We start from the raw sequence: 44,136 nt of genomic DNA, 5'->3' as shown, positions 1-44,136 counted from the left end.
AAACAGTAACAAAAATATAGAGAGAAAGGCGACTTTTCGTTCAAAACTGAACGAAAAGTCGCCTTTTTTGTTTTACATGTGTTTTATGAGATGAAAAACGAAAGTTTTTCAGTGGCCTCTTTAAAGAAGGGAACGACTTTTTTTGTTTTTGTGTACAGCAGGTGAATAAATGTAAAGAATTCTTTTTTGTTCATTAAAGTAGAAGGATAATTTAATTAGGATGTTGTATACATCATTAGGAAACATGTGGTAAAAACAACTTGATTCATTTTAATTTGTATGACACTTTTTTACAGGCTACGCATATATTTATACTAGACCGACAGTCGGTCTAGATGAAAGGAGTTTCTTTGTGAGAACAGTAAAAGAATATGAAGAACGTAGAAATGAAATTCTGGATACAGCAGAAAAACTGTTCGTTTCTAAAGGGTATATGAAAACAACTGTAAATGATATTTTACGAGAAATTGGTATTGCGAAAGGGACATTTTATCATTATTTCAAATCAAAAGAGGAAGTAATGGACGCTATTATTACGCGGATTGTAAATGCAGATGTAGTGGCCGCGAAAAAGATTGCCTCAAGTCCTAATATCCCTGTGTTGGATAAATTGTTTCAAATTTTAATGGTGCAAGTGCCGAAAGCAGGTGGGAATAAAGAAAAAATGATTGAACAATTTCACCAGCCAAATAATGCAGAAATGCATCAAAAAAGTTTAGTGCAAGCTATTTTACATTTAACACCTGTTTTAACAGAGGTAATTGAGCAGGGAATCAAAGAAAAAATTTTTGAGACGGCTTACCCCCAGGAAACAATGGAGTTCTTGATCGCGTCTGCACAAGTCATATTCGATGAAGGATTGTTTCAATGGCAGCCGCATGAAGCAATGCAAAGAGCAAAGGCGTTTATCAATATAATGGAAACGACTTTGGGAGCTAAAAAAGGAACGTTTAATTACATTTTGGATATTTTGATGAGGCAGTCCTAAAATAATTTTTTTATAAAATTTTTAGACCGGCAGTCGGTCTAGGCCATTGATGAAAGGTGTGTATACGATGCAAAATACCATCAATATAAAATCTTTCCCTAAAGATTTTAACCTCATGGTGATTGGACAAATTGTATCTATCTTAGGTTCCACCCTTTTACGTTTTGCTTTATCACTCTATGTACTGGATATAACGGGGCGTGCGGATATTTATGCTACTTTGTATGCTATATCGAGTGTCCCTTTGTTGTTGTCACCTCTTGGCGGGGCTATCGCTGATAGATTTAACCGACGTAATTTGATGGTAATCTATGACATGATAAGTAGTGTTATTATTTTCTGCTTTCTTTTATTATTATCAGTCGGCAAGACTTCCGTGGTACTTATCGGTGTTGTTATGGTTTTGCTAGCGATTATTAGTGCAATGTATTCCCCTGTTGTTATGGCGAGTATTCCGCTGCTCGTTACGGAAAAAAAGCTAGAACAGGCAAATGGTATCGTGAATGGTGTTCAAGCTTTGTCGGGTGTAGCGGCACCTGTTTTGGGCGGAGTGCTATACGGCCTTGTAGGGTTAAAAATACTTGTCGTGCTGAGTGGTATCACTTTTTTCTTGTCAGCAATATTAGAGACGTTTATTAAGATTCCGTTTGTTAAAAGGAAACAGGATTAGCATATTATGCCAACAATCGCAAAAGACCTGAAAGTTGGATTTACCTATGTTGTCAAACAGCCTTATATATTGAAATCCATGATATTAGCCGCTTTGCTCAACTTGATCCTTACACCACTCTTTATTGTCGGTAGTCCAATCATTTTACGAGTAACGATGCAAAGTAGCAATACAATGTATGGTATCGGGATGGGATTCATAGATTTTGCTACAATCTTAGGGGCTTTATCTATCGGTTTCTTTGCGAAAAAGATGCAAATGAAAACAATATATCAGTGGATACTTATGATTGCTCTATTAATTGTACCGATGGCGGTCTCCATTATGCCACTTGTTCTTAGATTTGGATACTATCCGTCATTTATCCTCTTTATCTTGTGTGCAATTCTTATTACAATGGCAATGACCATTATCTCCATTTTCGTTATTACAGTCGTACAAAAGAAAACACCTAACGAGAATTTAGGAAAAGTCATGGCAATTATTACAGCGGTAGCGCAATATATGGCACCTATAGGTCAGGTCATATATGGATTTATGTTTGAAATTTTTAGTATAAAAGTTTACTTACCTATATTGTTTGTAAGTCTTATAATGATAGTAATAGCAATTGTAACGAAGGGAATATTGAGAAATGAGGGGGAAACGGCGTGATATGATTTGGTTATTCCAATGGAAGTATTGAAACAACTACTATATTTTAATATATTTCTAATCAAATTCCCCCAATGAAATTCATGTTTGACACTTATAATTTATTTGGTACACATGTTATTGTTCTGTGATTACTACCAGTATTATTCATTTGAAACTCCTTTTTATATTGTTATTCTCTTAAAACTTAGAGGTTATTATAAGTTGACAATCCAATATTTTTTGAGGAAAATACAGTTACAGGAATGTACGTTCTGTTTGTTGGAGGACTAGCAATTTCAAGTGTATCTACATAAAAGGAGATGTTTCTAATTGAAGAATACAAGACAAAAAATTACACCTTTTTTAATGTTTGACGGCAATGCAGAGGAGGCAATGACTTTATATACTTCTTTATTTGATCAATCAGAAATTATAAATATTTCTCGTTACGGTGCAAATGAGCCTGGTAAAGAGGGAACTGTAATGCATGCTACATTCACATTAAATAGACAAGAGTTCATGTGTATAGATAGTAGTGTGAAACATGAATTCACATTTACTCCTTCAATGTCACTATATGTAAATTGTGATACAGAGGCGGAAATTGATGAAGTCTTTAATAAGCTAGCGCAAGAAGGAGAAGTTTTAATGCCGCTTGCAGTTTATCCATTTAGCAAGAAATTCGGTTGGCTTAATGATAAGTATGGTGTTTCTTGGCAGCTAAACTTTTCTGCAAACTAGGTCTATGTTAGTAAATAAAAACGTATTCTCAATCTAATGAGTAATACGTTTTTTTATTCATTTAGAATTTTGCTTTGTAAGTTCTGCTAGTGATTTTAAGTGAAATTCCCTCTTATTAAGTCAAATGGGTTGATTTAATATTTCAGAGATAAATTGTGGTATAATTTACATATAGGGGGAAAGTAGATGACACAACATAAAGAAGAACAAATGAATCAAGCACTTGCACTGTTTTATTTTGCATATAAAACATTTACAGAAAAACCAGATGAAATTATAAAAGAGTATGGTATACAGCGAGTTCATCATCGAATCTTATTTTTTATTGCTCGTTTTCCTGGGCTTAGTATAAATGAATTGTTATCTCTGTTAGAAATAAGTAAACAAGCTCTTCACGGGCCACTCCGTCAGCTTCTTGAAAAGGGGCTTATTGAAAGCAAGGAAGCAGAACACGATCGTCGTGTGAAACAGCTTGTCCTAACGACAGAAGGAGCAGAGCTAGAGAGAAAACTAAGCGATGTACAAAGAGAACAAATGAGCAGTATTTTTTCAAAATTTGGTGAAACATGTGAAGAGAATTGGCATCAAGTTATGACTGAACTAGCAAATAGCCGTTTAGGTTTTGATGCATGGTTATCTAAGCGTGAAGAACCAGTTGATTAAAATGAGTAAATAAATCATTCATCTGTTTTTTGAGTTTGAAAAAGAACCGATTTTATCCATGTATTTTGGCAACTATGGATAAAAAATTAACATTACCAGATACTTTATTACGTGTACGCATTGCAAAATTTAAATTTTCATTTCCGGAAGGGGATTATTATGATAAAACTTGTACTCATTCGTCACGGACAAAGTTTATGGAATCTTGAAAACAGATTTACAGGATGGAAAGATGTAGACTTATCAAAAAATGGATTAAATGAAGCAAGAGAAGCAGGTGCAATTTTAAAAAACAATGGATATACGTTTGATGTTGCGTATACATCTGTTTTAAAACGGGCAATTCGAACGTTGTGGATTATTCTACATGAAATGGACCTTGCATGGGTTCCTGTACATAAATCATGGAAGTTAAATGAAAGACATTATGGAGCATTGCAAGGATTAAATAAGGATGAGATAGCAAAGAAATATGGTGATGAGCAAGTTCATATATGGAGAAGAAGTACTGATGTAAGACCGCCAGCACTTACTGAAGATGATCCAAGGTATGAAGCTGATGATCCAAGATATAAGTTGTTGAAAAAAGGTGAATTTCCACTTACTGAGTGCTTAGAGGATACGGAACAAAGAGTATTGGACTTTTGGCATAATGAAATTGCACCGATGTTACAATCTGGTCAAAAGGTAATCATCTCATCACACGGGAATACAATTCGTTCGCTTGTAAAATATTTAGATAATCTATCGGATGATGGTGTTGTATCATTAAATATTCCGACGAGTATTCCTCTTGTCTATGAGTTAGATGAAAATCTACAACCAATTCGTCATTATTATTTAAGTATGGACGGAGAAGTACCTGAAGGCGTAATTCCCAAACATATATCTTGATAAAAAATATTTGCGGAAATTTGAAATGCAAGCTTGTCTACATATACAATGTAGATTCATTATAAAAGACGTGGAGTCCTTTTTAGTATATGCGGTATAGCTGACTTTAGAAGGTTGTCCATGTCTTTTGTCATAATGAGAGGGAAATCAGCATGTAATGATATCGTGAGAAGTTTTTGAATGGAGGGTGATGTGATTGACGGTCTCTAACATTCGAGTTGGTTTGTTTCTTCTCGTATTAGTCTTTTTATTTCTTATTTTCTTTTATTGGAAAAATGAAGAATTGTACGAAGAAAAAAAGCAACTTATTCGAAAAACATGGTATGGTGTGTTTATCACATCGGTCACAATGTATTTCATGGTGAAAGGAATTGATTTAACCCTCTGGAAAAATATTTTGATGTTCGTTGCAATGGTGGTATTTGTTGATATTGCATTTATTTTAACTCCAAACATTTCTGAAATATGGGGTGCAAAATTTAGTGATATCGGAAAGACCGTTCAATCTATTAAACGATCATTAATTGCTTCGAAAGCACGAGGTGAGATCTACACAACAATTATTCAAAATGTAAACCCAGCAGCATTTGGTACGATGGAGTGGCAAACTGAAACAGAATATGCACAAAGTTTAAATGTATTTCTTGATACGTATGCAGAAAAAATTGGGGCGAAGATTGTGGTATTTGTGACAGAAGACGAATTAAATACGAATTTTCGTGGTATCCGTTCTCAATTTAGTATTACAGTTCCTGTGGAACATATAGAACAATTAAATGAACAGAAAGCAGTGCAAGTTGAAAATGTTGGTATCATACCAGCCAAAACAGTAAGAGATGTTTGTATTGTTATTGATGGTCAAAAGAATAATCTTCAAGACCGGGATTTTGAAAATGTATATAACTTAACAATTCATCATAGTTATTTTAGTAAGTAAGGACAGAATCTAAATTCTGTCCTTTTCCTTTATACATAATGTAGAACAAATTTCGAGAAAATGGAACAAAGTTGAATAAAATCGGACAATCATTCCTACACTAGCACGTAGAGGTGATTGTAGTGGAAAAAGAATACGGTAGTGAATTTTTCAAAGAAGAAGCTGAAGATACAACAGATTTCTCTTTAATAAAAGGAGATACAATGCAGCAAGTAGAAAATTTAGAAGAAGAATTAAAAAGAAAAGGATAAAAGTGCACCATTTTTATATTTAATATATAATAAAGATAGACAAAGATTGTATCTTTTTTACAAAAGGGGGAGGAGAAAATGCAAGAAATGAAACAGCAAAAACTTGCTTTTTTTAAGAAAGAAAAAGAAGATTCAAATACAGATTTCTCTCTTGTGAAAGGTGCATTAACGGAAAATATTAATCGACTAGAAAAGATCGTGAATGGTGATGCATCAAAATATATACAGGGAAAAAACTTGAAAGAAAATGCATAGGTGCATTTTCTTTTTTATTTTTTCTTCATTCCTATCGCAAATTCTTCGAAATCTAGCTTTTCATAGAATGGAATGTATTCAGCTGTACAAATTAATTGCAAGTGTAGGTTCTGTTTTTGGCATTCTACAATTAATTTTTGAACGATCTCCTTTCCAATTCCGCGATTTTGAAAGGAGGGATGAACGACTAATCCACATAGATAAGCGTTAATTATCCCATCTGAAATAATACGTCTGGTTCCAATTAATTGATCGTTATCATAAGCACTTATGACAAAAGTACTTTGAATGAGAGTATGATGCAATTGCTCTTTTGAAAGCTTTAAATAGTCATCCCCACTGATTATTAGTTGCATCAATCGGGCTTTTACGGGCAGTTGATCCTCCGCCTATCTTACTCGTTTTTCTTTGAATCTTGAGGTGGGGATTTTACTGCCCGTTAATGCGGGGTAAATTGAAAATGTGTTCAGGACAAGGAAGGTTTTCTGTAAAATACATATGCATTTTCCTTAATTTTTTAAATGTAGTATAAAATTATACTGATATTCTGTGAAATGGATATGGGATAGTTTTTGATAAATAGAAGTGATAGATCTACACCTTTAATAAAAAGTAAAATGATGAAGCATGGTATAATGGTAAAGAAAAGAATAATTTGAAATTCAAAGATTTATCCAATCAGTTTTATTTAAGAGAGGAGCTTCAAAATGTATTCTAATTTAGAACAATTAACAAAGCACCCTGTATTTTATCATTTTGCAGAAATTTCAAAGATTCCAAGAGGATCTGGAAATGAAAAAGAAATTAGTGATTATTTAGTTGAATTTGCAAAAGATCGTAATTTAGATGTTGTACAAGATGAAGCATTAAATGTAGTCATTAAAAAGACAGCAACTGACGGTTATGAAAATGTTCCTGCAATTATTATTCAAGGCCATATGGACATGGTTTGCGAGAAGAACCAAGCAACTGTTCATGATTTTGCAAAAGATCCGATTGAGCTACGAATCGTTGGGGACATGCTGTATGCAAATCAAACGACTTTAGGTGCTGATAATGGTATTGCGGTTGCGTATGCATTAGCACTATTAGATTCAACGGATATTCCACATCCAGCTCTTGAGGTTGTGATTACAACAGAAGAAGAGACAACAATGGGTGGTGCTTTTGCTGTTGATGCGAAGCACTTTGATGGGAAAATATTTATTAATATCGACTCTGAAGAAGATCATAAATTACTAGTGAGCAGTGCAGGTGGAGCGAAGGCAGTTGAAACGATTCCTGTTGCTTGGGAAGAAGTACCTGCTGAACTAGAAGCATACCGTTTATATGTTGGAGGCTTAAAAGGTGGCCACTCTGGTATGGAGATTGATAAACAAAGAGGAAATGCCAATAAAGTTTTAGGACGCGTTCTTCATGATTTATCAAATGAAATTTCATTTAACATGAGTGGAATTCACGGTGGATTAAAAACAAATGCGATTCCGCGTGAAAGCGTAGCAACAATTTTATTATCTGTAAATGATGTACAAAAGGTAGAAGAGAAAGTAGCAGAATGGACACGTATTTTCCAAGACGAGCTACGTGCTGTAGATCCTGATGTACATGTTTCTCTTACAAAATTAGAAGAAAAAGTAGAAAAAGTATTTGCAACAGAAACACAGAAACAACTTATTTCTTCTTTATTCTTGATTCCAAATGGCATTCAAAGCATGAGCATGGATATTAAAGGACTTGTAGAAAGCTCAACAAACTTAGGTGTTATTGAAACGTTACATAATGAAATTAAATTAAGAAATGAAGTAAGAAGCTCTGTAAGCAGTTTAAAACAGCACATTACGAATGAAATTAAGTATATTGCAGAATTAGTTGGGGCGCAATTTGAAAAGGAATCAGAGTATCCAGAATGGCCGTACAATCCCAATTCACCAATTCGTGATTTGTTTGAAAAAGTGCATAAAGAAAAATATAACAAAGATGCTGAAATCTTTGCAGTGCACGCTGGTATTGAATGTAGTGTATTTGTTCAAAAAATGCCTGAATTGGATGCCATCTCATTCGGACCAGATATTTTCAATGTTCATACGCCAGATGAACATATTAGTATTTCATCAGTTATAAATAACTGGGGATACTTCATTGAAGTAATGAGAGAAACGAAATCACTAGCATAAATATAAATGAATTAAACTGCCTAAGGTCCCCCTTAGGCAGTTTTTTTGCTGCATTGATATAGATAAAACAAAGAAATTCTTATATAGATACAATGAAGTTGATATCTGTAATGTTAGTTAAGGAGCAAGGAACACTGCGAAAAAAAAGATAATTTCACATACTGTATTGAAAGAAAAAATAAAACATTATAAAAATAAAATACTATCTATTTGTAGAAATAGATAGTTTGATAAAATGTTAATGATATGATTAAAAAGAATTGCTAAAAATATATTTAATAGAATTTTTATAAGGGAGAAGATATGAAAAAAAGATATAAAAGGTTATTTATTATAAGTGCAATAGCAATAGGAGTCAGTGCATTCTCATACTTACAAAATAATTTAATAAGTGTAAGTAAAATATCAATAACATCTAGTAAGATACCTTCTAATTTCAAGGGATTTAAAATTGTACAGTTATCGGATTTACATAGTAAAAAATTTGGAGAAAACCAAGAAGTTTTAATTGAAAAAGTAAAAAGCTTGAATCCTGATATTATCGTTATTACAGGAGATCTAATTGATAGTAAGAGGTATGATGCAGAGGCGAGTTTAAAGGTAGTGAAAGAGCTTGTAAAACACTATCCCGTTTATTTTGTTACAGGAAATCATGAATTATGGTCAGGGAGGTATGATAGTTTAGAAAAAGAGTTGAAAAGATATAATGTGACAGTTTTGAGAAATGAACATGAACGTATTCAAAAAGAGGGGCAGGAAATTTGCCTTCTCGGCATAGATGATCCGGCATTTACCGCGAAAAATAACGATGAAAATGAAGAGATGTCTACAGTGAAAAATGAAATCGTTAAAGCGAAAAATGAGGTAGATCAGGATGAATATAAAGTACTACTTTCACATAGACCTGAACTTTTACAAGTATACGCTGAGCAACAAATTGATTTAGTTTTAACAGGGCATGCCCATGGAGGACAAGTAAGACTACCTTTTATTGGAGGCTTAGTTGCACCTAATCAAGGCATATTACCCAAATACACAGCAGGTTCATATAAGGAACAAGGTACTTCCATGATAGTAAGCAGAGGGTTAGGGAATAGCATCATTCCTCAAAGGATTTTTAATAGACCAGAAATTGTAGTCGTACAACTAGATTAATTTGTACGACTTTTTTTATTAGCTTTGAGTGACGTTGCGGTGGTTCATTCACTATAACTCTTTTAATAGAAAATAAGATAACAAATGTAAGTAACAGAAAATATGTATGATGAAAGATTGGTGTTTTCTAAAAAGTACAAGTATCCATTACAATTTTGTTAAATTTGTTCTACGCTACATAAACTAACAAATTTTGACGTTCTTTCTTTGTTATAGTGTAAATAATTAAAATACTCAGTTTTCATTCAGATTAGAATGCTTATGGCTTGTGCATATAAAAAACTAATTATAAAGGAGTGTACACATGCATAAAGAATTTGAAATTGAGGAATATACTGCAATTGAAGAACAAATTCATTATTATAGTCAATGTTTATTGGTGAATCATCCTGAGCAAATTGTGAAGTATTTAGAAAAAAGGTTAGAAAAATATACAGAAACATTAAAATATGCACATTTGTATCCCGAAAAAGTTATTTTGCCTATCCAGCAGTTAGTAATTGAGTATTCTTTAGATCTTGCTAGAATTAGAAAGTATTTAAATTTAGAAACGTAGCCTATAAATAATGATTTAAAATGAAACAGAGTCGACAGTGAGAAATGAATTCTATTGTCGACTCTGTTTCATTGTTCTATAGACAATGTATTAGTTGTTAGAAAGATTGAAAAGATAATACTCATAAATATAATTTGACATATAATAATCTAAGAGTAAAATAAAAGTGAGTACTCACTCATTTTGAAAAGGAGGAGATCTTATTGCAACAACCTTCAGTCATTTTACAAGATGTATCAAAGTGTTTTGGAAAAAAAGAAGTACTGCACAATATTTCACTATCTGTAGCAGAGACAGAGATTTTTGGTTTAGTAGGTCCATCCGGGTCTGGTAAAACGACGCTTATTAAAATGATTGCTGGCATTAGTGAATCAACAGTAGGGAATGTAATAGCATTAGGGGTACAAATGCCAAACTTAAACGGCATGAAGCAAATAGGTTATATGGCACAAGCCGATGCGCTGTATGAAGAATTATCAGCTTATGAAAATGCAGATTTTATCGCAACAATGTATGGATTGAAAGGTAAACATAAGAAGGAGAGAATTGAAGAAGTTTTTACATTAGTTGAATTATCAGAGCATGCTAAAAAACAAGTACAACACTTTTCAGGGGGGATGAAAAAGCGGTTATCTCTAGCGATGGCACTTTTACATGAACCAAAGCTTTTAATTTTAGATGAGCCAACGGTTGGAATTGATCCAGTTCTTCGTAAATCTATTTGGGAAAAATTTTATGAGCTCAAAGGGCAAGGAACAACGATTATTGTGACAACACATATTATGGACGAAGCTGAATTTTGTGAACGTCTTGGATTAATTAGAGATGGGAAGTTAATTGCAACAGGGACTCCAAATGATTTAAAAGATCGAACTTCATCAGGACGGATTGAAGATGTCTTTCTATTGGAAGGAGCGGTTGAATCATGAGAGTCGGTGGTGTAATTATTCGGATTATTCGTCAGTTTCTTCGGGATAAACGGTCACTTGCGATGATGTTTGGAGCGCCAATGTTACTCCTTTGGTTATTATCGCTTGTGTTTACACAAAAGGATTACACTCCTCATATTGCATTAATAGATGTTCCAGCACCTATAGTAGAATCAATGAAAAAGCAAGATGCTACCATCTATGAGTATAGTAAAGATGAAGCGTATTCTAAATTAAAAAATCAACAAATAGATGCCATTATCACTTTAGAACATGGAAAAGCGAATGTGTTGCTAGAAGGTAGTGATTCTTCAAAAAACCGTGCAGTGCTACAGACATTACAAAAGGCCACAGAAAAAAATGATATGCCCGGTATGAAACCAGAAATTGATTTTTTACATGGTTCCGCAGATTTCACGATGTTTGATGGACTTGGACCGGTATTAATTGGCTTTTTTACATTCTTCTTTGTTTTTATTTTATCAGGAGTTTCCTTTGTACGAGAACGTTTAAGTGGGACGTTGGAAAGATTATTATCTACTCCAGTGCGCCGCTGGGAAATTGTTGTTGGTTATATAATTGGATTTGGTATTTTTGCGTTTTTACAGTCTGTTATCATTGTAAGTTTCTCTGTCTATATTCTTGATTTATATGTAGCAGGGTCACCGTGGCTTACATTACTAATTACATGTATGCTTTCACTAACAGCGTTAACACTAGGCACTTTTTTATCGGCATACGCCAATAACGAATTTCAAATGATTCAGTTTATCCCACTTGTCATCGTACCGCAAATTTTCTTTTCAGGTTTATTTCCAATGGAATCAATGAATAAGTGGCTACAAATGCTTGGGAAGCTATTCCCACTCACATACGGTGCTGATGCAATGAAACAAGTGATGATTCGTAATCAAGGATTTACTGAAATTGCGGGAGACCTTTGTGTGTTACTTCTTTTTGCGATAGTATTTGCAGTAGGGAATGTATTTGCTTTGAAGAAACATCGCAAAATATAATGTTTATAAAAAAGGGGCTTTACGAATGAAGAAAGATTGGCTGGAAGAATTAATTGCTGCTACAGACACAGATAAACGTAATGAACGTCAAATGCGTATATTAGAAGCGGCGGTTGATATGTTTGGAGAAAAAGGATATGCATCAACTTCAACGAGTGAAATTGCAAAGCGTGCTGGTGTAGCGGAGGGAACAATCTTCCGCTACTATAAAACAAAAAAAGATTTACTATTAGCGGTTGTCATGCCAACATTAACAAAGTTTGCTGCTCCATTTTTCGTACAGGCTTTTGCAAAAGAAATACTGGAGAATACGTATGAAACGTATGAAGAATTTTTAAGAAAAGCAATTCGAAATCGATTTGAATTTGCTAAAAAACATTTTCCAATGTTAAAAATTTTAATACAAGAAGTACCGTTTCAACCAGAATTAAAAAATGAAGTACAACAATTAGTAGAGAAGGAACTTTTTTCTCGCTTTAAAAAATTAATTGTACATTTTCAAGAACAAGGACAAATTATTGAAATGCCAATCCCTTCAGTTATCCGCTTTACTTTATCAGCTATAATGGGGTTAATTTTAACTCGATTTTTATTATTACCTGAAGAAAAATGGGACGATGAAGTGGAAATTGAAAATACGATTCAATTTATATTGTATGGACTAACACCACAAACGTTGCTATAACAACGTTTGTGGGTTTTGATTTTCGTATTTGCAAACAAAGAGTATCTATGTAGTGGATTCATCTATTGCAGGAAACTGTGTCGTTTCAGAAGTAGACAACCTACGTTTCTATGATTCTCCATCTTGGCAGGATAAAGATGTTGCTGGTACTTTAGATACAGGATTAGGATTCAAGTTTATTGATAAAGTGTCCGTAAATGGTTCACCACAGTATAAAGTGAAAAATTCTCGTGGAAGTGTGTACTACATTACAGCTAGTGATGCATATGTGAATGTACGTTAACATAACGAAAAAGAAGTCGGCTCTTTATTTGAGCCGGCCTTTTTATATACTCGTTTGTTTTGCTATACCCCGTATGTCATTTCATCCAAAAATTCTCCTCCATTTCTAAGACATATTACTATCCTAGAAATTGCACAATTAAAATAATGCTTTCTTGTTCCGATTGGTTCTTTTGGAACAGGTTCTAAATCGTAAAACATTTCCTCTTTTTTATGAAAATACATTTTCCCAACTTTTTCTGGTGATTCTGATGGATAATATTGATATACAACTATCTCCTCATCTTCAAATTCTTTATTCATTGTTATATGGATTGCCATAGTTTATCTCCTCCATTTTTATTCTGTATATATATCGGGGATTTTCAAAGGGCGACCTGACCTTAAAGTTGCATCATGTGCTGATTTATAATCTGTTTTAAAATTATGGAGGAAAGGGAAGAATATCATCAATTTGGTAATATATAGGGGTATTCAGTTTTTATTAACCAAATAATCCTGTTAGCATGTGATTTTATAGACTCGTTCTTATCTTGAAAAATAGATTCTATAATGAAATCTTCCCTTGAGCATCACTATCCAAAAGTTCTAACATTAAATCAATCATCGCAATTAATTTTTGATGATTTAAAACTCGTTTACCATGCTCATAAACATATTGTGATATAAATCCCCAATCATTTAAGTTTTTTATATCATACAAATCTTTTATTAACCCTTGCTTATATTCTAAAGTTTCTCTTGCTTTGTAATCAAGTGTAAGCATTTTTAAATCACTAAAGTCCCAACTTATATTGAAATAGCTATCTAAGAAATAATAAAACTTCGGAAACTTTATCATCATTTCACCAACCTCTTCCAAAAAAGTTTTCAAATTAATTAATTGTTGGATACCCTGTTACAATTTTATATCCGTTTGGCATAGATGAGTCCTTTACTAAAACAACCTTTGATTTAGTCAAATCATAAGTAATTTGTTTAGATGCCGAACTTCCTCCATTTTTGACGGCTACACCTTTACCAATTGAATAACCATGATCTGTAGTTATGGTTTTAACTCCACTGGAATTCGAATCGTTTAACCAATTAGAAATATCATCTGCATTTCTTCGAATGTTCCCTTGTACCGCTTTAGTTGCAGTAGATTTATCTGTAAAAGTTGTAGCGTCAACACCTTCTTGTGCAGCTCTTTTTAGTAAATCATCATTCGTTTTTCCAACATGCTTTTGTAGTAGATGCCCTCTTGCATTTTCCATTTGATCTAAAATATCATCTGGAACTTTCTGGATATTATTTGTACTTGTTCTAGCTCCCCTATCACCCGTAACCTTAACTCCATCATCAGAAGACTGGATTTTTTGAAGAGTATCCTGAGCATTTTGAATTGATTTATCCCAAACATATCCACCGTGTGCAACAGCACCAACACCAGCCACTGTAGCAGCTGCATTTAATGGAAGAACAATTGGTGATGCCAATCCACCAGTTCCTACTTCTGCGACGATGGTTAAGAAATTAGCCCCGCCTATGACTGAAAAACCTTCAAAAATTTCTACAATAGATCCTATCGTTGATAAAACATGTCCAGTAAGCCTTCCAGCTTGGTAGGTTGTCTTGCTTTCTAATTTATCATTATCAGGTGGTGTTAGTCCAATATAGTCTTCTGCTACTGCACTGCCAGCACCTTGTATAAAGTCCCAAGCACTTTCATACATAGATTCGACTTTATTATCAAAGGCACCACTTATTTTACTATAGTCCTCATAAATATTTTCGACACCATGTTTAAACTTATCCAGTAAAGATGCATCTTTTTTCTCACTATTTAATGGACCACACATTGCTCCTTCTTCAATTGAACTACCATTTAAAAGGTTGTCAGCCTGATGCTTCTTATCTTCTTCAATCGTCTGAATGGAAGCCGTCCACTCCATATTCAACCCTTGTGTACTAAACGTACCACTTGCGAGACTAAAGCCTTTTCCACTTTGTACTTCTGCTAAACCCGTCGCAATGTTAGCGGCTAATTGAATTGCTGTACTATAGTTATTGCTAGATGTTTGATTAAATTCATGTAGGTGATCTAGCTTTTCTTGAAGCTTGTGTCTCATGACAGTAAAAAGATTTGCCATAGCGTGACTAATGACTTCCATGCTTGCTTTTGCTTGGTCAATTTCTCGGATTTGTTCTCGTAACTCTTGTTCAATGACATCAGTTGAAGCTACCTGTGATTGAAATTGGCTTGGAAAGGCATCATTCTGACGGATTAGTTCTTCACATAAGTAAATGATTCCTTGCGCTAAAGGACGAAAGGTTTGTACAAAAAATGATTTTGCACTGCTATATGTTTGTCCTTGAAGGGCAGTATCAATTGCAAAAGCGTCAATCGACTGAATGGCTTGTTCCATACCTTGAATGGTAGCGGTACATACAGCATTCATGCTTTGAGTTTGGCTTTGTACTTCGCCCAAATACATATTTAAATTCATGCATTGACCTCCCTTGCCAATTGTTGTTGCTGATAGGAAAGGTCGTTTTCTAAATCGCTAAGGTCTCGTCTTTCTTTAAGCAACGTTTCTTTTTGATTTTCCAATTCGAATGTGAGTTTTCGCTCAATGTGTTGTGCTTCTTGACGCATATTCGTAAAAAAATGAGATAATTCTTTATCCCCATGCCAAGTTTCTAGAATTCGGTTAAACAAACGATTGCTTCGACTTTTCCATTCGTGAAAATCTGCTTCCGACTGCTCCTGAGTTTGAATCGCGGATTGATTCCGGTCCTGTTCTTTGAATACACTTTGTAATTTTTGATTCAATTGATTGATTTGTTTCTCAATATCTTGACTCATCTTTTTCCTCCTACCGTTTTACGTAGGTTGTCACATTAGCGAAAAGTGTTGTGAAGTTCGTGATCCATTCTCTCAAACTCTTTAGCTACCGAATGAATATTAGCAACTGCTTGTTGAAAGGCAGCGGAAAATTGTTTCGTCAAATCTAACATTTGGTGATTTGCTTCTTGGGCTTGTGGGTTAACAGATAGCGTAGTACGTTTTGACTTTTTAATAGACTTATTTGTCGCACTTTGGATAGTATCCGAAGCATTCCTCATTTGAGTAGCGATTTGTTGTGCCGCTTGAAAATTACTTTGAAATTGTCCCATCGCTTAAATCCTTTCTATATTTCTATGAACGCATTAAGGAAGGGGAGTGCCTAGTATGTATGTCCATTATCTTACTGTTCTTCATAGGAACACTCCTGGAAAAAATACTGCGGATTTAATTATAACAATAAATGGTTAAAATTCCCTCGAAAATACAGTTCATGTCATATGTGTTTCTCGTAGTTCTGAACAGGGAAACAAGAATTAATCTGATATAACGTAGAGGTAAAGAGGGGAGAAGCTTATAATAGAAGAAATATAAAAAAGTGCTAACAAGTTTGCAAACGAACTTGCTAACACTTATATGAAATAGATATAAATTATCGCTGATATGTCACTGATATATAGTCATAATAAAAAGAGACAATACAAACTAACCTTGCTTAGAATACTCATCGTAGTACAATTTATATTATATGGATTAACGCCGTGGAGGTAATAAAATGCGACAATTTGCTAAACCAACAGTTGTTGTAAGTAAATGTCTAGAATTTGGTGCTTGCCGTTATAATGGAGATTTGATTCATGATGTGACAATTCGAAATCTACAGCCGTTTGTTACATTTATTCCGGTATGCCCTGAAGTGGAAATTGGATTAGGAATTCCACGTGAGACAATTCGGATTATCGAAGATAGTGGCATTCATAAGCTTGTACAGCCTTCGACAAGAAAAGATGTTACAGAGAGGATGCAACGGTTTTCTGATCAATTTTTAAGTACTTTACTGGATGTTGATGGTTTTATTTTAAAAAATCGTTCCCCAAGTTGCGGAACTAGAGATGTGAAAATTTATACAGGATATGAAAAATCACCAGTAAAAGAGAAGGGTGCTGGATTTTTTGGTGGAGCTGTACTAAAAAATTTTTCGCATATTGCAGTAGAAGAAGAAGGTAGATTGTCGAATTTTATTATTCGTGAACATTTCTTTACGAGGTTGTTTACAATTGCCCATTTCAAAACAATAAAACAGAGTAAAACTCTGAAAGAATTAGTATCATTTCAGTCAGATCATAAATATTTATTTATGGCATATAATCAGGTGAAACAAAAAGAATTAGGCCGTATTATTGCAAATCATGCAAAGGATAACATTGAAAATATCTTTGAGAATTACGAAAAAACCTTGTATGAATTATTGAAGCGAACACCTCGCTATACATCGAATATAAACGTATGTCAGCATATTTTTGGATATTTTAAAGATAAGCTAAACAAGCAAGAAAAAGAGTATTTTTTAACGCTACTTCAAAAATATGCAGATAAGAAAATACCTCTTAGCAATTTACTTGTAGTTTTAAAGTCGTGGGTCTTACGTTTTGAAGACCACTATTTATTACGACAAACATATTTTGAACCGTACCCTGAAGCATTAGTAGAAATTTCAGATTCCGGAAAAGGAAGAGATTATTAAAGAAAAAACCACATAATTCGACACTGTTATTCCTATGTTGTTGTAGAACAATGTAGGAATTTTTTTGTGCATGAGTACAGATTCTGTTTTAAAATTAAGTTATGACAGAATTATAACAATTATCTAACTACTATTCTTGTCTTTTAAAAGCAATGTTTGTAGTACAGACTCGCACGCTGTCGAAACTCAATATTCGATAAGGGGTGTGTAGCGGAATGGAATTTACTCTAACTCGCGAAAAACAAATGATTAAAGAAATGGTACGAGACTTTGCTGAAAAGGAAATTGCACCAAAAGCTGTGTATTATGATAAAACAGCTGAATTTCCATACGAAACGTTTCAAAAAATGGGCGAACTAGGATTATTAGGAATCCCATTCCCAGAAGAGTATGGAGGTTCTGGCGGCGATACTCTATCGTATGCGTTAGCTGTTGAAGAAATTGGCCGTGCTTGTGGTGGTACAGGTTTAAGTTATGCTGCAACAATTTCATTAGGTGCTTCTCCAATTTATTACTTTGGTACAGAAGAACAAAAGCAGAAGTATTTAGTTCCAATGGCATCTGGAAAAACATTAGGTGCTTTTGGTTTAACTGAACCGAATGCTGGATCCGATGCAGGTGGCACACAAACAAAAGCATTTTTAGATGGTGATGAATATGTGATTAGCGGTGAGAAGTGTTGGATTACGAATGCAGAGTATGCAAATACAATCATTGTAACCGCTGTCAATGGTGTCGAAGAAAATGGAAAAAAACGTATTTCTGCATTTATTGTGCCGACAACAAGTGAGGGATTAACGATTTCAAGTCCATACGATAAGATGGGTGTTCGTGCCTCTAATACTTGTGAAATCGTACTTGATGGTGTTCGTGTACCGAAAGAGAATATTCTTGGTGATGTAAATAAAGGATTTAAACAATTCTTATATACACTTGATGGAGGGCGTATTTCAATTGCAGCATTAGCTGTAGGAATTGCACAGTCTGCTTTTGAGCGTGCACTTCAATATGCAAAAGAGCGTCAGCAATTCGGAAAAACGATTTCTAATTTCCAAGCGATTCAATTTAAACTGGCTGATATGGCTACTGAAGTGGAATTGGCGCGTAATTTAGTACATAAAGCGGCTTGGTTAAAGGATCATGATAAACCTTTCGGTAAAGAAGCGGCTATGGCAAAGTTATTTGCATCTGAAGCAGCAAGTCGTATTGCGAATCAAGCAGTGCAAATTCATGGTGGATATGGTTATATGCGTGAATATGAAGTAGAGCGTCATATTCGTGATGCGAAGCTTTTAGAAATTGGTGAAGGAACTTCTGAAATTCAACGTCTCGTAATCGCAAGACATTTAGGGTGTAGATAAAAGGAGGATTCACTATGTTTCAAAAAATATTAATCGCCAATCGTGGCGAAATTGCAGTTCGAATTATAAAAACATGTCAAAAACTTGGAATTCGTACAGTTGCTATTTATTCAGAGGCAGATGAAAATGCACTTCATGTAAAACTAGCAAATGAGGCTTATTTGGTTGGTGGTCCACGTGTCCAAGAGAGCTATTTAAATCTCGAAAAGATTATAGAAATTGCTAAGAAAACAAATACTGAAGCGATTCATCCAGGATATGGATTGTTATCAGAAAATCCTTCCTTCGCGGTTCGCTGTAAAGAAGAAGGAATTGTATTTATTGGTCCTTCTGAAGAAATCATTGCTAAGATGGGAAGTAAAATCGAGTCACGTCTGGCAATGCAAGAAGCAAATGTTCCAGTTGTACCAGGAATCACAACGAATATTGAGACTGCTGAAGAAGCGATTGAAATTGCAAAACAAATTGGTTATCCATTAATGCTGAAGGCATCCGCGGGCGGCGGGGGCATTGGAATGCAGTTGATGGAAACTGAGCAAACGCTCACTAAAGCATTCGAGAGCAATAAAACGCGTGCACAAAACTTTTTTGGTAATGGTGAGATGTACTTAGAGCGATACATTGCAGATGCGCATCATATTGAAATTCAACTTTTAGCTGATACACATGGTAATACAGTTTATTTATGGGAACGTGAATGCTCTGTACAACGCCGGAATCAAAAAGTAATTGAAGAAGCACCGTCTCCATTTTTAGATGAAGAAACACGTAAAGCGATGGGGAAAGTTGCTGTACAAGCAGCAAAAGCTCTTGGCTATACAAATGCAGGTACGGTTGAATTTCTTGTGGATGATAAGAAAAACTTCTATTTCTTAGAGATGAATACAAGGTTACAAGTGGAGCATCCTGTTACTGAAGAAATTACTGGTCTAGATCTTGTTGAACAACAATTACTCATTGCGTCTGGTGAAAAGCTTTCCTTTACGCAGGAGGATATAAATCGTAGTGGTCATGCCATTGAAGCGCGTATTTATGCAGAAGATCCAAAAACATTTTTCCCATCACCTGGGAAGATTACGGACCTAACGTTACCAGAAACAGTGCGGATTGATCACTTTTTAGAAAATAATGTTACAATCACACCGTTTTACGATCCGATGATTGCAAAAGTGATTACTCATGGTGAAACGCGTGAAGAAGCAATTGAAAAATTACAGGATGCACTTCAAAACTTGAAAGTAGAAGGCATTAAGACAAATACATCCATGCTATTGCAAGTGCTAGAAGATGAAGTGTTCCAAAGTGGTATTTATACAACAGGTTTTGTAACAAAACAACTTGTAAAAAAATAAGGTTTATGAATATTAAAGGGGGAAAAAATGATGACAAAAGTATATGCATCGATGGCAGGTAATGTTTGGAAAATTGTTGTGGGAATAGGAGATACAGTAGAAGAAGAACAGGATGTCGTCATTTTGGAATCTATGAAAATGGAAATTCCAATCGTTTCAGAAGAAGCTGGGACAGTTATGAAAATAAATGTGCAAGAGGGCGATTTTGTTAATGAAGGAGATGTATTGGTAGAGATTGAATAGGGAGAAGAAGGGGTGAAATGTATTGAAGCTACCTACTTTTGCTGTCATTAAAGAAGTGGGACCACGTGATGGTTTGCAAAATGAAAAGAAAATTGTTGGCACAAAAGATAAAGTGAAATGGATTCAATTACTTTCAGAAGCTGGATTATCATATATTGAAGTTTCCTCTTTTGTTCACCCGAAATGGGTTCCTGCTTTAGCTGATGCGAGTGATGTATTTACAGAGTTAAAGCGGAATTCAGATATTACATATGCTGCGCTTGTTCCAAATCAAAATGGTTTGGAACGAGCTCTTTTGCAAAATGTAGATGAGGTGAATGTTTTTTTATCAGCGAGTGAATCACATAATAAAAGCAATATTAATAAGTCTATTAAAGAAGCATTATCTGTCATCCAAGATATTACAAAGCAAGCAGAGTTTGCAGGTAAAAGAGTAAGAGGTTACGTTTCTACTGTATTTGGTTGTCCTTATGAAGGAGATGTGAGCATTGATGCTGTAGACGAGTTATGTAATCAATTCTTCTCATACGGCATTTATGAAGTCTCGTTGGGAGACACGATTGGTGTAGCAAATCCATTGCAAGTAGAGCGAGTATTGGAACATTTACTTAAAAAATATGATTCTTCTCAATTTGCGATGCATTTTCATAATACCTACGGGATGGCGCTTGCAAACGTCGTTCAGTCATTGGAATACGGTGTTACGACATTTGATAGTTCCTGTGGTGGACTTGGTGGTTGTCCGTATGCACCAGGGGCATCAGGTAATGTCGCGACTGATGATTTAGTACATATGCTCCACAAAATGGGCGTACAAACAAATATAAATGAAGAAAAGTTATTAAAGGCTAGTCAATTTATTCAAAGCAAGCTAAATATTCAATTGCCAAGTCATGTGTATAAAGCATTGCAACATAAAACAATAAGTAGGTGATAAAATGCTACAATTACAAAACATTTCAGTAGATTATGTAACACCGCATATCGTAAAAATAACATTAAATCGCGAACGGCAAGCAAACTCATTATCTCTTGCACTATTAGAAGAGTTGCAATCTACATTAAATCATATTAATGAAGAAGCCGATGTTCGCGTTGTCATTTTAACAGGCTATGGTGAAAAAGCATTTTGTGCCGGAGCTGATTTAAAAGAACGTGCCAATATGAATGAGGAGCAAGTACGTCATGCAGTTGGGATGATTCGTTCTACAATGGATATGGTTGAGCAATTATCACAACCTGTTATTGCTGCAATAAATGGAATTGCACTTGGTGGTGGTACCGAGTTAAGTTTAGCGTGTGATTTTAGAATTGCGGCAGAAACAGCAAGCCTTGGACTCACTGAAACATCTCTAGCTATCATCCCAGGAGCTGGTGGGACGCAGCGTCTCCCAAGACTAATTGGTGTTGGCAGGGCAAAAGAATTAATTTATACAGCAAGACGTATTTCGGCGCATGAGGCGAAGGAATATGGAATGGTAGAGTTTGTGGTACCAGCTAACTTACTAGAAGAAAAAGCAATTGAAATTGCAAGAAGCATTGCGAGTAATGGACCAATTGCCATTCGATTAGCAAAAGAAGCAATCTCAAATGGGGTACAAGTAGATTTGCATACCGGATTACAAATGGAAAAGCAGGCGTATGAAGGTGTAATCCATACGAAAGATCGATTAGAAGGACTACAAGCATTTCAGGAGAAACGTAAACCAGTGTATAAGGGGGAGTAAATGTGCTAGAACAAAAACAACAATCGAATGCATTTCAAGAACGTGTTGAAACAATTAAACAAGGTGGGGCACCAAAATATCATGAACAAAATAAAGCAAAAGGAAAAATCTTTGTTCGAGATCGCTTAGCTCTTCTATTTGATAATGGTGAATATGTAGAAGATGCATTATTTGCTAATTGTGAGCAAACAGGCTTACCCGCAGATGGGGTTGTAACTGCTACTGGTAAAATACATGGTCGTACTGTATGTGTCATGGCAAATGATTCAACAGTTAAAGCAGGGTCTTGGGGTTCTCGAACTGTTGAAAAAATCTTACGCATTCAAGAAACAGCTGAAAAGTTACGTGTACCACTTTTTTATCTTGTTGATTCTGCAGGTGCTCGTATTACTGACCAAGTTGAAATGTTCCCAGGGCGCCGCGGTGCGGGACGTATTTTTTATAACCAGGTGAAGCTATCAGGTAAGGTACCACAAATTTGTTTATTGTTTGGTCCTTCTGCAGCTGGAGGTGCTTATATTCCTGCTTTCTGTGACGTTGTCATGATGGTTGAAGGAAATGCTTCTATGTATTTAGGTTCTCCGCGTATGGCTGAAATGGTTATTGGTGAAAAAGTAACACTAGAGGAAATGGGCGGCGCTCGTATGCATTGCTCGGTATCAGGATGCGGAGATGTATTATGTAAGACAGAAGAAGATGCGATTGCTCAGGCAAGACAATATATTTCATATTTTCCAAGTAACTATCAAGAAAATGCTCCTATGACTAAGCCTCAAGAACCAAAACAGTTCGAAAAAACGTTAGAACAAATCATCCCAGAAAATCAAAATGCTCCTTTTAATATGAAAGATCTTATTAATCGTATTATCGATGAAGGTTCTTTCTTTGAAGTGAAAAAATTATTTGCACAAGAACTTATTACAGGATTAGGCCGAATTGATGGGAAGCCTATTGGTATTGTTGCAAATCAACCGCGTATGAAAGGCGGTGTATTATTCCACGATTCTGCTGATAAAGCAGCGAAGTTTATTAATTTATGTGACGCATATCATATTCCATTATTATTCCTTGCGGATGTACCTGGATTTATGATTGGAACGAAAGTTGAGAGAGCTGGTATTATTCGTCACGGTGCGAAAATGATTTCTGCTATGAGTGAAGCCACAGTACCGAAAATTTCAATCGTTGTTCGTAAAGCATATGGTGCTGGTCTATATGCAATGGCAGGCCCAGCTTTCGAACCAGATTGTTGTTTAGCGTTACCAACGGCTTCCATTGCTGTAATGGGACCAGAAGCTGCTGTTAATGCCGTATATGCGAATAAAATCGCAGCATTACCAGAAGAAGAGCGTGCAAGCTTCATTGCAGAAAAACGTGAAGAGTATAAAAAAGATATCGATATTTATCGCCTAGCATCAGAAATGGTGATTGATGGTATTGTTCATCCGAATGATTTACGTGAAGAACTAAAGAAGCGTTTCGAAATGTACATGAGTAAATATCAAGTGTTTACAGATCGAAAACATCCAGTGTATCCAGTATAAAAGCCCTATTAAGGGCTTTCTTGTTCGAAAAATGAGGAGGGGAAAACATTGAAACAAGCCGTTTGGTTTCCAACAGAAGAATATAAAGATAAAACACGTCTATATGGGTGGATGAAATCGCTTGGCTATGAAGATTATGAAGCATTTTATAACAAGTCAATTGAAGAAACTGGATGGTTTTGGGGAGAAGCGGAACGTGCAGTTGGCTATCAATGGATGAAGCCGTATACAGAAGTATTAGATTTAGAAAACGGTACACCATTCGCTCAGTGGTACACTGAGGGAATGTGTAATGTAGTAGAATCTGCTTTATCTCGTTGGCTTGCAGATGAAGAAACAAAACAACAACCTGCCCTCATGTACGAAGGGGAAAACGGAACAACAAAATCATTTACATATGAAGAGCTCGATAGCTGGGTGAGCCGAGTTGCAAATGGACTAAAGAATTCCGGAATTGAGAAAGGTAATCGCGTAACGATTTATATGCCAATGATTCCTGAAACAGTTGTTGCCATGCTGGCAGTAATGAAAATAGGTGCGATTATTTCTCCGATTTTCTCAGGATTTGCTTCTGATGCAGTCATGACGCGTGTACAGGCAGCAGGATCCAAAATGATTATTACAGCGGATGGATTCTCGCGCCGTGGTAAAATCGTTTCTTTAAAAGATGAGGTGGATAAAGCGTGTGAACAATGCCCGTCTGTTGAGAAAGTTGTCATTGTTCGTCATGCTGGAAATGATTTTACACCTCATAATTATGATCTTTCATGGAGCGTTTTAGAAAAAGAAAAACCATTTACACATGCTGAAGAAATGAAAAGTGATGACCCGCTTATGCTCATTTATACATCTGGGACGACTGGTAAGCCAAAAGGAACAGTACACACGCACGCTGGATTTCCTCTGAAATCTGCATTTGATGCAGGGTTTGGTATGAATATTAAGCAAGGTGATCGTGTATTATGGGTTACTGATATGGGCTGGATGATGGGACCGTTCTTATTATTTGGTTCACTTATTAATGGTGCAACAATGGTAATGTATGAAGGTGTTCCAGATTATCCGGAAGCAGATCGATTATGGGAAACGGTTGATCGATATCAAATTACGCATCTTGGGATTTCACCAACATTAATTCGAGCATTGATGGCAAAAGGTGATGAGTATGTAAAGAAACATTCCCTAGCAAGTTTAGAAGTTTTTGCATCAACAGGTGAACCTTGGAATCCTGACCCTTGGATGTGGCTTTTTGAAACAGTTGGTAAAGGGAAGGTGCCAATTTGTAATTATTCAGGTGGAACAGAAATTTCTGGTGGGATCTTTGGAAACGTTTTAGTTAAACCAATTGCACCGATTAGTTTCAATGCATCTTTACCTGGAATGGCAGCTGTTGTATTAGATGAACAAGGTAATCCAATTCGTGATGAAGTTGGAGAATTATGTTTAGAAAAACCATGGGTCGGAATGACAAAAAGCTTCTGGGGAGATGACGAGCGCTACGTTAATACGTATTGGTCACGTTTTGAAAATAAGTGGGTGCACGGTGATTGGGTAATCTATGACGGAGAGCAATATATCATTACAGGACGTTCTGATGATACATTAAATATTGCCGGGAAGCGTATTGGACCAGCGGAATACGAATCAATTCTTGTAAAGCATCATGATGTAATAGAAGCAGCAGCAATTGGTGTACCAGATGAAGTAAAAGGCGAAGTTTGTCACTGCTTCATTGTTTTACGTGAAGGAACTATATTTACACATGAATTAAAGATAGAATTATTAAATTTAGTAAACTCTCACATTGGAAAAGCGTTATGTCCAAAGGATATTCATGTTGTAGAAGACTTACCGAAAACACGCAATTCTAAAGTAATGAGACGAGTAATTAAAGCAGCTTACTTAGGGAGAGAATTGGGAGATTTATCTTCACTTGTAAATCCGGAAGTTGTCTCTTATATTCAGGGATTACAATCTAGTCAAATATAAAACAAAACATGAGCCCCGTATAAAAGGGGCTCATGTTTTGTTTTATGATGGATAGATTTTTTGTATTGAGAATCTCCTTTAATATGAATGAAAAGCACATACATTATCTATGCCAAATTGAAATAAAGATTAATTTTGTAGTTCCTTTGCCGAATAATTCATGTATAAGTCTATAAATATGGGAATTGTTCATCTATAAAACTAAAGTTTTATAGAAAAAGTTTCATAAATTTTTTGCTGTCCTAATGAAGTTATGTGTATCGCTCTTGATTGTTCGAACTTAGTAATCCAATTTTGTTCTAACATTCGTACCAGAATTGCATTTCCCAGTGCACCTGCAATATGGTGTTGTCTCTCGGTCCAATCTAAACAACATCTGGAGAATGCACGTCTTTTATTGTGTAATCGTTCTAAGTTCACACCGAAATCTGAAAAAAATGCTTCACCGACTTTTGTTACTGTAAATTCAGTATCCTTTTTTATTAATATTTGTTTATTTAATAAAGCATTTGTAATTCCAACTCCTAATTTTCCTGCTAAATGATCATAGCATGTTCTTGCATATTGAATTTCTTTATTTTCTTTTGCTTGTTTAAAAGATCGAATTGGTTCGCAAGGGGCAATGTATAATAGCTTTTCTAGTGATTCTGCTAGCTCATGATTTGCCAATTTGTAATAACGATGTCTGCCATGCTTTTCTACTTCAACAATTTGTGCCTCATATAATTTATTGAGATGAAAACTAGCTGTTTGTGGTTTGATTTTTGCAACATGTGCTAATTCAGTAGCGGGATGGGCGCGCCCATCCATAAGGTGAACCAAGATAGTTGCTCGTGATGTATCACTAATTAAGGAAACGATTTTCGCTATATTTTCATTCATCCTCTTCACTCCTTTTTTACATCCATATTTCGATGATAATGGAAGTTTTTATGTTTTACAATACAGATAAAGAATCAAAATTAGGAGTGACAATATGAATTCGGAAATAAGTAAACTATTATGCAAAGAGATACAGCCAAAGATTTTATATTATGGAATCCCAATTTATTTATTATCAACATTAAATGAAGATGGGACAACAAATATCAGTCCAATGTCTTCTTCATGGGCATTAGAAAAATATATGATTTTAGGCATTGGTTTGGGAGGGAAATCGGTTGGAAATCTTGAAAGGAGTAGAGAATGTGTTATTAATTTCCCTTCTGCATTGCAGTGGAAACAAGTAGAAAAAATCGCACCCTATACTGGAGTAGAACATGTCCCAGTTTATAAACAAGAAATGGGGTATACATATCAAAAAGATAAATTTCCAATGGCTGGTTTTACACCATTGGATTCACAGTCAGTAAAGCCACAACGCATTAAAGAATGCCCACTACAAATCGAAGCAAACGTAAAACAAATTAGGATTCCAGAATATGATCCTTTCTTTGCAATTGTTGAAACCGAGGTTGTTCATGTACATGCGCATGAAGAGATAATAAAAGGGGGAAACCATATTGATCCGCAAAAATGGAGTCCGTTATTTTATAATTTTAGACATTATTTTTCAATAGGAGAAGAGTTAGGGAAGAATTATCGAGCTTGAAATCTTAAAAGGAGTCAGGGGAAATGATCAAACTTGAGTATTTTGAAAGAAACAATTTTAAGCAACTTATAGATTGGATTGATTCGGAAGAGTTTTTATTACAATGGGGCGGTCCGGCATTTTCATACCCATTACAGAACAAACAATTAGAGAAGTATATAGCGAATGCAAATTATGAAAATGCAAATGTATTTGTTTATAAAGTGATAGATCAAGAAACGAAAAAGGTTATTGGGCATATTTCACTTGGAAAAATTGACCGAATAAATAAATCTGTAAGAATTGGGAAAGTTTTGGTTGGTGATACAAGTATGAGGGGAAAATCTATTGGGAAAAAGATGATGGAAGCAGTGCTCAATGTTGCATTTGTACAATTAAAATTACATAGAGTCTCTCTCGGAGTATTCGATTTTAATTCAGCGGCTATTACATGCTATGAAAAAGTGGGATTTGTAAAAGAAGGGTTATTAAGAGATGCGAGGAAAATAGGAGATGAATATTGGAATTTGTGGGAAATGAGTATTTTGGAATATGAATGGTTTAATAGAATGTAACTAAAATTTATCTTAAAATGATATGATGTGACTGATGGAGAAGATATTAAACTAATTGGAAAAATTATAAAAATCTAATTTGGTTTCTTTTAAGTGCTCAGGTATAAAATTATAGCTATTTATCTTTCAAACGAATACTCTATTGATATGTTCTTGGATAGCGCTCTTTATACAAAATAGTACTATAAAATAAAAGAATTTTCTGTATAAGTAATATAATGGTATTAACTGGATACACATTAAAAAGGAGCGATATTTAGTGGAAACTTTATTTCGATACAATTGGCAAGTAAGAGATCAATGGTTTGAATGGTGTAAACAGCTTTCGGAAGAAGATTTACTCTGTAAACGTGTTGGAGGAGTAGGGAGTATTTTAGAAACTTTATTTCATATTGTAGATGTAGAGTATAGCTGGATACGTGCGCTTCAAGGGAAAGCAGATTTCGAACTGAAGTTTGAAGATTATAGAACGCTAGAAAAAGTGAAGCAGCTTTCTGATTCCTTTCGAACTAAAATGGAAGACTTTACACAAACATGGTCAAGTAATTTAGAGAATAAAATATTAACAGCCTCATGGACTGATGAGACGTTCAAATATGGCGAGGTTCTACGTCATGTGATTGCTCATGAGATCCATCATATTGGTCAATTATCTATTTGGGCAAGACAATTGAATCTTCAGCCTGTGTCAGCAAATTTAATTAGAAGAGGTTTAATGAAAGAAGTTGGGAATTCTATTTTGTAAAAATCTATAAAGTGGTGGTTGTTTTGAAAAGTATTATACCTAATAAAATTCATATCATTGGTTCTGTTGGAAGTGGAAAAACAACCTTAGCAAGAGCATTATCTTATCAATTAAATATTCCTTATTATGAGCTAGATAATGTTGTTTGGAGAAGGACTAAAAATGGAGATATAAGAAATATACCTAAGGAAAGAGATGAACAACTTTACAATATTGTAAATTCAAATGCTTGGATTGTTGAAGGTGCCCATCATAAATGGGTATCGCAAAGCTTTCAAAAAGCAGATTTAATCATATTCTTAGATGTAAGTGTAGTGAAGAGGATAGTCAGAATAATAAAAAGATTTATTTTGCAGTTACTTAACCTGGAAAAGGCTAACTATAAGCCCACATTTAAAATGTTAATGAAAATGTTTAAGTGGACGAATGATTTTGAAAAAGATAGTAAATCAGAAATTTTGAGGATGTTAAAACAGCATGAGGAGAAATTGATTATTCTGAAAGATAATACAGAGATGAAAGTATCGAGAGTAGGATTGTCACGCTTAAATTGAGACATTTTAATCGGAAAAGTTGTGATTTAAATGAAGATATAAAGCGAAAACACCAAGATATTAGATGTGAGTCCTATACCTTGGTGTTTTTTTGAAAAAGTACATACATTAAGAAAAAACTTTTTGTTTTATAGACTTCAATCATTTCAAAAATAGTAAGGCTTTGTTCATAGTACAACTTGAATAAACAACGGCGTAATAAGTCGGTTGTAAATATAGTAAGAAAATGAATTGATAAATAAGGTTTACATAGGAGAGATATGATATGGATAGAAATGGTTGTTTTGTCGGAACAGATGGTGAACAAGATGTTAAGTTTTCCATTATCATACCTGCACACAATGAAGAAAAATATATTGGTAGATGTCTTGATTCCATTGTGGTTGCATCCCAATTTTATAAAAATCAAGTCGAGGTAATTGTTGTATTAAATCGTTGTAGTGATTGCACAGAAGAAATTGCACAATCTTATCATTGTATAACTTTACAAGATGAGAATAAGAACCTATCTAAAATTAGAAATGCTGGGGCGAAAATAGCTCGAGGAGAAATCATTGTTACAATTGATGCTGATAGCTGGATGAGTGAGAATATGTTAAGGGAAATAGATAAGCATTTAAAAACTGGAAAATATATAGGAGGGGGAGTAAAAGGGAAATTTGAACGTATTTCATTAGGAATTATTGTTTCAGGATTATTGTTAATTATTCCTCTCATTTTCAAATATGGATTCGTTTCTGTCGGAATGTTTTGGTGTTATAGAAAGGATTTTGAAGCAATTGGTGGTTTTAATGAGGATTTATTAATGGCTGAAGATGCGGAATTTGCAATGCGTTTAAAAAAATACGGTAAGATCCATGGAAAAGGCTTTACTACCATTAAAAAAGCTTATATGACAACATCTTGTAGAAAATTTGATGAGCATGGTGATTGGACTTTAGTAAAGAGACCTCAAATTATTTTGGCATATTTAAAGGGAACAAATAAAAAGTATGCAGATGAATTATACTATGAAAAGAAAAAAGGGAAATAAGGAAAACCGACTTTTTTAGAAAATACAAGCCGGTTTTTTTATGTGAAAGAGGCTTTTTAGTTAAAAATCCTCTGAATCTTTTTTTCGTATATGTACGAATAGTGAAATGGCAATAATAACAAAAATTATTATTGTTTGTAAAAATAGATTTTTAAACTGAAGCAGAGATATCCACGATATCAAATAATCCTTAACAGATTGAAGAGATGGAAGGTGAGTAGGCTCGGAACCATAAGTAAATAGTTTTTTTGTTTCGATAAAAGCACTATTTTCTCCATTTGCCTCCATTACAATCGAAATAAACCTCTTGTTTCCTTGTTTTGCTGTACTAGCAAAACTATATTCAGCAGGATTTGAAAAGCTAGTTTGTAAACCATCGACTCCTTTGAATTTTATTTTACTATCAAGTGAATACAACATTTTATTTGTATTGAAAACATGTATATCTTTGAAGGTGAATTGATAAGAAGTTAATTGGGTGATTTCTAATATCATAGGATAATCCGTTATTAAATGCTGGGCTAGTTTCGAGGCATCTAAGGCTGTTATTTTAGATTCTTCTTGTTTATTTATTACGCCGGTTGCATTTGCAAAATACGTTTTATTAGATAATCCTAATTGTGTCGCTTTTTCATTCATTAAATTCGTAAAGTCTTGTTCGCTTTTTGAAATATGTTCTGCTAAAAATACGGCCGCACTATTATCAGATGCAAGAACCATTGCATGAAACAAATCTCGAATCGTTATTTGATCTTCAAAAGTTATATCGATATTATTTCCTTCCATTTGAATGGAAGAATTACTTATTTTCACACGATCATCCCACTTGATCTTTCCTTTTTGTATTTGTTCTAACACAATATACTCTGTCATCATTTTTGATAAACTTGCTGAGGAGAAAGGGGTATCTTCATTTTTTTTATATACAATCTCTTCTGATGTTGCCTCTATTAAAATAGCTGATTTCGCTTTAATTAAAGGTCCGTTTACATAGAAATAAAAATAAAAAACAAGAATTGCAGTAATAAGAAAAGACAATATAAGAAGCATCAAATTCTTAAAATGTTGCATAAGCTATCCTCCTTGTATATCGATATTACTAGTGTAAAAATTAATCTTTAACTAGGAGGAAAGAAAAGGTAAAGAATTTCTAAAGAATTATAAGGAATATATAAATTTTGGATAATTATGGTCATCATGAGGAAATAAACATGTATTTTCACTCACATTTAAACATAAAGAAGATTTAGTAGTAGAGGACAGGAATGAATTAGTAATGGATAAATTAAGAATTCTTAAAGAGTAAATTTTTTCAATTTATTTAACGTAGAAGTAAATTATGAAGTGGAAGTAACAGTTAGAGGTGGAGAATTTTCTTAAGTACAGTGGGAGAAAGTGAAGAATCATTTGGAATTATTGGAAAAAATCAACTTTCGCAGGTACAAACTGTTATTTAATACAATCTACTTAAATAAACAAACTGATTCCAAATCAGTTTGTTTATTTCTCACTATTCTTTAGTCCCTAAAACATCTGTATTTGGAGGCTCATAACCCATCTGGCGTGCCATAGCTACAATCCATGTGAAATGCGTACATTCTAGGTTTTTATTTTTTATATTGATAGTGATAAGTTGATTTTTAGTTGTTGAGATAAATGCTTTTTATTGCTTATATGAAAGAAGCTTCACAGTAAATGTTGTTTGTTCAGTATCGCTATATACCTCAATCGTTCCATCGTGAATCTCCACAATACTTTTTGCAATCGCTAATCCAAGGCCTGATCCTCCCGTGTATGCAGAACGGGATTTTTCAACACGATAGAAGCGTTCAAAAATATGTGCTAAATCTGTACTTGGGATAGGCTGTCCGTAATTTGTAATATCGATTACAATCATGTTTCCGTCTTGATAAGCTGTTATATCAATAAATTCCCCATCATTACCATACGTTATAGCATTCATAATTAAGTTCTCAAATACACGTACTAATTTATCTCCATCAGCAAGGACCATAAGTTTTTCTGGTGGAAATGAAAGTCTACACTCAATATTGGCTTCCTGGAATTGCATACGAAATTGAACAGATAGTTGACCAAGTAGTTCAATTATATCAATAAGTACAGTATTTAGTTGTAACTCGTTATTTTGAACACGCGTATACTCAAATAAGTCATTCATTAGCATGTTTAATCGATTTACTTTGTCATAAATAACTTGAATATAATGACGTAATTCTACTTCATCTCTGTAATTATCATGATGTATGAGATTAACATAGCCAACTATGATGTTAGCGGTGTCCGTAAGTCATGTGATACATTTGTGATGAGTTCACTTTTGGCTTGTTCAGTTTGACGTTCTTCTTCAATTGAAACTTTTAACTGCTCTACAATGTGATTGACACCAGTTGCTAAGTCTTCTAAATAATTATGTTGTAAAATAGATACTTTATGATTAAAATTACCATCCGCAATATAACGAATTTCGTCCATCATTTGCTTTATGCATACTTCATAATATAGTTTTTTTTCGTGACGATAGAAAATATAAACATAGAATGAAAAAATTGTGAATAAAAACAGATAGGATCCCATCATTGTCCAAAGAGACTCCTTTAATCCCATATACTTTTCGTAGCCGACGATTCTGACAAATTCTCCACTTAATGCCGTTAATGTAAGGGAACTGTCAATTACACTCGTAACAAGACGGGATATGACAACCTCGGTAATTGGTGTAAGCAAAATAGATATTAAAAGCCAAAAAACAATTTTCCATTTCGGAATGACTTTTAATATGTCAAATGTCTCATTTCTCAATTTTATAACCTACTCCCCAAACAGTATGGATGAGTTTTTCACCATTCGTTCCTGTTTCAAGTTTTTCTCTTAGGCTACTAATATGAACCATTACAGTTTTATTGGAACCATAACCATCCTCATTCCAAACTCGTTCAAATATTTCCTCTGAACTAAATACTCTACCAGTATTGCTGGCAAGTAAATATAAGATATCAAATTCAATAGATGTAAGTTTAATATACTCTCCATTCACTTTCACAGTATGATTATGTTTATGTATTTCAACAGAGCGGATGCGAATAATACCATCATCATTAAGTGATGTAACTTGTTGGAATGAAGATCTACGTAATAGCGCTTTAACTCTAGCTATTAATTCTAATGGATTAAAGGGCTTAATCATATAATCATCTGCACCTGTCATAAGATCTAGGATTTTATCCATATCTTCGGCTTTTGCACTTAGCATAAGAATAGGTACCGTATTTTCTTCTCTAACTTGCTGGCAAACTTCTAGTCCATTTCGTTTTGGCATCATAATATCTAATATCATAAGGTCAATCTGATGAAGTGAGAGCATGTGTAACGCTTCATCACCATCAATAATTAAAATGTTTCTTTCCATCATATACTTAATTCCTTTCTTTGCATTCCCTCATCATTAATATAATAACAATTAGGCATTTGGGAGTTAAGATCATACATAAAATTTCATGTAACGTATTGAAAAGAATTAAAAAAATACATCACGAATAAAAACAACAGGAAAATTTGTTTCCTTATGATATGTTGAAACAAAGTTTTATTGAGGAGAAAGTAGCGTGTTACATAAAAAACTATATACATTTGAATCCAGTGGAGCTTGGAAAAGTGATATAAAAAAGTTTTTATTAGATTGGGATTTGAAATATAAAATAAGTGGAATTTGAATTATTTAAAAGGAATAGTAAATTAGAAAGGATCTAGAAGAGGATGTGAAGTACTTACGAAGAATAAAGAATTAATAAGGTATTTACATAAAAAGTGGATTCCATGTTATGAGCGAAAAAACATTGGTGAATTATTCAAATGAAAATAGGGGGAAGTGAAAAGTGTAATGAAACGTATTGCAATTGTATCCGCATGGGAACCAGAGCTTACATACTTGTATCAGTATTATCCAAGCCATCGTGTAGAAAAACGAGCTGCTTGGGAATTTCATTTTCATTCTATAAATGAATTAGAAATAATCTCTGTAATTACTGGTGTTGGAAAAGTGAACTGTGCTAGTTGCGTACAGTTACTAATAAGTGAATTTAAGCCTGAACAGTTATTTATGACAGGCATTTGCGGAAGTTTATCTGAGAAAGTAAAGAATGGTCATATTGTTGTTGCACTTAACACACTACAGCATGATGTAACCGCTGCGGGAACAGGAACGGATAGTTTCGATTTATATACTGGTAGAGCAGCTCCTATTGAAACAACGAAATACCTTGTAAGACAAATAAAAAAAGTGCGTGCTTATGATCCAGTACATTTTGGAACTTTCATATCCGGAGATCAGCGTATTCGCAGTACGGAAATGAGATATTTACTACATACTGTATATGGTGCAATAGCTGTTGATCAAGAAATAGCTGCTTTTGCATACGTATGTCATGTGAATAAAAAGCCTTTTCTTTGTTTGAAAGCAGCTTCAGATCAGGCAAATGATAAAACTGTAGAGGAACAAAAGGTGTTTAAAATGTTAGCCTGTGAGAGAGCATGTGAATATTTAATTGCGTTTTTACGCGTTTACGAATTAACTACATCTCATCAATAATACGATGTATAAATCTATATCCTTTAAAAGGAGCCTAACTTTAGTCATGAAAATAATAAATAAAGTAGCAATTATCGGTGCAAACGGAAAGGCTGGTAAATACCTTATAACTCAAGCACTACAAGAAGGATACTTTGTACGTATTCTTACACGAAATCCACAAATATTTAAAATATCGCATAAACATTTGGAAGTTGTAAAAGGAGATGCCCGCGATATTTCTGCAATACGTCGATTACTACAAGGCTGCAAGGCTGTTATTAATGCAGTCGGGAAACCTAAAAAAGAATCATATATATTTAGTACGGTGACAAATCATATTTTAAAAGTAATGGAAGAATACAGAATCAAGCGATATATTCTTGTTTCTGGAGGATCATTGGATGTACAAGGAGATCAAAAAAGTATATTAAATAAACTAGGAGCAATGTTATTTCGTGTGTTTCTTTCGAATATGATGAAAGATAAGTATAAGGAATTACAAGTGATACAAATAGCAATGTGGATTGGACTATTGTGCGGTTACCTTTTGTTGTAGACGGACAAGGGAGTGGTAAAATCAAAGAGAGTATCAGAGATTTACCAGGGATTAAGATTCAAAATGGAGATATTGCGCCGTTTGTTATAAAGCAAATTAATGATGAAATGTATTATACATTGTAACGTTTAGAGGAAAATAGAAAAATCTTTTAGCTGCATACTTTAAAAGAAACTGAAGGATTTATATTTTTATAGACATCATAAGTTTTTATTTGCTTTTTCATGTGTTTTGTGTGAAATTTTAAAAAAATGAGCGTATGTTTGTTTTTCGAGTTTAAATGGAGGTATGACTATGTTAGCTCTAATAGAGAAAATAGATAATGAATATGTAGCTCAATTTAACCGTTCATTAAATCATGCAGTAGAACAAGTTTGGGCTGTATTAACAGAGAATGATAAACTAGCAAGATGGATGGCTCAGGGAATTTTATTGATATCAATATTTTAGACTGTCAAGTAAATTCTGTATTAGAATTTACTTGGGGAGAAGATCGTGTTCGATTTGACGTACATAAAAATCCAGATGGTTGTCTATTAATATTAAAGGAATTTATTCATGAAATAAATGAACACACACCAAAAGATTTATCTGGATGGCATATATGTTTAGAAATTTTTTCTGCTGTATTAGATGGTCATGACATGGATTTTCCAAAAAATGAATGGAAAAAATGGTATAAAAGATATAAGTTAGTAATTAATAAAATCGAAAATAATGATTTAAATTAATCGTATTATTATGTGATAATTACAGATTAAAAAAGCTTTTATCGTGAAATAAAAACTGTTGATTATATATGATGAATGAAATAAATACAGAAAAGAGTACATAATTGTTAACAATAATAAAAAACAGCACATAAGTTTGATTTGCAATGTTCTCGACAAAAAATGATTAAATTACATTTCTCTTAGATTGATTAACTGATGCCTAATACAAAAAGCAACAAAACAGGAGAAAACTTGCTTTGTTGCTTTTTAAATACACTTAAATTTCATAAAGAGGAACACAGTATAGATTGTAATATAAATGTAAAATTAGCACAAATTATCAAAAAAAACTTTTGTTTGAATTATAAAATGTGAATATACAGAGGGTTGAGGAATGTATCACTTTGAAAGAATACAAAACCTAAATATATTGAAAAGAACTTATAAGACCAATTAAGGAATAACCTAAGGAGAGAATAAAATGAATATTGAAATGGTTTTTGGAGATTTCCCAGTATTGGAATCTGTTAATCTAGTATTAAGAAAAATCGAAGAGGTACACTTACAGGAATTATATTCGATCTACGACAATGACAAGGTATTTGAATATTGCGGTATCATTCCTAAACATAACTTACAAACGGTAAGAAAGATGATTGGTCATTTTGATAGGGATTATCATAAAAAAAGCAGAATTAAATGGGGTATCTTTCAGAAGAATCAAAGTGATAAATTGGTTGGAATTATTGAATCTATGGATTTTAATCAAAAAGTGAACATGGTATCTATTGGATACTTTTTGGCAGAGGATTATTGGGGTAAGGGCATTGCAACTGAATCTGTTCGTATGGTAGTAAAATTTTTATTTGAAGAAGTTAATGTAAACAGAATTCAAGCGGAGGTCATGCCTGTAAACGAGGTTTCAAAGAAAGTCCTCTTAAAGAACGGTTTTATAAAAGAAGGGGTGTTAAGACAAGCTTCTTTATGGTCTGGTAAAGGAGTGATTGATTTAGAAATATATGGAATCCTTAAAGAGGACTACATACAAAATTTCAATTAAAATGATACACCTATTTATTTTCATCTCGCTTTAATGGGATAAAATTTAAAGAAAGAAAAAAGTTAGGTAGTGGATAAAGCCGCGCTGATTAAAGTTTCACTTTATCAAGGATAGAAGGATAGTATTAATGTAGGTGTTATTAAATCTGATTATATCAAGATTTTATTATGTAATTATAATACCTTAAAAATAGAATTATAGATACAATTAACCCCCTAGGTAATGGAGAATTGATTCTCACGTTATGTCATTGTTTAAATTAAATTTGTTCTTCGAAATAATAGTAATATATAGGAGAGACTAATGTTTAAAATAAGAGGTTTTTCAAAGCTATAATGAACAGAGTGGAGAAATGAAACTTTGGAGTCGTCCTGATTTTTTTATTATTTAGTTCTTATTATTATGAAAAACTTTTTTGCGAGGCAATATGTTTTTCTGAAACCATTTTATACGCAACTTGTTATATCCAAGTTCCAATGTTTTTATATTTATTTTATATTCGAACTACACTCATTGTGGTAATATATTTTAATAGAGTATATTTTTACCAAATTACTCTTAACATTATCATAGGGGGATACATATGAAAAAAAGAATAGTTTCAGTTATTTTATCGTCTGCTATTTTATTTCCTACTATTTCACATGCACAGGAAAATTCTAAGCAAGAAAAACAGAATCAAAGATTTCAAAAAACACCTGCTGTACAACAGCAAAAATCAATTCATATAAAAACAGAACTTTCACCAGAAATAAGGAATAGTGATATTAAAGGAAATAAACATGGTATTCAATACTCTAACCAAGAACGTAATATGGTCAAAGCTCCAAGAAATGGATGGTTCTCTTATAATGGATACTGGTATTATTTTAAAAATGGATCGTTATATCATGGTTGGCTACAAGACGGAGGGAAATGGTATTTTTTATTGAATGGTTCCGGGGCAATGGCAACAGGATGGTATAAGGTGGATGGCAAAAACTATTATTTTAATTCCAGTGGTCAAATGCAGACAGGTTGGGTACATGACGGTGTAAGTTGGGCATATTTTAAAGCGGACGGCTCACAGCAAACTGGTTGGTTTCAAAATGGTGGGTATTGGTATTATTTACCTAAAGATAAATATATGAGTACTGGCTGGAATCATATTGATGGAAAGCTTTATTATTTTAATTCCAACGGTCAAATGCAAACAGGTTGGGTACATGATGGTGTAGGTTGGGCTTATATGAAACAAGATGGATCACAACATGTTGGATGGTTAAAATATGATGGCAAGTGGTATCATTTTTATGCAGGATATCATATGACTAGAGGTTGGATTTTATTAGATGGTTATTATTATTATTTTGATGCAAATGGTATTTTACAATATTCTCAGAAAGCTTGATGTAATTACATAGAAGGAATTTTCTACCCTTTCTTAATGAGTAGGAGTTTATGAAGATTTGTTTATTGAGATTCGATCCCCAGAAGAAGATTTTAATAAGCGGTGTTATCTGATTAAAAGTGAAGGGTTAAAACGAAAAAGCACATTATTGTGCTTTTTTCGTTTTAACAATCATTTAATAGTTCAGTTAGAAGTAAAAGCTTATCCAAAAATATCAAGGCCAATCACTTCATTATTAGCCTCATCGACGACCAAGACAATTTGTTCAGCAAATGTCTGAAAGGATCGAATAGTTATTGATTCCTTTAAATCATCATATAAATACCAACCAGTTGGTGTTTTGCTTGTAAGTCATCATCTCGAAAAAATATAATATTATTATGTAAACTAATAATGATAAACTAAGACTCTATTTTGAAAAATATAATTTCAAAATAGAATCTTTTAGTAAAGGTTAAATTAAGTAACACGTAGGCTTAATTACTCATATTTTTTCTAATAACGCTAATTCCTCTTCAACAAAACACATCAAATCCTTAATTGTTTCACCAGAAAAGTCAAATCGAATTCCTGCTGCTTCATATACTGTTTTTACAGACTTAGAACTACCTAAAGATAAAGCTTTTTTATAGTTTTGCAATGCTTGCTGAGGGTTTTCTTTATATTGTTTATACATTTGTAAAGCACCAATTTGTGCAATTGCGTATTCAATATAATAGAAGGGTACTTCAAAAATATGCAGAACAGATAACCATTGTGCGACGATCCAATTTTTATAGCCATCTGTATTTACGATGCTTGAATTATATAGAGAAGAAAGTTCTAAAAACTTAGCATTTCTTTCTTCGACAGTATGAGTTGGATTCTCATACAACCAGTGTTGAAATTGATCAATAATCAGTGTAATTGGTAAATACTCTATAATTTGTGTTAATTGTTCTCGCTTAGCTTGTTTAAAATCTTCTTGATTATTATAAAAAACATCCCAGTTGTTCATTGTAAATAGTTCCATTGTCATACTTGTTAATTCAGCAGTCTCCATTGGTAAATGTTGATATTGATGTATCGAAATATCTTTCATTAAATCATGATGAATACAGTGACCCATCTCATGTAAGAAAACAACAACATCATCTTGTGTTTTTGTTAAATTCATAAAAATAAATGATAACTTAGATGCGGGCAAATATTCACAGAATCCACCAGGTGCTTTCCCTTTTCTGCTTTCCAAATCTAGATGGTTATGCATTTTTTCTAGAAGAGCTGAAAAACTTGAATCAATCTCTGCGAAAAGTGTTTTGCTTTTTTCTATTAATTCATTTTCATTTTTTACAGGGTGTAAAGGTTTATGATCTGCAGGTACAGCATGTATATCCCACGGACGTAACGTATCTACCCCAAGCTTTTCCTGTAATTCTTTATGCATTTTTTCTTGAAGCGGCACAACGTATTTACGAATAGATTCAGCGAATTCATTGCATTGTTCGGCCGTATAATCAAAACGCTCGTATTTTTTAAACATGTAGTCACGATAATTCATTAAACCAACGTTCCTAGCTTTTTTTGTTCGAAGCACAATTAACTGATTTAAGATTTCTTGAATTTCATTCTCTACGGATAAAAACTTTTCAGAGATAGCAGTCATCGCTTTTTGACGAATGTTTCGATCAGAATCTTGTAGATATATTCTTAATTCAGAAAGGTTTACCTCTTCACCGCCCCACATAGAAGAGAGATTACCAGTGATTTCAAAATATCTTGTTATTAACTCATCTTCAGTAACCTCTAAACTAATATTTTCTTCGTTAAAGAGGCTTCGAATGTTTTGGATTTTTGTATCTAAGAATCCAAACTGAGAGGGATCTAACTGGAAGCGATAGGGTGATTCATAATATTTTTGATCTAGTAGACTTTTATAACGTTTTAATGTAGGCTGTACATTTTTTTGATCAAAGTCAAAAGCTTCTTTTACCTTTATATCATTTGTATTTCGTTGAAAAGCAATATAATGTTGCATGAGTTGCTCATTGATAGAATTTAAAGTCTGTGATTGTTGTATTAACCAATTCTCAAGTTCTTGATTAGAATATATTGATACGTTTAATAATGTATCCAATTCTTTTGTTAGTTCAGCTATATTACTAATATTAATAGGCATTACCTGCTGCATGAAAAATCCCTCACTTTTTATTTACTAATAGAGGTATTCTTTTCTTTTATATGAATTCCTTTTTTACCTAGGAAGTTTGTACCTACTATTCCAAGAACAATCATTATGGTCCCAACGATATGATAGTATGCAATTTGTTCGTGTAAGAATAATACTCCTGCAATAATTGTAATAAGTGTAGATAGATTACTAAAGACACTCATTTTAGCTGCTTCCATATAAGACAATGAATAATTTAATAAAAATGCTGTTAGCAAAGAAGACAATAATCCTAAATATAAAATAGATATAAGAAATGTTCCGTTTGTAAATGGTTTAAAGTATATATTTACAGTACCTTCATTCATATGTTCAATGATAGCGATTAAATTGAAACTAAGAAACCCAATCATTGTCATCATATATGTTAAGTCTATTAACTTAAATTTCTTTGTCATTTTTCGTGCTAAAACATTGTAGCAAGCAGATGATAACGCTGATAGCAGAATAAAAGCAACTCCTATAAAACTAGTCTCATGAGTTCCTGTGCCATTCATAACAAATATATAAATAACACCAATTACAGAAATGAGTACAGATATTTTTTGCCATGCATTTGTAAATTCTTTTAAAAAGTAAGAAGCGAAAATCATTGTGAATATCGGAATGACAGCTTGGATAATCCCAGCTTCAGACGAGCTTGTATATACTAAGCCGAAAGCCTGGAACGCAAAGAATAATGCTGGGTAAAAGATTGCTAGTGGTAAAAGTGAAAGTATGTTTTTAAATGAAATATTTAATTTTACAAAACCAAAAATGATAGGAATAGTTGCTATTAAAAAAACTGTAAAACGGTGTGCAAGTGTATCGAGAGGAGTTGTAACCGTTAATGCTAATTTCACAAACATAAATGAAAATCCGATAATAAAGGCATATACTAATGCGGCTGTATATGCTTTAGTTGTGTTTTTCATAATTTCACCTCATATAATTGATTTACTACTGGCCAGTATATGTACATGGTAATCTTTCTGAATCGGTGCTACAATGTGAACAAATACAAACTGTACCGGTACAAAATAGACGTTGAGGTGTAATCATGTATAAATATTTAAATGTATTAAATGATTTAGAAAGCATGATTCAAAAAGGAGAGATAAAAGAAGGTAGGAAATTACCGTCTATACGTTCACTCGTATCACAATATGAGTGCAACAAAGCAACCATTATACGTGCGCTTCATGAATTAGAGAAGCGCCATATTATTTATTCCGTACCTCAAAGTGGATATTATGTGGTGAAAAAAATGGAGAATTATGAAGAAGATGAAACAGAGAATTTTGATTTTGCATCTTCAGCTCCAGATCCTGATGTATTTCCTTACTTAGATTTTCAACATTGTATTAATAAGGCAATTGATACGTATAAGAATGATTTGTTTATATATGGTACACCTAAAGGGCTGCCATCTTTAATTTCAATTGTGCAAAAACAACTAGCGAACTATCAAGTTTTCGCAAAAGAAGAAAATATCTTTATCACCTCAGGAGTTCAGCAAGCTCTAGTTATATTAACTTCAATACCCTTTCCAAATCAAAATGAAACGATACTCATTGAGCAACCGAGTTATCACTTATTTATTGAATATCTAGAAACAAATCGTACTCCTGTAATCGGAATAAAACGCACTGCTAAAGGTATTGATTTATTTGAGTTAGAAAAGATATTTCGAACGGGAAAGATAAAATTCTTTTATACCATCCCAAGATTTCATCATCCACTCGGCACTTCATATTCTAAGAAGGAAAAAGAAAAGATTATTTCTCTCGCAAAGAAATACAATGTATTTATAGTAGAAGATGATTATTTAGCAGATTTAGAACAAAACCCAAAGGTAGATCCACTATATAGTTACGATAATTCTTCACATGTAATCTATCTAAAAAGTTATTCGAAGATTATTTTCCCTGGATTACGTGTAGGTGTGGCAGTTATTCCTGCTTCTATTGCAGAAGCGTTTCATAAATATAAAAAGCTATTAGATATTGATAGTTCAATGATTTCCCAAGCTGCTTTAGAAATTTACATAAAAAGCGGGATGTTTGAACGACACAAACAAAAAATCCAATTGTCATATTACGCTAGATCTAAGGCGTTATCTGGAGCATTAGAAGAAGCTTATAAAGAAAATCAACATCTGTTTTGTAAAACAGAAAGCAAAATAGGAATACATACGTGCTTATCATTACATAAAAGTATTGTCACGGAAACGCTTATTAAAAACTTAGGGCAAAATCAAATATTTATAGAGACTGTTGATAAAAATTATTTGTCTTCTTTCCGTAAAGAAAAACTTTTAAAACTGAATGTATCAAATATGAAAGAAGATAAAATTAGGATAGGAATTCATAGAGTAATCGAGGAAATGAAACAAGTAAATCGTGTAGATTTCCATTTTAAGAAAGACTAACACTTCATATAGGAGGTTTATTATGAAGAAAAACATAATAGCCTTGTTGATATGTATTGTCGTAGGAACCGGAGTGATAGTAATGGTTATGTATAATAAAGGAAGTGAAAATTGTAAAGGGGTTGCTATTCATATAAAGTCAGTTATTGTAGATGGCAACAACCTTTCTATATCGAATGTTAAAGTTTATGCAGACTCAATCGTAAATAAAGAACTTGCTATTTCAAATTCACAAGGTGAGTTCGAATTTTACACTGGTGTTTGTGGTAAGATTACGCTACAATTTGTTACTCCGGATGAGGAAATATATACAAAAAAGTATGATAGAGAGCATGTACCTAAATTAATTAGACTGGAAAATAAATATTAAGGAGAATTGTATATGAAACCATTACAAGGAAAAGTCGCAGTTGTAGCTGGTGCAACGCGTGGTGCTGGAAGAGGTATTGCAATGATGCTTGGTGAAGCAGGAGCAACTGTGTATGTAACAGGAAGAAGTACAAAGGGTAATTTATCATCAATGGGAAGAACAGAAACGATTGAAGAAACAGCAGAGCTTGTTACAAAACAAGGAGGAAAGGGGATTTCCGTACGTGTAGATCACACAGTGGAAGAGGATATTAAAGCATTATTTACAAAAATTCAAGATGAACAAAACGGCAAACTTGATATTTTAGTAAATGATGTTTGGGGCGGAGATCCGCTTACTGAATGGGGAAAACCATTTTGGGAACATGACTTACATAATGGATTACTTATGCAACAACGTGCTGTCCATTCACACATGATGACAAGTTACTATGGTACCCCCCTAATGGTGAACAATAAGAAGGGACTTGTAATTGAAATTACAGATGGTGTCGATTATCAGTACCGTGGTAACCTATATTATAGCTTAGCAAAAATCTCAACCATCCATTTGGCAGAAGCAATGGCGAAAGATTTAGAGGAACATCATATTACTGCTGTTGCGGTAAGCCCTGGATTTCTCCGTTCGGAAGCAATGTTAGATTTATTTGGTGTAACAGAAGAAAATTGGCAAGAAGGTGCAAAGAAAGATCCACACTTTATCGCATCTGAAACACCTTTCTTTATTGGTAGAGCAATCGCTGCT

At 33.6% G+C, this 44,136-nt stretch carries 42 protein-coding genes and 7 pseudogenes (1 of these 49 cut by a window edge); 36 read left to right on the top strand and 13 right to left on the bottom strand.

Going from position 1 to position 44,136, the window contains the following annotated elements:
- Positions 1 to 352: 352 nt before the first annotated feature.
- The 8 genes and pseudogenes from JDS96_RS11915 to spoIISB all read left to right on the top strand — a co-directional run bounded on the left by JDS96_RS11915 (position 353) and on the right by spoIISB (position 6,035).
- Positions 353 to 988, top strand: coding sequence for a TetR/AcrR family transcriptional regulator (locus tag JDS96_RS11915; RefSeq protein WP_097787246.1), 636 nt, complete (start codon positions 353 to 355; stop codon positions 986 to 988).
- 49 nt (positions 989 to 1,037) lie between these two features.
- Positions 1,038 to 2,312, top strand: a pseudogene (locus JDS96_RS11910) (MFS transporter).
- A gap of 312 nt (positions 2,313 to 2,624) precedes the next feature.
- Positions 2,625 to 3,035: a VOC family protein gene (locus tag JDS96_RS11905; RefSeq protein WP_199666940.1), complete on the top strand. Its 411-nt coding sequence runs from the start codon at positions 2,625 to 2,627 to the stop codon at positions 3,033 to 3,035.
- Positions 3,036 to 3,221: 186 nt separating this feature from the next.
- Complete coding sequence (locus tag JDS96_RS11900) at positions 3,222 to 3,698, top strand: MarR family winged helix-turn-helix transcriptional regulator (protein WP_003197732.1); 477 nt, start codon at positions 3,222 to 3,224, stop codon at positions 3,696 to 3,698.
- A gap of 159 nt (positions 3,699 to 3,857) precedes the next feature.
- Positions 3,858 to 4,592, top strand: a complete 735-nt coding sequence (gpmA, locus tag JDS96_RS11895) for a 2,3-diphosphoglycerate-dependent phosphoglycerate mutase (protein WP_199666939.1) — start codon at positions 3,858 to 3,860, stop codon at positions 4,590 to 4,592.
- A gap of 196 nt (positions 4,593 to 4,788) precedes the next feature.
- On the top strand, positions 4,789 to 5,529 hold the full coding sequence (locus JDS96_RS11890) for a type II toxin-antitoxin system SpoIISA family toxin (protein ID WP_003197736.1): 741 nt from the start codon (positions 4,789 to 4,791) through the stop codon (positions 5,527 to 5,529).
- 113 nt (positions 5,530 to 5,642) lie between these two features.
- On the top strand, positions 5,643 to 5,780 hold the full coding sequence (locus JDS96_RS11885; RefSeq protein WP_003197740.1) for a hypothetical protein: 138 nt from the start codon (positions 5,643 to 5,645) through the stop codon (positions 5,778 to 5,780).
- Positions 5,781 to 5,858: 78 nt separating this feature from the next.
- Positions 5,859 to 6,035 (top strand): stage II sporulation protein SB, encoded by a 177-nt coding sequence (spoIISB, locus tag JDS96_RS11880; RefSeq protein WP_003197743.1) that lies wholly within the window; start codon positions 5,859 to 5,861, stop codon positions 6,033 to 6,035.
- 14 nt (positions 6,036 to 6,049) lie between these two features.
- Here spoIISB and JDS96_RS11875 read toward each other — a convergent pair whose 3' ends face one another.
- The gene (locus tag JDS96_RS11875; protein ID WP_199666937.1) at positions 6,050 to 6,391 is read right to left on the bottom strand and encodes a GNAT family N-acetyltransferase; all 342 of its coding nucleotides are present in this window, start codon (positions 6,389 to 6,391) and stop codon (positions 6,050 to 6,052) included.
- 351 nt (positions 6,392 to 6,742) lie between these two features.
- Here JDS96_RS11875 and JDS96_RS11870 point away from each other — a divergent pair, with 351 nt between their 5' ends.
- The 7 genes and pseudogenes from JDS96_RS11870 to JDS96_RS11840 form a co-directional block, all read left to right on the top strand.
- Complete coding sequence (locus JDS96_RS11870) at positions 6,743 to 8,209, top strand: aminoacyl-histidine dipeptidase (protein WP_199666935.1); 1,467 nt, start codon at positions 6,743 to 6,745, stop codon at positions 8,207 to 8,209.
- A 303-nt stretch (positions 8,210 to 8,512) separates the two neighbouring features.
- Positions 8,513 to 9,364, top strand: coding sequence for a metallophosphoesterase (locus JDS96_RS11865; RefSeq protein WP_006094845.1), 852 nt, complete (start codon positions 8,513 to 8,515; stop codon positions 9,362 to 9,364).
- Positions 9,365 to 9,668: 304 nt separating this feature from the next.
- Positions 9,669 to 9,920: a hypothetical protein gene (locus JDS96_RS11860; protein ID WP_003197750.1), complete on the top strand. Its 252-nt coding sequence runs from the start codon at positions 9,669 to 9,671 to the stop codon at positions 9,918 to 9,920.
- Between the two features lie 203 nt (positions 9,921 to 10,123).
- On the top strand, positions 10,124 to 10,849 hold the full coding sequence (locus JDS96_RS11855; protein WP_199666933.1) for an ABC transporter ATP-binding protein: 726 nt from the start codon (positions 10,124 to 10,126) through the stop codon (positions 10,847 to 10,849).
- Positions 10,846 to 11,865 carry an ABC transporter permease gene (locus JDS96_RS11850; protein ID WP_018767055.1) on the top strand — a complete coding sequence of 340 codons (1,020 nt, stop codon included), beginning with the start codon at positions 10,846 to 10,848 and terminating at the stop codon, positions 11,863 to 11,865. The genes JDS96_RS11855 and JDS96_RS11850 overlap by 4 nt, the downstream gene beginning before the upstream one ends.
- A 25-nt stretch (positions 11,866 to 11,890) precedes the next feature.
- Positions 11,891 to 12,550 carry a TetR/AcrR family transcriptional regulator gene (locus JDS96_RS11845; protein WP_199666931.1) on the top strand — a complete coding sequence of 220 codons (660 nt, stop codon included), beginning with the start codon at positions 11,891 to 11,893 and terminating at the stop codon, positions 12,548 to 12,550.
- Positions 12,551 to 12,599: 49 nt separating this feature from the next.
- Positions 12,600 to 12,833: pseudogene (locus tag JDS96_RS11840) on the top strand (N-acetylmuramoyl-L-alanine amidase); the annotation flags it as partial.
- A 62-nt stretch (positions 12,834 to 12,895) separates the two neighbouring features.
- Here JDS96_RS11840 and JDS96_RS11835 read toward each other — a convergent pair.
- From JDS96_RS11835 to JDS96_RS11815, 6 genes and pseudogenes are all read right to left on the bottom strand, one after another.
- Positions 12,896 to 13,153, bottom strand: a complete 258-nt coding sequence (locus JDS96_RS11835; protein ID WP_199666928.1) for a hypothetical protein — start codon at positions 13,151 to 13,153, stop codon at positions 12,896 to 12,898.
- 226 nt (positions 13,154 to 13,379) lie between these two features.
- Complete coding sequence (locus JDS96_RS11830) at positions 13,380 to 13,676, bottom strand: hypothetical protein (protein WP_199666926.1); 297 nt, start codon at positions 13,674 to 13,676, stop codon at positions 13,380 to 13,382.
- A 31-nt stretch (positions 13,677 to 13,707) separates the two neighbouring features.
- A pseudogene (locus tag JDS96_RS33260) lies at positions 13,708 to 14,061 on the bottom strand (RNase A-like domain-containing protein); the annotation flags it as partial.
- A 429-nt stretch (positions 14,062 to 14,490) separates the two neighbouring features.
- Positions 14,491 to 15,321: pseudogene (locus JDS96_RS33255) on the bottom strand (T7SS effector LXG polymorphic toxin); the annotation flags it as partial.
- The gene (locus tag JDS96_RS11820; protein WP_199666922.1) at positions 15,318 to 15,680 is read right to left on the bottom strand and encodes a DUF3958 family protein; all 363 of its coding nucleotides are present in this window, start codon (positions 15,678 to 15,680) and stop codon (positions 15,318 to 15,320) included. The gene JDS96_RS11820 and the pseudogene JDS96_RS33255, both read right to left, overlap by 4 nt.
- A 35-nt stretch (positions 15,681 to 15,715) precedes the next feature.
- A complete protein-coding gene (locus JDS96_RS11815) occupies positions 15,716 to 15,991 on the bottom strand; it encodes a TIGR04197 family type VII secretion effector (RefSeq protein WP_199666920.1) in 276 nt (91 codons plus the stop codon).
- Between the two features lie 443 nt (positions 15,992 to 16,434).
- On the opposite strand from JDS96_RS11815, the gene JDS96_RS11810 reads away from it, so the two are divergent.
- The 8 genes from JDS96_RS11810 (at position 16,435) to JDS96_RS11775 (ending at position 25,619) form a co-directional block, all read left to right on the top strand.
- Positions 16,435 to 17,403 (top strand): YbgA family protein, encoded by a 969-nt coding sequence (locus JDS96_RS11810; RefSeq protein WP_199666918.1) that lies wholly within the window; start codon positions 16,435 to 16,437, stop codon positions 17,401 to 17,403.
- 215 nt (positions 17,404 to 17,618) lie between these two features.
- On the top strand, positions 17,619 to 18,764 hold the full coding sequence (locus tag JDS96_RS11805; protein ID WP_018765914.1) for an acyl-CoA dehydrogenase: 1,146 nt from the start codon (positions 17,619 to 17,621) through the stop codon (positions 18,762 to 18,764).
- A 14-nt stretch (positions 18,765 to 18,778) separates the two neighbouring features.
- Entirely contained in the window at positions 18,779 to 20,116 is a 1,338-nt protein-coding gene (locus tag JDS96_RS11800) for an acetyl-CoA carboxylase biotin carboxylase subunit (protein WP_098807144.1), read from the top strand.
- Positions 20,117 to 20,143: 27 nt separating this feature from the next.
- Entirely contained in the window at positions 20,144 to 20,359 is a 216-nt protein-coding gene (locus JDS96_RS11795) for an acetyl-CoA carboxylase biotin carboxyl carrier protein subunit (RefSeq protein WP_003197789.1), read from the top strand.
- A 22-nt stretch (positions 20,360 to 20,381) separates the two neighbouring features.
- Complete coding sequence (locus tag JDS96_RS11790; RefSeq protein WP_199666916.1) at positions 20,382 to 21,293, top strand: hydroxymethylglutaryl-CoA lyase; 912 nt, start codon at positions 20,382 to 20,384, stop codon at positions 21,291 to 21,293.
- 4 nt (positions 21,294 to 21,297) lie between these two features.
- Positions 21,298 to 22,086, top strand: a complete 789-nt coding sequence (locus JDS96_RS11785) for an enoyl-CoA hydratase (protein WP_006094896.1) — start codon at positions 21,298 to 21,300, stop codon at positions 22,084 to 22,086.
- A gap of 2 nt (positions 22,087 to 22,088) precedes the next feature.
- On the top strand, positions 22,089 to 23,630 hold the full coding sequence (locus tag JDS96_RS11780) for an acyl-CoA carboxylase subunit beta (RefSeq protein ID WP_006094895.1): 1,542 nt from the start codon (positions 22,089 to 22,091) through the stop codon (positions 23,628 to 23,630).
- A gap of 48 nt (positions 23,631 to 23,678) precedes the next feature.
- Positions 23,679 to 25,619: an AMP-binding protein gene (locus tag JDS96_RS11775; RefSeq protein WP_199666914.1), complete on the top strand. Its 1,941-nt coding sequence runs from the start codon at positions 23,679 to 23,681 to the stop codon at positions 25,617 to 25,619.
- A gap of 201 nt (positions 25,620 to 25,820) precedes the next feature.
- Here the strand turns inward: JDS96_RS11775 and JDS96_RS11770 are convergent, their stop codons facing one another.
- Positions 25,821 to 26,501, bottom strand: coding sequence for an ArsR/SmtB family transcription factor (locus JDS96_RS11770; RefSeq protein WP_199666912.1), 681 nt, complete (start codon positions 26,499 to 26,501; stop codon positions 25,821 to 25,823).
- Positions 26,502 to 26,595: 94 nt separating this feature from the next.
- Here JDS96_RS11770 and JDS96_RS11765 point away from each other — a divergent pair, with 94 nt between their 5' ends.
- From JDS96_RS11765 to JDS96_RS11745, 5 genes are all read left to right on the top strand, one after another.
- A complete protein-coding gene (locus JDS96_RS11765) occupies positions 26,596 to 27,210 on the top strand; it encodes a flavin reductase family protein (RefSeq protein ID WP_199666910.1) in 615 nt (204 codons plus the stop codon).
- 23 nt (positions 27,211 to 27,233) lie between these two features.
- Positions 27,234 to 27,764 carry a GNAT family N-acetyltransferase gene (locus JDS96_RS11760; RefSeq protein ID WP_199666908.1) on the top strand — a complete coding sequence of 177 codons (531 nt, stop codon included), beginning with the start codon at positions 27,234 to 27,236 and terminating at the stop codon, positions 27,762 to 27,764.
- Between the two features lie 259 nt (positions 27,765 to 28,023).
- Positions 28,024 to 28,509 (top strand): DinB family protein, encoded by a 486-nt coding sequence (locus JDS96_RS11755; protein ID WP_199666904.1) that lies wholly within the window; start codon positions 28,024 to 28,026, stop codon positions 28,507 to 28,509.
- Between the two features lie 23 nt (positions 28,510 to 28,532).
- Positions 28,533 to 29,063, top strand: coding sequence for a shikimate kinase (locus JDS96_RS11750; protein WP_199666903.1), 531 nt, complete (start codon positions 28,533 to 28,535; stop codon positions 29,061 to 29,063).
- A gap of 265 nt (positions 29,064 to 29,328) precedes the next feature.
- Positions 29,329 to 30,096 (top strand): glycosyltransferase, encoded by a 768-nt coding sequence (locus JDS96_RS11745; protein ID WP_199666902.1) that lies wholly within the window; start codon positions 29,329 to 29,331, stop codon positions 30,094 to 30,096.
- Between the two features lie 60 nt (positions 30,097 to 30,156).
- On the opposite strand, the gene JDS96_RS11740 is transcribed toward JDS96_RS11745, so the two are convergent.
- The 3 genes and pseudogenes from JDS96_RS11740 to JDS96_RS11730 form a co-directional block, all read right to left on the bottom strand.
- Positions 30,157 to 31,167, bottom strand: a complete 1,011-nt coding sequence (locus JDS96_RS11740; RefSeq protein ID WP_199666900.1) for a D-alanyl-D-alanine carboxypeptidase family protein — start codon at positions 31,165 to 31,167, stop codon at positions 30,157 to 30,159.
- A 592-nt stretch (positions 31,168 to 31,759) separates the two neighbouring features.
- A pseudogene (locus JDS96_RS11735) lies at positions 31,760 to 32,916 on the bottom strand (sensor histidine kinase).
- Positions 32,906 to 33,526, bottom strand: a complete 621-nt coding sequence (locus JDS96_RS11730; protein WP_307838177.1) for a response regulator transcription factor — start codon at positions 33,524 to 33,526, stop codon at positions 32,906 to 32,908. Before JDS96_RS11730 ends, JDS96_RS11735 begins: the two are co-directional and overlap by 11 nt.
- 468 nt (positions 33,527 to 33,994) lie before the next feature.
- Between JDS96_RS11730 and mtnN the strand changes: the two genes are divergently transcribed.
- The 5 genes and pseudogenes from mtnN to JDS96_RS11705 all read left to right on the top strand — a co-directional run bounded on the left by mtnN (position 33,995) and on the right by JDS96_RS11705 (position 38,403).
- Complete coding sequence (gene mtnN / locus JDS96_RS11725; protein ID WP_018765925.1) at positions 33,995 to 34,702, top strand: 5'-methylthioadenosine/S-adenosylhomocysteine nucleosidase; 708 nt, start codon at positions 33,995 to 33,997, stop codon at positions 34,700 to 34,702.
- Positions 34,703 to 34,748: 46 nt separating this feature from the next.
- A pseudogene (locus tag JDS96_RS11720) lies at positions 34,749 to 35,365 on the top strand (SDR family oxidoreductase).
- Positions 35,366 to 35,534: 169 nt separating this feature from the next.
- Positions 35,535 to 35,971: pseudogene (locus JDS96_RS11715) on the top strand (SRPBCC family protein).
- Positions 35,972 to 36,434: 463 nt separating this feature from the next.
- A complete protein-coding gene (locus JDS96_RS11710) occupies positions 36,435 to 37,013 on the top strand; it encodes a GNAT family N-acetyltransferase (protein ID WP_006094915.1) in 579 nt (192 codons plus the stop codon).
- 583 nt (positions 37,014 to 37,596) lie between these two features.
- Positions 37,597 to 38,403, top strand: coding sequence for a PspC-like choline-binding domain-containing protein (locus JDS96_RS11705; protein WP_003197838.1), 807 nt, complete (start codon positions 37,597 to 37,599; stop codon positions 38,401 to 38,403).
- Positions 38,404 to 38,887: 484 nt separating this feature from the next.
- Here JDS96_RS11705 and JDS96_RS11700 read toward each other — a convergent pair whose 3' ends face one another.
- Positions 38,888 to 40,573: a M3 family oligoendopeptidase gene (locus JDS96_RS11700; RefSeq protein WP_199666898.1), complete on the bottom strand. Its 1,686-nt coding sequence runs from the start codon at positions 40,571 to 40,573 to the stop codon at positions 38,888 to 38,890.
- Positions 40,574 to 40,590: 17 nt separating this feature from the next.
- Positions 40,591 to 41,526: a DMT family transporter gene (locus tag JDS96_RS11695; RefSeq protein ID WP_199666897.1), complete on the bottom strand. Its 936-nt coding sequence runs from the start codon at positions 41,524 to 41,526 to the stop codon at positions 40,591 to 40,593.
- Between the two features lie 125 nt (positions 41,527 to 41,651).
- Here JDS96_RS11695 and JDS96_RS11690 point away from each other — a divergent pair, with 125 nt between their 5' ends.
- The 3 genes in view from JDS96_RS11690 to JDS96_RS11680 are tightly spaced (at most 22 nt apart) and all read left to right on the top strand, a layout consistent with a single transcriptional unit that may run on beyond the window.
- Positions 41,652 to 43,022, top strand: coding sequence for an aminotransferase-like domain-containing protein (locus tag JDS96_RS11690; protein ID WP_199666895.1), 1,371 nt, complete (start codon positions 41,652 to 41,654; stop codon positions 43,020 to 43,022).
- 22 nt (positions 43,023 to 43,044) lie between these two features.
- A complete protein-coding gene (locus JDS96_RS11685) occupies positions 43,045 to 43,392 on the top strand; it encodes a hypothetical protein (RefSeq protein ID WP_199666893.1) in 348 nt (115 codons plus the stop codon).
- A 12-nt stretch (positions 43,393 to 43,404) separates the two neighbouring features.
- Positions 43,405 to 44,136: the 5' portion of an SDR family oxidoreductase gene (locus JDS96_RS11680; RefSeq protein ID WP_199666891.1), read on the top strand. The gene runs 147 nt beyond the window's last position; the window shows 732 of its 879 coding nt (coding positions 1-732); the start codon lies at positions 43,405 to 43,407; its stop codon lies beyond the right edge, outside the window.

The sequence above is a fragment of the Bacillus cereus group sp. N21 genome (genome assembly GCF_016483395.1).
Lineage (GTDB): Bacteria > Bacillota > Bacilli > Bacillales > Bacillaceae_G > Bacillus_A > Bacillus_A pseudomycoides.
This window is presented reverse-complemented; position numbering and strand designations above follow the sequence as displayed.

What these genes read in the sequence shown, in the direction of transcription:
- JDS96_RS11815 (WP_199666920.1), bottom strand. Translation starts at nt 15,991, where the DNA reads ATGGGACAATTTCAAAGTAATTTTCAAGCGGCACAACAAATCGCTACT.
- JDS96_RS11845 (WP_199666931.1), top strand. Translation starts at nt 11,891, where the DNA reads ATGAAGAAAGATTGGCTGGAAGAATTAATTGCTGCTACAGACACAGAT.
- JDS96_RS11900 (WP_003197732.1), top strand. Translation starts at nt 3,222, where the DNA reads ATGACACAACATAAAGAAGAACAAATGAATCAAGCACTTGCACTGTTT.
- JDS96_RS11875 (WP_199666937.1), bottom strand. Translation starts at nt 6,391, where the DNA reads ATGCAACTAATAATCAGTGGGGATGACTATTTAAAGCTTTCAAAAGAG.
- JDS96_RS11730 (WP_307838177.1), bottom strand. Translation starts at nt 33,526, where the DNA reads ATGATGGAAAGAAACATTTTAATTATTGATGGTGATGAAGCGTTACAC.
- JDS96_RS11835 (WP_199666928.1), bottom strand. Translation starts at nt 13,153, where the DNA reads ATGGCAATCCATATAACAATGAATAAAGAATTTGAAGATGAGGAGATA.
- JDS96_RS11770 (WP_199666912.1), bottom strand. Translation starts at nt 26,501, where the DNA reads ATGAATGAAAATATAGCGAAAATCGTTTCCTTAATTAGTGATACATCA.
- JDS96_RS11685 (WP_199666893.1), top strand. Translation starts at nt 43,045, where the DNA reads ATGAAGAAAAACATAATAGCCTTGTTGATATGTATTGTCGTAGGAACC.
- JDS96_RS11695 (WP_199666897.1), bottom strand. Translation starts at nt 41,526, where the DNA reads ATGAAAAACACAACTAAAGCATATACAGCCGCATTAGTATATGCCTTT.
- JDS96_RS11810 (WP_199666918.1), top strand. Translation starts at nt 16,435, where the DNA reads ATGCGACAATTTGCTAAACCAACAGTTGTTGTAAGTAAATGTCTAGAA.
- JDS96_RS11850 (WP_018767055.1), top strand. Translation starts at nt 10,846, where the DNA reads ATGAGAGTCGGTGGTGTAATTATTCGGATTATTCGTCAGTTTCTTCGG.
- JDS96_RS11820 (WP_199666922.1), bottom strand. Translation starts at nt 15,680, where the DNA reads ATGAGTCAAGATATTGAGAAACAAATCAATCAATTGAATCAAAAATTA.
- JDS96_RS11800 (WP_098807144.1), top strand. Translation starts at nt 18,779, where the DNA reads ATGTTTCAAAAAATATTAATCGCCAATCGTGGCGAAATTGCAGTTCGA.
- JDS96_RS11705 (WP_003197838.1), top strand. Translation starts at nt 37,597, where the DNA reads ATGAAAAAAAGAATAGTTTCAGTTATTTTATCGTCTGCTATTTTATTT.
- JDS96_RS11860 (WP_003197750.1), top strand. Translation starts at nt 9,669, where the DNA reads ATGCATAAAGAATTTGAAATTGAGGAATATACTGCAATTGAAGAACAA.
- JDS96_RS11690 (WP_199666895.1), top strand. Translation starts at nt 41,652, where the DNA reads ATGTATAAATATTTAAATGTATTAAATGATTTAGAAAGCATGATTCAA.
- gpmA (WP_199666939.1), top strand. Translation starts at nt 3,858, where the DNA reads ATGATAAAACTTGTACTCATTCGTCACGGACAAAGTTTATGGAATCTT.
- JDS96_RS11740 (WP_199666900.1), bottom strand. Translation starts at nt 31,167, where the DNA reads ATGCAACATTTTAAGAATTTGATGCTTCTTATATTGTCTTTTCTTATT.
- JDS96_RS11710 (WP_006094915.1), top strand. Translation starts at nt 36,435, where the DNA reads ATGAATATTGAAATGGTTTTTGGAGATTTCCCAGTATTGGAATCTGTT.
- spoIISB (WP_003197743.1), top strand. Translation starts at nt 5,859, where the DNA reads ATGCAAGAAATGAAACAGCAAAAACTTGCTTTTTTTAAGAAAGAAAAA.
- JDS96_RS11785 (WP_006094896.1), top strand. Translation starts at nt 21,298, where the DNA reads ATGCTACAATTACAAAACATTTCAGTAGATTATGTAACACCGCATATC.
- JDS96_RS11700 (WP_199666898.1), bottom strand. Translation starts at nt 40,573, where the DNA reads ATGCAGCAGGTAATGCCTATTAATATTAGTAATATAGCTGAACTAACA.
- JDS96_RS11795 (WP_003197789.1), top strand. Translation starts at nt 20,144, where the DNA reads ATGATGACAAAAGTATATGCATCGATGGCAGGTAATGTTTGGAAAATT.
- JDS96_RS11765 (WP_199666910.1), top strand. Translation starts at nt 26,596, where the DNA reads ATGAATTCGGAAATAAGTAAACTATTATGCAAAGAGATACAGCCAAAG.
- JDS96_RS11865 (WP_006094845.1), top strand. Translation starts at nt 8,513, where the DNA reads ATGAAAAAAAGATATAAAAGGTTATTTATTATAAGTGCAATAGCAATA.
- JDS96_RS11805 (WP_018765914.1), top strand. Translation starts at nt 17,619, where the DNA reads ATGGAATTTACTCTAACTCGCGAAAAACAAATGATTAAAGAAATGGTA.
- JDS96_RS11870 (WP_199666935.1), top strand. Translation starts at nt 6,743, where the DNA reads ATGTATTCTAATTTAGAACAATTAACAAAGCACCCTGTATTTTATCAT.
- JDS96_RS11760 (WP_199666908.1), top strand. Translation starts at nt 27,234, where the DNA reads ATGATCAAACTTGAGTATTTTGAAAGAAACAATTTTAAGCAACTTATA.
- JDS96_RS11745 (WP_199666902.1), top strand. Translation starts at nt 29,329, where the DNA reads ATGGATAGAAATGGTTGTTTTGTCGGAACAGATGGTGAACAAGATGTT.
- mtnN (WP_018765925.1), top strand. Translation starts at nt 33,995, where the DNA reads ATGAAACGTATTGCAATTGTATCCGCATGGGAACCAGAGCTTACATAC.
- JDS96_RS11830 (WP_199666926.1), bottom strand. Translation starts at nt 13,676, where the DNA reads ATGATGATAAAGTTTCCGAAGTTTTATTATTTCTTAGATAGCTATTTC.